The organism is Halotalea alkalilenta DSM 17697 (assembly GCF_000621205.1).
In the GTDB taxonomy this organism is placed as follows: domain Bacteria; phylum Pseudomonadota; class Gammaproteobacteria; order Pseudomonadales; family Halomonadaceae; genus Halotalea; species Halotalea alkalilenta.
In genome coordinates this window covers 1-56,183 of record NZ_JHYY01000022.1, presented here as the reverse complement: position 1 = coordinate 56,183, position 56,183 = coordinate 1, and the positions used below count along the sequence as shown (strand labels likewise).

52 protein-coding genes (1 of these 52 running past the window's edge) are annotated in these 56,183 nt (G+C 65.0%); 18 read left to right on the top strand and 34 right to left on the bottom strand.

The window, feature by feature from the left end; translation table 11 throughout:
• From Q376_RS0103090 to Q376_RS0103075, 3 genes are all read left to right on the top strand, one after another.
• Positions 1-755, top strand: partial view of an amino acid ABC transporter substrate-binding protein gene (locus tag Q376_RS0103090; RefSeq protein WP_027349065.1) — the 3' portion only. Its footprint begins 274 nt before the window's first position; 755 of the gene's 1,029 nt are visible here — the last part of the coding sequence; its start codon lies off the left edge, out of view; its stop codon occupies positions 753-755.
• Positions 756-1,601: 846 nt separating this feature from the next.
• The gene (locus Q376_RS0103080) at positions 1,602-1,913 is read left to right on the top strand and encodes a hypothetical protein (RefSeq protein ID WP_027349063.1); all 312 of its coding nucleotides are present in this window, start codon (positions 1,602-1,604) and stop codon (positions 1,911-1,913) included.
• Positions 1,910-2,119 carry a hypothetical protein gene (locus tag Q376_RS0103075; protein WP_027349062.1) on the top strand — a complete coding sequence of 70 codons (210 nt, stop codon included), beginning with the start codon at positions 1,910-1,912 and terminating at the stop codon, positions 2,117-2,119. Before Q376_RS0103080 ends, Q376_RS0103075 begins: the two co-directional genes overlap by 4 nt.
• Positions 2,120-2,153: 34 nt before the next feature.
• Here the strand turns inward: Q376_RS0103075 and cobA are convergent, their stop codons facing one another.
• Both cobA and serS read right to left on the bottom strand, forming a co-directional pair.
• On the bottom strand, positions 2,154-3,341 hold the full coding sequence (gene cobA, locus Q376_RS0103070) for a uroporphyrinogen-III C-methyltransferase (RefSeq protein ID WP_081803366.1): 1,188 nt from the start codon (positions 3,339-3,341) through the stop codon (positions 2,154-2,156).
• Positions 3,342-3,444: 103 nt separating this feature from the next.
• Positions 3,445-4,728, bottom strand: coding sequence for a serine--tRNA ligase (gene serS / locus Q376_RS0103065; protein ID WP_027349060.1), 1,284 nt, complete (start codon positions 4,726-4,728; stop codon positions 3,445-3,447).
• 196 nt (positions 4,729-4,924) lie between these two features.
• On the opposite strand from serS, the gene Q376_RS0103060 reads away from it, so the two are divergent.
• The 4 genes from Q376_RS0103060 (at position 4,925) to Q376_RS0103045 (ending at position 8,372) form a co-directional block, all read left to right on the top strand.
• Complete coding sequence (locus tag Q376_RS0103060; RefSeq protein WP_027349059.1) at positions 4,925-5,557, top strand: SH3 domain-containing protein; 633 nt, start codon at positions 4,925-4,927, stop codon at positions 5,555-5,557.
• 106 nt (positions 5,558-5,663) lie between these two features.
• A complete protein-coding gene (locus Q376_RS0103055) occupies positions 5,664-6,911 on the top strand; it encodes a NupC/NupG family nucleoside CNT transporter (RefSeq protein WP_027349058.1) in 1,248 nt (415 codons plus the stop codon).
• An 88-nt stretch (positions 6,912-6,999) separates the two neighbouring features.
• Positions 7,000-7,602 carry a cob(I)yrinic acid a,c-diamide adenosyltransferase gene (gene cobO, locus Q376_RS0103050; RefSeq protein ID WP_027349057.1) on the top strand — a complete coding sequence of 201 codons (603 nt, stop codon included), beginning with the start codon at positions 7,000-7,002 and terminating at the stop codon, positions 7,600-7,602.
• A 26-nt stretch (positions 7,603-7,628) separates the two neighbouring features.
• A complete protein-coding gene (locus Q376_RS0103045; protein WP_027349056.1) occupies positions 7,629-8,372 on the top strand; it encodes an SIMPL domain-containing protein in 744 nt (247 codons plus the stop codon).
• A 10-nt stretch (positions 8,373-8,382) separates the two neighbouring features.
• Here Q376_RS0103045 and Q376_RS0103040 read toward each other — a convergent pair whose 3' ends face one another.
• Positions 8,383-8,982 (bottom strand): LysE/ArgO family amino acid transporter, encoded by a 600-nt coding sequence (locus Q376_RS0103040; protein ID WP_027349055.1) that lies wholly within the window; start codon positions 8,980-8,982, stop codon positions 8,383-8,385.
• Positions 8,983-9,075: 93 nt separating this feature from the next.
• Between Q376_RS0103040 and Q376_RS0103035 the strand changes: the two genes are divergently transcribed.
• Both Q376_RS0103035 and Q376_RS0103030 read left to right on the top strand, forming a co-directional pair.
• Complete coding sequence (locus tag Q376_RS0103035) at positions 9,076-9,993, top strand: LysR family transcriptional regulator ArgP (RefSeq protein ID WP_027349054.1); 918 nt, start codon at positions 9,076-9,078, stop codon at positions 9,991-9,993.
• Positions 9,990-10,328 (top strand): hypothetical protein, encoded by a 339-nt coding sequence (locus Q376_RS0103030; protein WP_027349053.1) that lies wholly within the window; start codon positions 9,990-9,992, stop codon positions 10,326-10,328. The genes Q376_RS0103035 and Q376_RS0103030 overlap by 4 nt, the downstream gene beginning before the upstream one ends.
• A 1-nt stretch (position 10,329) precedes the next feature.
• On the opposite strand, the gene Q376_RS0103025 is transcribed toward Q376_RS0103030, so the two are convergent.
• Positions 10,330-10,632: an MTH1187 family thiamine-binding protein gene (locus Q376_RS0103025; RefSeq protein WP_027349052.1), complete on the bottom strand. Its 303-nt coding sequence runs from the start codon at positions 10,630-10,632 to the stop codon at positions 10,330-10,332.
• A gap of 335 nt (positions 10,633-10,967) precedes the next feature.
• Here Q376_RS0103025 and cfa point away from each other — a divergent pair, with 335 nt between their 5' ends.
• Positions 10,968-12,119 (top strand): cyclopropane fatty acyl phospholipid synthase, encoded by a 1,152-nt coding sequence (gene cfa / locus Q376_RS0103020; RefSeq protein ID WP_052364903.1) that lies wholly within the window; start codon positions 10,968-10,970, stop codon positions 12,117-12,119.
• Positions 12,120-12,173: 54 nt separating this feature from the next.
• Here the strand turns inward: cfa and Q376_RS0103015 are convergent, their stop codons facing one another.
• The 3 genes from Q376_RS0103015 to slyA all read right to left on the bottom strand — a co-directional run bounded on the left by Q376_RS0103015 (position 12,174) and on the right by slyA (position 14,865).
• Positions 12,174-13,271 carry a DUF2955 domain-containing protein gene (locus tag Q376_RS0103015; protein ID WP_245598892.1) on the bottom strand — a complete coding sequence of 366 codons (1,098 nt, stop codon included), beginning with the start codon at positions 13,269-13,271 and terminating at the stop codon, positions 12,174-12,176.
• Complete coding sequence (locus Q376_RS0103010) at positions 13,261-14,322, bottom strand: HlyD family secretion protein (protein ID WP_027349049.1); 1,062 nt, start codon at positions 14,320-14,322, stop codon at positions 13,261-13,263. Before Q376_RS0103010 ends, Q376_RS0103015 begins: the two co-directional genes overlap by 11 nt.
• A gap of 87 nt (positions 14,323-14,409) precedes the next feature.
• Positions 14,410-14,865 (bottom strand): transcriptional regulator SlyA, encoded by a 456-nt coding sequence (gene slyA, locus Q376_RS0103005; protein WP_027349048.1) that lies wholly within the window; start codon positions 14,863-14,865, stop codon positions 14,410-14,412.
• A 180-nt stretch (positions 14,866-15,045) separates the two neighbouring features.
• Here slyA and Q376_RS0103000 point away from each other — a divergent pair, with 180 nt between their 5' ends.
• Positions 15,046-16,236, top strand: coding sequence for an amino acid aminotransferase (locus Q376_RS0103000; protein ID WP_027349047.1), 1,191 nt, complete (start codon positions 15,046-15,048; stop codon positions 16,234-16,236).
• An 89-nt stretch (positions 16,237-16,325) separates the two neighbouring features.
• On the opposite strand, the gene Q376_RS0102995 is transcribed toward Q376_RS0103000, so the two are convergent.
• Positions 16,326-17,588: a D-amino acid dehydrogenase gene (locus Q376_RS0102995; RefSeq protein WP_027349046.1), complete on the bottom strand. Its 1,263-nt coding sequence runs from the start codon at positions 17,586-17,588 to the stop codon at positions 16,326-16,328.
• Positions 17,589-17,837: 249 nt separating this feature from the next.
• Here Q376_RS0102995 and Q376_RS21260 point away from each other — a divergent pair, with 249 nt between their 5' ends.
• Positions 17,838-18,848 (top strand): LysR family transcriptional regulator, encoded by a 1,011-nt coding sequence (locus Q376_RS21260; protein WP_052364902.1) that lies wholly within the window; start codon positions 17,838-17,840, stop codon positions 18,846-18,848.
• A 113-nt stretch (positions 18,849-18,961) separates the two neighbouring features.
• Here the strand turns inward: Q376_RS21260 and Q376_RS0102985 are convergent, their stop codons facing one another.
• The 12 genes from Q376_RS0102985 to leuC all read right to left on the bottom strand — a co-directional run bounded on the left by Q376_RS0102985 (position 18,962) and on the right by leuC (position 31,817).
• Positions 18,962-20,164, bottom strand: a complete 1,203-nt coding sequence (locus tag Q376_RS0102985; protein WP_027349045.1) for an O-succinylhomoserine sulfhydrylase — start codon at positions 20,162-20,164, stop codon at positions 18,962-18,964.
• Between the two features lie 46 nt (positions 20,165-20,210).
• Positions 20,211-21,725, bottom strand: coding sequence for an amidophosphoribosyltransferase (gene purF, locus Q376_RS0102980; protein ID WP_027349044.1), 1,515 nt, complete (start codon positions 21,723-21,725; stop codon positions 20,211-20,213).
• A 26-nt stretch (positions 21,726-21,751) separates the two neighbouring features.
• A complete protein-coding gene (locus Q376_RS0102975; RefSeq protein WP_027349043.1) occupies positions 21,752-22,282 on the bottom strand; it encodes a CvpA family protein in 531 nt (176 codons plus the stop codon).
• Entirely contained in the window at positions 22,279-23,151 is an 873-nt protein-coding gene (locus Q376_RS23905; protein ID WP_027349042.1) for an SPOR domain-containing protein, read from the bottom strand. Before Q376_RS23905 ends, Q376_RS0102975 begins: the two co-directional genes overlap by 4 nt.
• A gap of 30 nt (positions 23,152-23,181) precedes the next feature.
• Positions 23,182-24,483, bottom strand: a complete 1,302-nt coding sequence (gene folC, locus Q376_RS0102965; RefSeq protein WP_027349041.1) for a bifunctional tetrahydrofolate synthase/dihydrofolate synthase — start codon at positions 24,481-24,483, stop codon at positions 23,182-23,184.
• A 55-nt stretch (positions 24,484-24,538) separates the two neighbouring features.
• Positions 24,539-25,462 carry an acetyl-CoA carboxylase, carboxyltransferase subunit beta gene (accD, locus tag Q376_RS21250; RefSeq protein ID WP_043445998.1) on the bottom strand — a complete coding sequence of 308 codons (924 nt, stop codon included), beginning with the start codon at positions 25,460-25,462 and terminating at the stop codon, positions 24,539-24,541.
• Between the two features lie 124 nt (positions 25,463-25,586).
• On the bottom strand, positions 25,587-26,210 hold the full coding sequence (locus Q376_RS0102955) for a phosphoribosylanthranilate isomerase (protein ID WP_043445995.1): 624 nt from the start codon (positions 26,208-26,210) through the stop codon (positions 25,587-25,589).
• Positions 26,207-27,148: a tRNA pseudouridine(38-40) synthase TruA gene (truA, locus tag Q376_RS21245; RefSeq protein ID WP_052364901.1), complete on the bottom strand. Its 942-nt coding sequence runs from the start codon at positions 27,146-27,148 to the stop codon at positions 26,207-26,209. Before truA ends, Q376_RS0102955 begins: the two co-directional genes overlap by 4 nt.
• Before the next feature lie 148 nt (positions 27,149-27,296).
• Positions 27,297-28,409, bottom strand: a complete 1,113-nt coding sequence (gene asd / locus Q376_RS0102945; protein ID WP_027349039.1) for an aspartate-semialdehyde dehydrogenase — start codon at positions 28,407-28,409, stop codon at positions 27,297-27,299.
• A gap of 188 nt (positions 28,410-28,597) precedes the next feature.
• Entirely contained in the window at positions 28,598-29,680 is a 1,083-nt protein-coding gene (gene leuB / locus Q376_RS0102940) for a 3-isopropylmalate dehydrogenase (protein WP_027349038.1), read from the bottom strand.
• Positions 29,681-29,707: 27 nt separating this feature from the next.
• On the bottom strand, positions 29,708-30,349 hold the full coding sequence (gene leuD / locus Q376_RS0102935; RefSeq protein WP_027349037.1) for a 3-isopropylmalate dehydratase small subunit: 642 nt from the start codon (positions 30,347-30,349) through the stop codon (positions 29,708-29,710).
• Positions 30,350-30,365: 16 nt separating this feature from the next.
• Positions 30,366-31,817, bottom strand: coding sequence for a 3-isopropylmalate dehydratase large subunit (gene leuC, locus Q376_RS0102930; RefSeq protein ID WP_027349036.1), 1,452 nt, complete (start codon positions 31,815-31,817; stop codon positions 30,366-30,368).
• Between the two features lie 262 nt (positions 31,818-32,079).
• Here leuC and Q376_RS0102925 point away from each other — a divergent pair, with 262 nt between their 5' ends.
• Both Q376_RS0102925 and Q376_RS0102920 read left to right on the top strand, forming a co-directional pair.
• Positions 32,080-32,988, top strand: coding sequence for a LysR family transcriptional regulator (locus Q376_RS0102925; protein WP_027349035.1), 909 nt, complete (start codon positions 32,080-32,082; stop codon positions 32,986-32,988).
• 99 nt (positions 32,989-33,087) lie between these two features.
• Positions 33,088-33,996, top strand: a complete 909-nt coding sequence (locus Q376_RS0102920; protein ID WP_027349034.1) for a nucleoside-specific channel-forming protein Tsx — start codon at positions 33,088-33,090, stop codon at positions 33,994-33,996.
• A 52-nt stretch (positions 33,997-34,048) separates the two neighbouring features.
• On the opposite strand, the gene yccS is transcribed toward Q376_RS0102920, so the two are convergent.
• The 3 genes from yccS to prmB all read right to left on the bottom strand — a co-directional run bounded on the left by yccS (position 34,049) and on the right by prmB (position 38,366).
• Entirely contained in the window at positions 34,049-36,217 is a 2,169-nt protein-coding gene (yccS, locus tag Q376_RS0102915) for a YccS family putative transporter (RefSeq protein WP_027349033.1), read from the bottom strand.
• A 63-nt stretch (positions 36,218-36,280) separates the two neighbouring features.
• Positions 36,281-37,372 carry a chorismate synthase gene (aroC, locus tag Q376_RS0102910; RefSeq protein WP_027349032.1) on the bottom strand — a complete coding sequence of 364 codons (1,092 nt, stop codon included), beginning with the start codon at positions 37,370-37,372 and terminating at the stop codon, positions 36,281-36,283.
• On the bottom strand, positions 37,362-38,366 hold the full coding sequence (prmB, locus tag Q376_RS21240) for a 50S ribosomal protein L3 N(5)-glutamine methyltransferase (protein WP_245598891.1): 1,005 nt from the start codon (positions 38,364-38,366) through the stop codon (positions 37,362-37,364). The genes aroC and prmB overlap by 11 nt, the downstream gene beginning before the upstream one ends.
• A gap of 138 nt (positions 38,367-38,504) precedes the next feature.
• Here prmB and Q376_RS0102900 point away from each other — a divergent pair, with 138 nt between their 5' ends.
• Positions 38,505-39,098 (top strand): Smr/MutS family protein, encoded by a 594-nt coding sequence (locus Q376_RS0102900; RefSeq protein WP_027349031.1) that lies wholly within the window; start codon positions 38,505-38,507, stop codon positions 39,096-39,098.
• A 148-nt stretch (positions 39,099-39,246) separates the two neighbouring features.
• Complete coding sequence (locus tag Q376_RS0102895; RefSeq protein WP_027349030.1) at positions 39,247-39,600, top strand: hypothetical protein; 354 nt, start codon at positions 39,247-39,249, stop codon at positions 39,598-39,600.
• A gap of 502 nt (positions 39,601-40,102) precedes the next feature.
• Here Q376_RS0102895 and Q376_RS23900 read toward each other — a convergent pair.
• From Q376_RS23900 to Q376_RS0102840, 11 genes are all read right to left on the bottom strand, one after another.
• Positions 40,103-41,083 (bottom strand): AraC family transcriptional regulator, encoded by a 981-nt coding sequence (locus Q376_RS23900; RefSeq protein WP_052364900.1) that lies wholly within the window; start codon positions 41,081-41,083, stop codon positions 40,103-40,105.
• 581 nt (positions 41,084-41,664) lie between these two features.
• Positions 41,665-42,624: a helix-turn-helix transcriptional regulator gene (locus tag Q376_RS0102885; RefSeq protein ID WP_027349029.1), complete on the bottom strand. Its 960-nt coding sequence runs from the start codon at positions 42,622-42,624 to the stop codon at positions 41,665-41,667.
• A 289-nt stretch (positions 42,625-42,913) separates the two neighbouring features.
• The gene (gene galE / locus Q376_RS0102880) at positions 42,914-43,924 is read right to left on the bottom strand and encodes a UDP-glucose 4-epimerase GalE (RefSeq protein WP_027349028.1); all 1,011 of its coding nucleotides are present in this window, start codon (positions 43,922-43,924) and stop codon (positions 42,914-42,916) included.
• Positions 43,925-43,997: 73 nt separating this feature from the next.
• Positions 43,998-45,350, bottom strand: coding sequence for an undecaprenyl-phosphate glucose phosphotransferase (locus Q376_RS24170; protein ID WP_043446025.1), 1,353 nt, complete (start codon positions 45,348-45,350; stop codon positions 43,998-44,000).
• Between the two features lie 85 nt (positions 45,351-45,435).
• The gene (locus Q376_RS0102870; protein WP_027349026.1) at positions 45,436-46,944 is read right to left on the bottom strand and encodes a lipopolysaccharide biosynthesis protein; all 1,509 of its coding nucleotides are present in this window, start codon (positions 46,942-46,944) and stop codon (positions 45,436-45,438) included.
• Between the two features lie 93 nt (positions 46,945-47,037).
• Positions 47,038-47,829, bottom strand: coding sequence for a glycosyltransferase family 2 protein (locus Q376_RS0102865; protein ID WP_027349025.1), 792 nt, complete (start codon positions 47,827-47,829; stop codon positions 47,038-47,040).
• A 120-nt stretch (positions 47,830-47,949) separates the two neighbouring features.
• Positions 47,950-48,918, bottom strand: coding sequence for a glycosyltransferase family 2 protein (locus Q376_RS0102860; protein ID WP_027349024.1), 969 nt, complete (start codon positions 48,916-48,918; stop codon positions 47,950-47,952).
• 57 nt (positions 48,919-48,975) lie between these two features.
• Positions 48,976-50,070 carry an EpsG family protein gene (locus Q376_RS0102855; protein ID WP_027349023.1) on the bottom strand — a complete coding sequence of 365 codons (1,095 nt, stop codon included), beginning with the start codon at positions 50,068-50,070 and terminating at the stop codon, positions 48,976-48,978.
• 79 nt (positions 50,071-50,149) lie between these two features.
• Positions 50,150-51,208 carry a glycosyltransferase family 2 protein gene (locus Q376_RS23890; protein WP_052364899.1) on the bottom strand — a complete coding sequence of 353 codons (1,059 nt, stop codon included), beginning with the start codon at positions 51,206-51,208 and terminating at the stop codon, positions 50,150-50,152.
• Between the two features lie 63 nt (positions 51,209-51,271).
• On the bottom strand, positions 51,272-53,476 hold the full coding sequence (locus Q376_RS0102845) for a polysaccharide biosynthesis tyrosine autokinase (RefSeq protein WP_052364898.1): 2,205 nt from the start codon (positions 53,474-53,476) through the stop codon (positions 51,272-51,274).
• Between the two features lie 92 nt (positions 53,477-53,568).
• The gene (locus Q376_RS0102840; protein ID WP_155834120.1) at positions 53,569-54,693 is read right to left on the bottom strand and encodes a polysaccharide export protein; all 1,125 of its coding nucleotides are present in this window, start codon (positions 54,691-54,693) and stop codon (positions 53,569-53,571) included.
• A gap of 845 nt (positions 54,694-55,538) precedes the next feature.
• Here Q376_RS0102840 and Q376_RS0102835 point away from each other — a divergent pair.
• Positions 55,539-55,781, top strand: a complete 243-nt coding sequence (locus Q376_RS0102835) for a hypothetical protein (RefSeq protein WP_027349020.1) — start codon at positions 55,539-55,541, stop codon at positions 55,779-55,781.
• A gap of 43 nt (positions 55,782-55,824) precedes the next feature.
• The coding region (locus Q376_RS0102830) for a sugar phosphate nucleotidyltransferase (RefSeq protein ID WP_027349019.1) at positions 55,825-56,183 on the top strand (359 nt) is incomplete at its 3' end.

The following is a 56,183-nucleotide window of genomic DNA, read 5'->3' as shown; positions in this document are numbered from 1 at the left end:
TGCTTCTAGGAGGCGAGGTGGATCTGCTGTCTCGCAATACCACCTGGACCGCGGCGAGGGACAATAGCCTGGGACTGACCTTTCCCGGCGGCGTGACCTTCTACGATGGCGAGGGATTCCTGGTGAAGAAATCGCTTGGCGTCTCGAGCCTCAGCGAGCTGGACGGCGCCACGGTCTGCATCACCTCGGGAAGCACCCATGAGCTGAACATGCAGGACTACTTCGGCGCCCATGGCATGAGCTACCAGCCTGTCACCGCGGAGACACCGGACGTATTGGTCAGTGCATTCGACGGTGGGCGCTGCGACGTACTGACCTCCGATGCCTCCCAGCTCGCTGGGCTGCGTACCCATCTGGCCGATCCCGACGGCGCGGAAATCCTTCCCGAGCGGATCTCCAAGGAGCCGCTGGCACCGATGGTCCGTCGCGGTGACGAGGACTGGGGCAAGGTGGTGAGCTGGACGCTCTATGCGATGCTCAACGCCGAGGAGCTGGGCGTGACCAGCGAGAACGTCGACGCGATGCGCGACAACCCGCCGAACCCCGACATCGCCCGTCTGCTCGGCCAGGACGGCAACTTCGGCGAGCAGCTCGGGCTCTCCAACGACTGGGCCTACAACATCGTCAAGCTGGTAGGCAACTACGCCGAGGTCTATGAACGCACCGTCGGGGAGCAGTCTCCCCTCGGCATTCCCCGTGGCGTCAACGCCCTGTGGAACGCGGGCGGCATCCAGTACGCTCCGCCAGTGCGCTGATCGGCGCCACGGGCCCCGGGCCCCGGGCGAAAAAAAGCCCAGCGCACGCTGGGCTCAAGTACGCAGGGAATGCTGCCTCGGAGGCAGCAGGGAAAACATCGATGGTGCCCTCTCTGCTGGCCCCTGCTCATCGGCCTTGCTGGAAAAAGAAAAGCCCCTTGTTTCAAGGGGCCAAATAACCCAGAAGGATGTCTTGCGAATAAATAGACAGAAGCACTCGGATTTAGTTCGCGCCACCGGAGTAACTTTTTGTAAACGTACCGGCCGCCGCCTTCGTCACAGAAATGACAACACGCCCTGGCAGAGTAGTGGCCAGCGATACGCAAGGCGCCGCAGACCATGCTCGACGCGGCGAGTACGCGGGCGAAACCCTGGGCCAACTATTGGCGAATGGCGCGAAAGTGGCAAAGCCGTGTAAAAAGTAGGCACAATGCTTCACCTTCTTCGATCAGCGCCGATGGCGCCATGGTCACTGCGTCCGGCCCGCCCCTTGGGCGGACGCGATGAAGAAGTCGCTCAGGAAGAGCAAACAATCGCTAGGAGCTAGCCGCTATGCCAATCAACATGAAAGAGTCGCCGTTCGAAGGCGCGAAATGCCAGATTTGCCATTCCCCGCTCCACTGGCCGGAGCCCATGCCTGACGACAGTATGTTGTGCTGCCCAAACGGCCACGAGATATGTACCATGGCGGAATTCCGCCAAGCCGCGTACGAAATGGCACTGCGCGAGGAGATCCAGATCAGGCGCGTCCAGCCCCTCGACTCGGAGCGGCTTTCAGCCTGATCCAGCGAGGCATCCTTGGCGGTTCCTCGGACAGCGTCATCATCCCCGATGCGAGCTTTGAACATGAAACCTTTCTCATTCATCGCCCGCTGGGCAGCGCCGTTCACCCTAGCGCTGCTCTGGGCCAGCCCTACGCTGGCCCAGAGCAGCGGCACTGCGGTGCAATCCCCCCAGCAGCGCTTCGAACAGAGTCAGCGCCAGAATCAGATCAACCGCACCCAGCGCGATGTCCAGCAACAGCGCAGCCGCCTCAACTCGAACCAGGGGCCGACCGAAACCTCGGAGCGACTGAACCGCCAGCGTTTGAACCAATCGCAGCAGGGGCTCGACCAGCTCAAGCGACAGCAGCAACAGCCGCAAAGGAGCACGCCGTGAACCGGCGGCCTTTTTCCGCTTCCAGCGCGCGCGAACGGTTGCGCCGACTCGACCAGGGCGACCAGGTCCATGAACACCGCTATCGCAAGATCCTGCACAGCGAAGAGCGGCGTTGGTATCTGGTGGTCACGATGGTGATAATGATTCCCCCCGCACTGGCGCTCGCAGTGCTGTACTTCCAGCATTCACTGCCAGCGCTGCGCTGATCCGAGCGGATCGCAGCATTCCAGCGAAGCGCTTTCAAGCCTCGCCGGCGCGATCAAGCGGACTCGGGTGTTTGCCGTGGCGCCATCCGAGGCTCGTGGCGCTGGCGCGCTCGAACCATGAAAGCGAGCGATACAGCGAGACTACCCCCCCTACTACGATCAACGTCGGCGGCGCGATATCGAGCCCGGCGATGCTGGCGGCGATGCCAGCCAGCGTATCGACGTGGACACGCTGGCGCGCGGTGGTGCCCTGTTCGACCAGGGCGATCGGCGTATCTGCGCCCATGCCGTGCTCGATCAACTGGCGAGCGATCACCTCGAGACTGCCCAGGCCCATGTAGAACACCAACGTCTGGCCGGGAGCCGCCAGGGTCGGCCAGTCGAGGTCGATGCTGCCATTGCTCAGATGACCAGTGATGAATCGCACCGATTGAGCGTGATCACGATGGGTCAGCGGGATACCGGTATAGGCCGAGACCCCGATCGCCGCGGTGATTCCCGGGATTACTTCGAAGTCGATCCCTTCTTCGGCGAGGCACTCGAGCTCTTCGCCACCGCGACCGAAGACGAACGGATCGCCGCCCTTGAGCCGCACCACCCGGTATCCGGCACGCGCCCAGTCGACCAACGCTTGGTTGATCCCCTCCTGAGGCACGCTATGACGCGAGCGCGCCTTGCCGACGTAGAGCCGTCGAGCACCGGGAGCGGCCAGCGCCAGCACCTCATCACTGACCAGCCGGTCGTGAATCAGCACCTCGGCTTCGCGCAGTCGGGCCAGCGCCTTGAGGGTCAGAAGCTCCGGATCGCCAGGACCGGCGCCGACCAGGCTGACGCGGCCAGGCTGGAAGCGGTTGCGCGACGAAGAGGCGGATGAATCGGGGGCACGCCCGACCTCGAGCGGCAGCCGGACGCTCGAGCGCTCGGGCCAGCGCGGCACGAAGACGGCGACACCGGCCCGTTCGGCCAGCGCCACGAGCTCGTCGTCCTGCGCCGGGTCACCGCTCGCGACCAGCCAGCACTGCCCTAGCGCAGGCGATGGCGGCGCCGATTCGACCGCCCAGCCACGTGAGGCAGCCAATGCCGACAGGCCCCCGGCGAGGGACTGCGCATGGATGCAAAGCCTCAGGTCGCCGAGACGCTCGGCGATGGCCAGCGCTTCCCGCCCGCCGCCGAAGAGGCGAAGATCGAAAAAGCGCAGCGAACAGATCAGGTCTAGAGCCATGCGTTATCCCGGGTAAGCGCGATGCGTCCGGCAACGATGCCGGGAGCGAAATGATAATGCCGCACCGCGGCACGGCCAATGCCGTTCGACAGCCAGCGACCGCTCAGCGTGGCGAATTGATCCGTTCGATCCCACCCATGTAGCCACGCAGGGCTTCGGGCACTTCGATCGAACCATCGGCCCGCTGGTAGTTCTCCATCACCGCGACCAGGCAGCGTCCGACCGCCAGCCCCGAACCGTTGAGGGTATGCACCAGCCGCGGTTTCTTGTCGCTGGCGCCGCGAAAGCGCGCCTGCATACGCCGGGCCTGGAAGTCCTCGCAGTTGGAAACCGAGGATATCTCACGATAGGTCCGCTGGCTCGGCAGCCACACTTCCAGGTCGTAGGTCTTGGCGGCGGAGAAGCCGAGATCGCCGCCACACAGGGCGACCACCCGGTAAGGCAACCCCAGCGCCCGGAGCACTGCCTCAGCGTGGCCACGCATCTCCTCGAGCACCTCGTAGGAGTGCTCCGGCGCGCACACCTGGACCATCTCGACCTTGTCGAACTGGTGCTGGCGAATCATTCCGCGGGTGTCGCGACCATAGGCTCCCGCCTCACTGCGAAAGCACGGCGTGTGCGCGGTGAGCTTGAGCGGCAGCCGTTCGGCCGGCAGGATCTCGCCCCGCACCAGGTTGGTCAACGGCACTTCGGCGGTAGGGATCAAACGGTAATCCTGCTCGCCCTCGAGCGCGAAAAGATCCTCGGCGAACTTGGGCAACTGCCCGGTGCCCTGGAGCGAGGCGGCATTGACCATGTAGGGCACGTAGTGCTCTTCGTAGCCGTGATCGAGGGTCTGCTTGTCGAGCATGAACTGGGTCAACGCGCGGTGGAGCCGCGCGATCTCACCGCGCATCACCACGAAGCGCGAGCCGGTGAGCTTGGCCGCGGCCTCGAAGTCGAGCCCACCGTAGAGCCCGCCGAGGTCGGTATGGTCGCGTGGTTCGAACTCGAACGCCCGCGGCTCGCCCCAGCGCGCGACCTCGAGATTATCGCTTTCATCCTTCCCTGGCGGCACGCTGTCGTGGGGCAGATTGGGCAATCCGGCGAGGATCGAGTCGAACTCCACCTGCAGCTCATCGAGCTGCCCCGAGGCATCGCCGAGACGCCCCTTGAGCGACTCGACCTCGGCGAGCAGAGGCGCCACGTCCTCTCCCCTGGCCTTGGCCTGCCCGATCGCCTTGGAGCGGGCGTTGCGCTCGCCCTGCAGCTCCTCCACCCGGGTCTGCAACTCGCGACGCCGGGACTCGAGCGAGGAAATCCGCTGCAGATCGAGTGAGAATCCGCGGAGGGCGAGACGTGCAGCGACACCTTCGAGGTCGCTGCGCAGCAGTTTGGGATCGAGCATCGGGCTACTTTCCAGGGTTCGAGAGGGAAGACGCCAACGGCGCCGAGTCGACATTGTAGGGAAAAGCAGCCTCGCGCTCCATGCCCAGCGGGCGCTGGCGTGCCGCTGTCACCGATCGAGCCACTCGGGTACCCTGATGCCACCTTCGGGCCCAGGCCTCGGCCCTGCGTGCCTTTCAACTGGCGAGGAGAACGATGTGCGCCGAAGCCTCCCGACCGCGCTGCTGCTTTTCGTCCTGCCGCTGGCCTGCACCCCGGCGCAGGCCCAGACCGAACAGCGCCTGATCTGCGAGCAGCCGCCCGCGCTCAACGCCGGCGGCACCCCGCGCCTCGATCTTTCCGAGGTGGACGCAGCCAATCGACAAGCGCTCGCTGCCGCCTCCCGGGCACCGCTCGGCGTCGGCATCGGCTTCAACCGGGGCTACTACGGCGGCTTCGATGGCTATGGCGACCAGCGCCAGTCGGTCGCAGCGCTGGTCGCCGCCAACCAGCGTCTCGCCACGCTGGTCGACCAGCTGTCGCTCCAGGTCGATGCACTCCAGCAGCAGCTCGCCGCGCCTCGTTCGCTGGTCTGCCGACCGATGGGCGCCGAGCAATCCACCACTAATGCTCCGCCCACGAGCGCCGACGGCGCGCTCGCCCAGGCGCGCGCAGCGGTCGATCAAGCCGGGGTATTCAACTATCCAGGCCCAGGGGCTCCACAGGTCGGCGCGCTGCGCCTGAATGAGACGGTGACGATCCATGCCCGACGCGACGGCTGGGTACGAATCACCGCACCCGACGCCGCACCCGGCTGGGTTCGCGAGGCGCTGCTCGCACCCATCCCTTGACCACCCACGGACCCCGCACGACGGCCTTGAACAACTGCTTCAAATCCGCAGAACCTTCGTTCACACTCGCCAGCTTGACGACCACAATCAACAATCTGGTAACGCGATGAACATACTCATGGGGGTGATCGGCATCGCTGTGCTGATCGGTATTGCCCTGCTCTTCAGCGAAAATCGCCGGGCGATCCGCCTGCGCACGGTATCCATAGCCTTTGCCATTCAAGCGCTGATCGGCGTAGTCGTGCTCTACACCGATTGGGGCGGTCAGCTGCTGCAATGGATCAGCAATGGTGTGCAGGCCGTGCTCGGCTCCGCCGATGCGGGGATCAGCTTTCTGTTCGGCGGTCTGGTCAGCCCTCGGATGTTCGAGGTCTTCGGCAATGGCGGCTTCGTCTTCGCCTTCCGGGTGCTGCCGATCATCGTGTTCTTTTCCTCGTTGATCGCGGTGCTCTACTACCTCGGCGTGATGCGCTGGGTGATCAACGTGATCGGCCGCGGCCTGCAACTCGCCCTCGGCACCAGCCGCGCCGAGTCGCTCAACTCGGCGGCGAACATCTTCGTCGGCCAGTCCGAAGCCCCTCTGGTGGTCAAGCCTTTCGTACCGAAGATGACCCGCTCGGAGCTCTTCGCGGTGATGGCCGGCGGACTCGCGAGCGTCGCGGGCTCCACACTCGGCGGCTACGCCGCGCTCGGCATCGATCTCGACTACCTGCTAGCCGCCTCCTTCATGGCCGCCCCCGGCGGACTGCTGATGGCCAAGCTGATGATCCCCGAGACCGGCCGCCCCCTCCAGCGGCTCGAAGAAGTGGAGGCGGACGCTACCCAGCAGCAAGGGCCGCGCAACGTCATCGACGCCGCCGCGGCGGGAGCCAGCGATGGACTACGGCTCGCCGTCAACGTCGGCGCGATGCTGATCGCCTTCGTCGCGCTGATCGCCCTGTTCAATGGCATGGTCGGCTCCATCGGCGGCTGGTTCGGGATCGAGGAGCTGTCGCTACAGCTGATCCTCGGCTACTGCTTCGCGCCGCTCGCCTTTTTGATCGGCATCCCCTGGGACGAGGCGATCACCGCCGGCAGCCTGATCGGCCAGAAGACCATCCTCAACGAATTCGTCGCCTACATCGACTTCATCGCGGTGCGTGACTCGCTGACGCCCCACTCCCAGGCCATCGTGATCTTCGCGCTGTGCGGATTCGCCAACCTGAGCTCGGTCGCGATCCTGCTCGGCGGCCTCGGCGTCATCGCCCCCAATCGCCGCGGCGACGTCGCCGCCCTCGGCCTCAAGGCGGTGCTCGCGGGCACGCTTTCCAACCTGATGAGCGCCTGCTTGGCGGGGCTGCTGCTCGCGCTTTGAACCATCCGGAGCCAGGACTCGTCGACACGTCCTGGCTCGATGGACGCGCTATGATGCATGCCGAACCGCATGCACAGGAGCCCCCGGAATGAGCGACGAGCGTCAGCGCCGCCACAAGCGCGCAATGGAGAAACTCAAGCAGCACGTCGATGCCAAGGTCGCCGCCGCCAGCGTCGAGCGCGGGCAGCTGCTGGTATTCACCGGCAACGGCAAGGGCAAGACCACCGCGGCCTGGGGCACGGTGGCCCGCGCGCTGGGCTATGGCTATGGCGTCGGCGTGGTGCAGTTCATCAAAGGAGAATGGGAATGCGGCGAGCGCCAGCGGCTCGCCGATGACCCCCGGCTGGAAGTCGTGGTGATGGCCACCGGCTTCACCTGGGAGACCCAGAATCGCGATACCGACCGGGCCGCCTGTGAGGCGACCTGGGCCCACGCCGAGCGGATGATGACCGACCCGGACCGCTACCTGGTGGTGCTCGACGAGCTCACCTACATGCTCAAGTTCGGCTATCTCGATGTCCAAAGAGTGATGCGCGCGCTGGCCCACCGCCCCCCCGAGCAGACGGTGATCATCACCGGCCGCAATGCCCACCGCGAGCTGCTCGAGATGGCCGACACCATCACCGAGATGCAGGAAACGCGCCACGCCTTCAACCAGGGACTCAAGGCCCGACGGGGCATCGACTACTGATCTCCCACCCGACAAGGAAGCCCGACATGACCACCACTACGCTCTCCCGCCGCCTGACCCTCGGGGTGCTCTGCGCCTTTGCATTCGCACTGCCCCTGGCCGCCCAGGCCAAGCCCGCCACGCTCGAAGTCAGCGGAGAGGGCCAAGTACAGATCGCACCCGATCGCGCAGGACTGAGCGCCACCCTGTGGGAGAAGACCCCGCTGCGTGACGAGGGCGAAAACGCCGCGCCAGGCGAGCTGGAGCAGGCGCGCAGCGCGCTGGAGCGCCGGATGTCCCAACTGATCGATACGCTGGTCGCCGCGGGCGTCGCGCGTGAGCGCATCCACGCCGGCAGCCTCAGCATTCAGCCCGAGATACTCTATACCAGCGGCGATGGGCAGCCGAACCGCAGCCGGATCAGCGTCGAACGTCCGATCCAGCTCGACATCGAACAGCTCGACCGGCTGCCCACCGTACTCGAAGCCTTGACCCAAGCCGGCGTCGACCGCCTCGACGGGGTGAGCTATGACGTCGCCGACCGTGGCGCGGTCGAGGATCGCGCGCTGGCCGCTGCCGTCGCCCGCGCTGAGGGCAAGGCACGGGCGATCGCCGCGAGCCTGTCGCTCGAGCTGGGCCCGGTGCTCGAAGTGGTCGAGGGAGACGCCCCGCGCTTCCAGCCGAGGATGATGGCAATGGCCGAAGGCCGCGTCGCCGACTCGGTCGATTACAATCCCGGCGAAATCGGCGTCGAGGCCCGGATCACCTTGCGCTACGCGCTCGAGGAGTGACGCTCGGCCCTCAGCCATGCAGCAGCCTGATCGCGATCACCAGGAGAACGACGCCGATCGCACCATCGATCCAGCGCCATGACCGCGCTGAGGCGAGGGTGGTGGCGAACCGTCGAGCGCCAGCGACGAGGGAAAAGAACCAAACCGCCGACGCGCACGCCGCGCCGATCGCGAACCCCAGCGGCGATGGCCTGGTCGCACCGATAGCGCCCAGCATCGCCACCGTATCCAGATAAACGTGGGGATTGAGCAGGCTCACCGCCAGCGTGGCGAACAGCGTGGCCAGCCGCGAACCCGCCGGCGCGGCGAGCGGATGCAGTCCCTGGCGCAGGAACACCGCCCGCCAGAGTGCTTGGCCCGCGAGCAGCAGCAGTAGCGCAGCGGCGGCCCAACCGAGCATCCGCGTCGCCTCGGGCCACGCCTGCAGCGCGCTCGCGACCCCGAACACACCCAGCGCGGTGAGCCCCACGTCGCAAAGGGTACAGACCGAGGCGACCATCCAGGGATGGCGCCCTCGCACGCCCTGCTGCAGAACGTAGGCGTTCTGCGCACCGATCGCTACGATCAGCCCGAGCCCCATGATCCATCCGTCCAGCCACGATGCCAGCATGCTCGCCCCTACCCTCGTGATCGAGCGACAAACATACGCGACCGGACTATCATCAATTAAACTAATTCACCTAATACCTCATTAGGTTAATCGATGATCGACTATAAACTCCTCGAGGCGCTCAGCGCAGTGATCGATCAAGGCGGCTTCGAGCGCGGCGCCCGAGCGCTGGGCCTGACCCAGTCGGCGGTATCCCAACGGATCAAACTGCTCGAGGCGCGGCTCGGGCAGCCGGTGCTGGTGCGTGCGCCGCGTCTTGCACCGACCGAAACCGGACAGCGGCTGCTCAACCATGTCCAGCAGGTGCGCTTGCTCGAATACGACCTAGTCGACACCCTGCCGGCACTGGGCGAGGGCGGCCAGCGGATGCGCATCGTGGTGAACGCCGACAGCCTTGCCACCTGGTGGTTCGAAGCCAGCGGAGATTTCGGCCGCCAGCACGAGGTGCTGTTCGATCTGGTGATCGAGGATCAGGACCAAGCGCTGAGCCGCATGCGCGATGGTGAAGTGGCGGCCTGCGTCTGCGCATCGCCGCGCGCGGTGCAGGGCGCGCGGGCGCACTTCCTCGGCGGCATGCGCTATCTGCCGGTGGCGACCCCTGGATTCATCGGCCGCTACTTCGCCGATGGCATCGATGAGGGCACGTTGAGCCGGGCACCTGCGGTGATCTACGGCGACGATGATCGCCTGCAGCACCGCTATCTCGCCGAGCACGGCGTTACCGCGGCCTTTCCCCATCACCGCTGCCCCTCCTCGCCCGGTTTTCTGGCGATGGTGAGAAACGGTCTATGCTACGGGCTGATACCCGAATTGCAGGCCCGCGAAGCGATCGAGGCCGGCGAACTGGCGGTGCTCGAATGGGAGACGCTGATCGTGGTGCCGCTCTACTGGCACCACTGGCGCCAAGGCGGCCAGCTGCTCGACACCCTGACCGACCATCTGCTCGCTCGAGCGGCGCAGTGGCTACCCGAGGCCGAAGCGTGCGCAGCGCAGGCAAGGAGAACGCCATGACCCCAGCACGACGAAGCGGCCCTCCCCAGCGGCGGGCGGTCCAGAGTGCCATTGCGCTTGGGCTGCTTGTGCTGGCGGGCTGTGCAAGCGGGCCCTCTTCCCCATCCAGCGCATCGATCGAGGCCGCGGCGGCCGATGCCCCCCAGGCCGAAGCGCGAGCCGTCGCAATGGCCACCGAGCAGTGCGGCGGCGAGCCGTTCGCCTACCAATGGCAGCCCGCACAGCCGCGCCTCGCCTTGCCATCCTCCGCCGTCGCGCGCGGGCGGCTGGTCAACGCCGGGGTCGAGGGCGATACCGGCTTCGGCGTTCTCGTCTATCGATGCCATCGGGCATGAGTCAAGACTCCAGCCGACGGCGTACGCTCTCCACCTTGTCGTCCATGCTCTGCTCCCGGTCGGTGCGGGTGCCGAGCTTGAGCGTGGTGGTGATCCTCGGCGCCCCCATCTCGTGAACCACCTGGTGGCAGCGCTTGATCGCACCGAACACCTCGTCCCACTCTCCTTCGACGTTGGTGCCGTACGCATGCATCCGGTGCTCGAGCCCCGCCTCCTCGAGCACCCGCTGGCAGGCGGCGACGTGGGGCGAGACCGAGACGCCGACCCCGAGCGGCACCACGCACAAATCGACGATGACCTTCATTTCGCTACCTCCAAGTCGTTTTACCGCTGGCGCGGCGAATGTCGGTTTGCGCCATTTCGCTCGCCCGTACCAAGCTGGAAAGCGCCATATTCGCCTGCATAGCGGCTAATCACAAAACGGGTTCAGCGCCAATGGCGAGCCAACTTGAAATCGTCGATCGACGTAATAGCCGACAATCATTAGCAGGATTGCAAAGCCTGCTTTAAGATTCAACGAGGTTTAGCGCGTGCGCAAGGCCGTCGCGTTTCCCATGAACTGCCTCGGCCGCGCCAGGGAAGACACGCACAGACGTGTCCATACTTCCTATCGGGAAGGGTGTTCAACGGGGAGGAGTCATGGCCAGCAATACTGCTTTCGATTCAAGCGAGCTGCCCGACACGCGCAGCCGACGCCTTGCCGAGTCCTTGCTCGAGGGCTCCGGCGTCGCGATCAACGGCAACAATCCCTGGGATATCCAAGTCCATGACCCCGCCTTCTTCGGCCGGGTGATACGCAGCGGCTCGCTCGGACTCGGCGAGTCCTACATGGATGGACAGTGGGACTGCGAGCAGATCGATGAGATGATCCTGCGCTTGCTGCGCCACGGTCTCGGCCAGCGCGCGGAGAACCCGCTGCATCATCTCTTCTATACCCTGCGGGCCGGCTTCATCAATCTTCAGAGCAAGACCCGCGCCTTCATCGTCGGCGAGAAGCACTACGATCTCGGCAACGACCTGTTCGAACGCATGCTCGACGAGACCATGTGCTACTCGTGCGGCTATTGGAAGGAAGCCACCGACCTCCATCAGGCACAGCTGGCCAAGCTCGATCTGGCCGCCCGCAAGCTTGGCCTAGAACCAGGCATGAAGGTGCTCGACATCGGCTGCGGCTGGGGCAGCTTCGCCTATCACGCGGCCAAGCACTATGGCTGCGAGGTCACCGGCATCACCATTTCCAAGGAGCAGGCCGCCTATGCCAAGGAGCGCTGCGAAGGCCTGCCGGTCGAGATCATCCTCGAGGACTATCGCGACCTGACCGGGTGCTTCGATCGAATCGTCTCGATCGGTATGTTCGAGCACGTCGGACACAAGAACTATCCGACCTACTTCCGGGCAGTGAAGAACCTGCTCGCCGAGGACGGCCTGTTCCTGCTCCACACCATCGGCAGCAACGCCACCCACGTCGGTGCCGATCCGTGGATCAACAAGTACATCTTCCCCAACGGCATCCTGCCCTCGATCGTTCAGCTGGTGAAGCCGAGCGAAGAGCTGTTCGTGATGGAGGACTGGCAGAACTTCGGCGCCGATTACGACCGCACCCTGATGGCCTGGCACGCCAATTTCGAAAGCGCCTGGCCTTCGGTCAGCGCGAACTACGACGAGCGTACCTATCGGATGTTCCGCTACTACCTGCTGATCTGCGCCGGCGCCTTCCGCGCCCGCGACATCCAGCTCTGGCAGGTGGTGTTCTCCAACCGCCGCGAGGGACGCTACGACGCACCGCGCTGAGCGCGGGCGGCGAGCCATCCGACCGATGAGCGGCCTTCGGGCCGCTCGCTCGCGTCAGTCGATTTCGAGCCGGGTGGAGGGAAAGCGGTTGAGCAGCAGGTGCAGGATGAATACCACCGTCACCGTCACCACCAGCGACACGCACACCGAGACGATCCGGTAGAAATCGCTGTAGACCAGGTCCTGGTTGGGTTCGAGATACTGGCCGAAGAGAATGCCCACGGTCGTCATGGTGCCGAAGCCGACTCCGGACCCGACCTTCTCGGTCACGTGCATCCGCGCCCCGATCATCAGGCACACCCAGAGCAACGGCAGCACCAGCAGCAGCTGGTCGGAAAAGTCGTAGAGCACCAGCTGGACCACCAGACCGAAGCAGCAGCCCAGGACGATCCCCATCGCCCGCCAGCGCGCGGCGATGATCACCCCGCGATAGTGCATCGGGAACAGGATCAGGATCGAGGCGACCTGCGCGGAGAGCGAGTCCTCCAGGTCCAGCACCTGGAAGACCACGAAGGAGAGCGTGGCTGCGATGGTCCCGATCAGTGTCTCGTGGCGAATCCGGTTGACCGACTTGCTTCCTCGCGGCGGCGGCTTGCGCGGCTCGACATCGGGAAACAGATAGGTCACGAACGCTGCCAGCACCACCGCCAGCGAGCTCGCCACCACGTTACTGGTCAGCATGTCGTGCAGGTCGGTGGTCTCGTAGCTGGCGAAGTGGAACATCACATTGAGGCTGACCAGGCTCGAGGCGCCGAACAGGAACAGCAGGCCGCGGCTCATCAGCCTGAATCGAATGAAGAACAGTGCGAACACCACCAGCGTCATGACCAGCGGCAGATGGCTGAAAAAGCCGGCGATCAGTCCCACCTCGACACTATTGATCATCGCAGCGGCGACGAACTGGCGAGCGACATGGGCGTTGAACACGGGAACCAATCCGACCAGCAGCACCGGATAGACGGTGAAGAACACGCCATAGTTCCAGTCGAACAGCTTGCAGATGGTGAACCCAAGGGTCGCCGCCGTGGCGATGCGCAGGCACTGGCGCAGATCGTTGCGCCCGAGCGGATGGTCGGCCAGCGGGAACATCCTCGACCACCGCACCCGGACTCCGCGGCGGCGGCTGGCTTGCACGCCGTTCTCAGTAGACATAGTGGATCAGGCTGACCAGATGGATCTGGAGGCGCCCGAGCAGCCGCGCCAGCGGGTTGTCGCCGGGATAAAGCTGCACCGTGGCCCGCGCACCGGTCGGCAGCGCGCGTTCGGGAACCTCCACGAGGCTTACGTGGACCCGCATGCGCTGGGCGTCGCGAACCCAGCGATCGGACTCGACCGGATCGGCGAGCGTGCCGTCGGCGAGCAACTGACCATTGCGCACACCAGCATCATAACCCTCGACGCGGGCGTCGAAGACCTGCCCGGGCAGGCCGTCGAAGGTCACCGCGGCAGCGGTGCCCGAGTGGGCGTAGCGCAGGCTCTTCTCGCGGAAGTCGGCGACCAGATCGGGGCGGTCTCCCACCAGCGCCAGCGCAGCCGAGCCAGTCGCCACATAGTCGCCAGCGCTCAACTGGAGATTGCTGACCACCCCATCGAGATCGGCGCGAACCTCGGTGTAGTCGAGATCCAGGCGAGCGCGGTCGAGGGTGTTACGCGCCTGGCGCAGGCGCAGGTTGTCCTCTCCGGTCTCCCCACGCTGAGTACGCAGCTCGCTGATCCTGGCCTGGGCAGCGCTCACCTGGGCCTCGGCGCTGCGATAGGCGGCGAGCGTCTGGTCGCGAACCTGGGCGGCGATACTCTGTTTGGCGGCGAGTGCCTCGTAGCGCCTCAGGTCCCGGGCCTGGTTGTCGGCTTCGACCTGAGCGGCTCGCAGGTCCGCCTCGGCCGATGCGATCTGGGCGTCGAGCTCCTTGTTCTCACGCTCGGCCTGCTCGAGCGCGAGCTCCGCTTCGACCACCGCCAGCCGATAGCTGCGATCATCGATGCGAAACAGCGTCTCACCCTTTCGCACATGCTGATTGTTGCGCACCAACACCTCGCTGACGCGCCCGCCCACCTGCGGCGCCACCGGAACCACCGGACGCAGCAAGCGCGATTCTGGTGTCATCGGCATATGGGTATCGGCGACGATGAAGTAGACAAAGGCTGCGGCGAAGACCAGCAGTGCGGTCTGCACCCAGCGATTGAAGCGCTGCTCGGGGGTCATGGACTATTTCTCGGTACTTGCTGTTGTCAATATCGTCAATATCGATGCTGGAACTTGCGACGTCAGGCCCGATCACCCGCTGTGGGCTCAATCATCGCGCCTGAGGTCGGCGAGGTTGATGGTCAGGTGTTCGATCAGTCGATCGAACGAGCGACGCTCTTCGTCGTCGAGGCCGGCGAGCAGTTCGCGCTGCACGCCGGCCTCGACGCTGCGCGCGGCGTTCAGCCGCTCGCGCCCCTGCTCGGTGAGCGCGACGCAGCGAGCGCGGCGGTCCTCGGCGCTGCGCGTGCGCATGATCAGCCCCTCGGCCTCAAGCTGCTCGAGGGTGCGCATCAGCGACGGCAGCTCGATGCCGAGCGCCGCGGCCAGGCTCGACTGGATCGCCCCATCGCCGAGGTGCTCGAGTTGGAACAGCAATGCCCAGCGGGACTGGGTGAGCCCGAGCGGCTGCATGCGCTCGTCGATGGCGGCGCGCCATTGGCGCACCAGCATCGCCAGGCGCATACCGAGCGGACGTTGGGAAAAGCGGTCGATGTCGATCATTCAGCCATGATAAAGCTTATCCTGCTCGATAAAAACCTAAGCAGGATAAGTTTTTGCTCCTCTCCCCGCCGATTGCCGGTGGAAGCCACCCTGCCGCAGTGGCATAGTGATGGCCCCAACCATTCCACCCCCGCGCTGCCGCCTACGGCGCGCGGTCCAGTACGAGGTAGTCAAGCCACCATGTTCGAGCAGATCGCCCGTGTTCCTGGAGACGCCATCCTCGGTCTCATCGATGCGTTCCGCCAAGACACCAACCCCGACAAGGTCGATCTAGGTGTAGGTGTCTACCGCAACGATCGCGGCGACACGCCGGTGCTCGAGAGCGTCAAGCTCGCCGAGGCACGCCTGCTGGAGCAGGAGCGTACCAAGAGCTATATTGGCTCCCATGGTGATCCCCGCTATACCGATGCCGTGCTGTCTCTGGTGCTCGGCGAGCGCTCACCGGTACTCGACGCCCATCGCGCCAGCGCCACCCAGTCCCCCGGCGGTACCGGTGCGCTGCGGCTGGCCGCGGACTTCATCAAGACCAACCTGCCCGGCAAGGGCATCTGGCTCTCCGATCCGACCTGGCCGAACCATGTCGGCATCTTCGAGGCCGCCGGGCTCGCACTGCATCACTACCCTTACGTCAGCGCCGACAACCGCCTCGACTTCGAAGGCATGATCGCCGCGCTCGAGCAGGCGCCCGAGGGCGACATCGTCCTGCTGCATGCCTGCTGCCACAACCCAAGCGGCTTCGATCTCGATCATGATCAATGGCGACAGGTATTGGCGCTGATCCAGCGTCGCGGCCTGCTGCCGCTGGTCGATTTCGCCTACCAGGGCTTCGGCGACGGCCTCGACGAGGACGCCTTCGGCACTCGCCTGCTCGCCGAGTCGCTGGACGAGATGATCATCACCAGTTCGTGCTCGAAGAACTTCGGCATCTACCGCGAGCGAACCGGCTGTTTCATTCTGATCGCCAAGAACCAGGAGCAGATGGAGAACGTCCGCTCGCAGGCGGCGATCACCGCGCGCGAGAACTACTCCAACCCGCCGGCCCACGGCGGCGCGGTGGTCGCCGAGATCCTCAACGATCCTGAGCTGCGCAGTCGTTGGATCGCCGAGGTCGACGAGATGCGCGAGCGCATCAATGGCCTGCGCCGCGCCTTCGTCGAGTCGCTGGCGCCGTTCGGGTTGAGCGAGCGCTTCGCCCACGTCGCACACCAGCGTGGGATGTTCTCCTACACCGGCCTCTCGCCCGAGCAGGTCGATCGACTGCGCGACGAGTTCGGCATCTACATGGTCCGCTCGGGCCGGGCCAACGTCGCTGGACTGCGCCGAGAGCAGCTCGACTACGTCGCCCGCGCCTTCGCGGCGGTTTGCCAGTAACCTGCTCCGCTGGCCGCCCGAGCGGCAGATGAACGAACGATGCCCCCGCAGCTCATCGCTGCGGGGGCATCGTTCGTTCGAGGATCGGATCAGGCCGCGCGATAGCGGCTCAGGTCGAGCCCGGCGGTGTCGATCGAAGGCGTGCGGCCCCCGACCAGCTCGGCGAGCAGATGGCCGCTGCCACAGCTCATCGTCCAACCCAGCGTGCCATGCCCGGTGTTGAGCCACAGGTTGGCGTAGGGCGTCGCGCCGATCAGCGGGGTGGAGTCAGGCGTCATCGGCCGCAGGCCGCTCCAGAAAGTGGCCCGCTCGAGATCGCCGCCGCTCGGGAACACGTCCCCCACCACCATCTCGAGCGTCTGACGACGCTTAGCCGGCAGACCGAGGTCGAAGGACGCGAGCTCGGCGGTGCCACCGACGCGGATACGATCATTGAAGCGGGTGATCGCCACCTTGTAGCGCTCGTCCATCACCGTCGACTGCGGCGCGCCCTGCTCGTCGGTGACCGGCAAAGTGAGGCTATAGCCCTTGACCGGATAGATCGGCAGCTGGATGTCGACGCTCTCGGCCACCAGCGGTGAATAGCTGCCGAGCGCCAGCACGTAGGCATCGGCGCTCAGCCGCCCCTGGTCGGTGACTACCCCGCCGATACGATCACCGTCGCGCTCGAGGCCACGCACTGCGACACCGAAGCGGAACTCCACGCCATAGCGCTCAGCGCAGTATTCAGCCAGCCGTGTGGTGAACAGGTAGCAGTCACCGGTCTGGTCGTCGGGCATGTGCAGGCCCGCACGGAACTTGCCGGGCACCCGGGCCAGCGCGGGCTCGACTTCGACGCACTGCGCCTCGGTCAGCAGGCGGTGACGCAGGCCGCACTCCTCGAGCACCTTCATGTCCTTGGCCGCGGCCTCGACTTGCGCATCGTCCCTGAACAGCTGCAGCAAGCCGCGCTGGCGCCCTTCGTAATCGATGCCGGTGGCGTCTCTAATCTCATCGAGGCAGGCGCGGCTGTGCTCCGCCACTCGCAGCATGCGTTCTTTGTTGATCGCGTAGCGTTCCGGGGTACAGTTGGCATACATGCGGATCATGAAACGCAGCATCGCGGGATCGAGACTCGGCTGGATCTTCAGCGGCGCATGGCGCTGCAGCAGCCATTTCGCTGCCTTGGCTGGAATGCCCGGCGCGCCCCACGGCGAGGACATCGCGAACGAAGCCTGGCCTGCGTTGCCGAAGCTGGTTTCCAGCGCCGGACCGGGCTGGCGATCGACCACGGTAACCTGATGTCCCTCGCGAGCGAGATAGTAGGCGCTAGTGACGCCGATGACGCCACTGCCGAGAACGAGTACGTGCATGCTGGTCCCTTGTGGATTGTGACCTGCGGGAAGCCCGGAGGGGCGATGTTTGCGAACCGGCAGAGTATAGAGTCAGCCATCCAGCGATATTTTCCTTTATCGCCCCTGGTTGCCATTCATGTTGCTTTATTTCCCCCAGTTCCCGGAGCCCTATCCTAAAATCAACCACCACAACGAGATGATCATCTACGCCGAGTGCCCTCGCTCGCGGCGGAGGGTCGCGAAGCACCGCAAGGAGTTCGAAAAAGCATGGACAAGGCATCCCGGCTACTGCTCTTCGCCGATGTAGTAGAGGCCGGCAGCTTCAGCCGCGCGGCGGATCACCGCAACGTCAACCGCTCGGTGATTTCGAAGCAGATCGGCCAGTTGGAAGAGGAACTGCAGGTCAGGCTGTTCAACCGATCCACGCGCAGCGTATCGCTCACCGGGCTCGGCAACGCCATCTACCCCCACGCGCTGCGCATGCGCGAAGCGATGGAAAGCGTCGAGGAGCTGGCCCAGCTGAGCCAGCACGAGCCGCTCGGCACGCTGAAGATCTCGGTACCGAGCAATTTCGGCCGCCACTTCCTGCCCAAGGTGCTACGCCAGTACCTGCGCCAGTATCCGCAGATGCATATCGATCTGCGCCTCGAGGACCAGATCATCGATCTGATCGGCGGCGGCTACGATCTCGCCATCCGCATCAGCCAGCTGCGCGACTCTTCGCTGATCGCCCGCCCCCTGGCACGCAATCGTCCGGTCCTGGTCGCGGCGCCGGCCTTCATCGAGCGCTATGGGATGCCCTCGACCCTCGATGAACTGATCACACGCCCAGCGGTGATCTACGCCCGCGATGGAATGATCCTCGACCGGGTCAATTACATCACCGCCAGCGGCGTGGTCGAGAAGGCGAGCCTCAAGTCACGCTACATGGCCAATGACCCGGAAATGCTGCTCGGCGCGATACTCGACGGGCTCTGCTTCGGCGTCGTTCCCTCCTACAGCGCGAGCGAGGCGATCCGCCAGGAGCGCCTGGTACCGCTGCTGCCGACGCTCAAGCTGCTGCCGTGGGCGGACCTGCACGTGGTCTATCCCCACCGTCAGTTCCTCGCCCAGAAGACCCGCGGCTTCATCGACTGCCTGCAGTCGATGATCGGCGGCCATCCCCCGCTCTGGGAGCGCGACATACCGGGCTTCGCCGACATGTATGGATTCGTCGACGACCAGCCGCCGCGGCTCGCCCCGAGCCATACCCCGATCGGCGAAAACACCCCGCTGTAATCCGACGGCGCCAGGATAGCGTACGCGCCAAGGGCCAACGACGAGCCCAAGTCGGAAACCGAGCGGGCCGCCCTGAGGCGGCCCGCTAGGCTCCAACTCAACGCCTGCGCGCGTCAACGAGCCAGCGCATCGAGGCCACGGGCGAGGTCGCGCTGGATGTCCTCGAGCGCCTCGAGGCCGACCGCGATCCGCAGCAGCCCCGGGGTGATCCCGGCAGCGGCCTTCTGCTCGTCGCTGAGCTTGCCGTGGGTGGTGGTCGCCGGATGGGTGATCGTGGTCTTGACGTCACCGAGGTTGCCGGTGATCGAGATCATCCGGGTCGAGTCGATGACCTGCCACGCCGCCGGCTGCCCGCCGGCGAGCTCGACGCCGAGCACCGCACCGAAGCCCCGCTGCTGGCGCTTGGCCAGCTCGTGCTGGGGGTGCGATTCGAGCCCGCTGTAGTAGACCCGGGTCACCGCCGGCTGGGCTTCGAGCCAGCGGGCGAGCTTGAGCGCGGCGTCGCAGTGAGCACGCATCCGCAGGCCAAGGGTTTCGAGCCCCTTGAGGAAGATCCAGGCATTGAACGGACTCATGCAGGGTCCGCAGGTACGCACCACGCCGAAGATCTCCTCCAACGCCTGCTCGTCGTTGCCGACCACCGCACCGCCGATCGCCCTGCCCTGTCCATCGAGATACTTGGTCGCCGAATGCACCACCAGGTCGGCACCGAGCTCGAGCGGGCGTTGCAGCGCGGGGGTGCAGAAGCAGTTGTCGATCACCAGCCGCGCGCCGTGGCGATGGGCGATCTCGGCGAGGCCTGCGATGTCGACCAGTTCGGAAAGGGGGTTGGACGGCGTCTCGGCGAACAGCAGCTTGGTCTTTTCGCTGATCGCGCTTTCCCAGGCGTCGAGATCGGAGAGCTCGACGAAACGGGTGGTGACGCCGAACTTGCCGAAGTACTTGGCCAGCAGGCTGACCGTGGAGCCGAACAACGAGCGCGAAGCGACGATCTCGTCGCCGGCCTCGAGCAGCGCGAGCCCGGTGCAGAGGATCGCCGCCATGCCGGAGCTGGTCGCCACCGCACGCTTGGCGCCCTCGAGCGCGGCCAGGCGACGCTCGAAGGTCTGCACCGTCGGATTGGTGAAGCGGGAGTAGACGTTGCCCGGCTCTTCGCCGGAGAACTTGCGCGCGGCTTCGGCGGCGCTTGCGTAGACGAAGCTCGAGGTCGGAAAGATCGGCTCGGCGTGCTCTTGCTCGAAGGTGCGCTGGTGACCCGCGCGGATACCCAAGGTATCGAGTGCGAACTCCTCGGGGTCCAGATCCTGCTCGCTCATCATCGTTCTCCTTAGACCCAGCGGCGCCCTCGGGCGCCGCTGGGATTCATTCGTCGCCGTCGATGTCATTGTGCAGCTCGATCACCGCCCCGCTCTCCTGGCGGCTCTTGGCTGCGTCGCTGCGCGAAAGCTCGAGATTGGCCAGGTAGTCGGCGTCGATGTCGCCGGTCACGTAGCGGCCGTCGAACACCGAGCAGTCGAACTCGGTGAGCCTGGGATTGACCTCCCGGCAGGCCGCCTTGAGATCGTCGAGGTCCTGGTAGATCAGCCGGTCGGCACCGATCAACTCGCCGACCTCCTGATCGGTGCGGCCATGCCCGATCAGCTCCATCGCCACCGGCATATCGATACCATAGACGTTGGGATAGCGGACCGCGGGTGCGGCCGAAGCGAAGTAGACCTTGTTCGCCCCCGCCTCGCGGGCCATCTGGATGATCTCGTTGCAGGTGGTACCTCGCACGATCGAGTCGTCGACCAGCAGCACATTCTTGCCCTGGAACTCGATGTCGGCGGTGTTGAGCTTCTGGCGCACCGACTTCTCACGCATGGTCTGTCCCGGCATGATGAAGGTACGGCCGATGTAGCGGTTCTTGATGAACCCTTCGCGGTAGGTCACGCCGAGATGCTGGGCGAGCTCCAGCGCCGCGGTACGACTGGTGTCCGGGATCGGTATCACCACGTCGATGTCGTGATCGACCCACTCACGCCTGATCTTCTCGGCGAGCTTGAGCCCCATCCGCATCCGCGTGCGATAGACGCTGGCGCCATCGAGGACGGAATCGGGGCGGGCGAGATAGACGTATTCGAAGATGCACGGCGTGAAGCGCGGCGCCTCGTAGCACTCACGGGTGAAGAGGTTGCGCTCGAGATCGATGAACACCGCCTCGCCCGGGCCGATGTCGCGGATCAGCTCGAAACCGGCGACGTCCAGCGCCACCGACTCGGAGGCGATCATGAACTCCGGGCCCTGGTCGGTATCGCGCTTGCCGAACACGATCGGTCGGATGCCGTTGGGGTCGCGGAACGCCACCATGCCGAGACCGTTGATCACTGCAAGTGCCGCGTAGCCGCCCTTGCAGCGCCGGTGCACCCGGCGCACCGCATCGAATACGTCGTCGGGGCCGAGGTCGTGGCCCTGCTTGCCGAGCTCGTGGGCGAAGACGTTGACCAGCACCTCGGAGTCGGAACTGGTGTTGATATGGCGCAGGTCGGTACTGAACAGCTCCTGCTGCAGCTGGGCGGAGTTGGTCAGGTTGCCGTTGTGCACCAGCGCGATGCCGTAAGGCGAATTGACGTAGAACGGCTGCGATTCGGCTTCGGAGGAGGAGCCCGCCGTGGGATAGCGAACGTGGCCGATGCCGACGTTGCCCTGCAAACGCTTCATGTGACGGGTACGGAACACGTCGCGCACCAGTCCGTTGCTCTTGCGCAGCAGGAAGCGCCCCTGGTCGAGGGTCATCATCCCCGCAGCGTCCTGTCCACGGTGCTGCAGGACCGTCAGCGCGTCATACAGCGCCTGGTTGACCATCGAGTTGGCCATCAGGCCTACGATACCGCACATCGCGTTTCCACCTCGTTAGTTGAACCTCATGTGACCGGAACGCTCCGATCCTGGCGCGGCTCTTCGAGCGGGGACTGACGCTCCTGGAGCCGCTGGTACTGATCGACGATCACCTGTTGCAGACTCGCCACCATCGGACGCAGCTGCGACCCCTGCCAGGCCTCCATCTGAGCGAACGGCGTGAGCGGGATCACCACGCCGATCAGCGCCAGCACCGCACTGCCCTTGGCCGCGCCGAACAGCGCCCCGAGCAGGCGGTTGAAACTACCCATGCCGACCCATTCGACCATCGCGTTGAGCAATCGAATGCAGAGGCCGCCGAGAATCACCACCACGAAGGTGACCAGCACGAAACCGACCACCACACGCACGCTCGGATTATCGATGTAATCGACGAACAGCTCACCCACCTGGATGCAGAAGGCCCGCGCGGTCAGCAGCGCGACGACCCATACCACGAGTCCCAGCCCCTCGCGGATCAACCCGCGCATAGCACCCAGCAGTACGCAAAGCGCCAGGATCGCGATGAAGACCCAGTCGAGCCAGGTCAGACTCATCCAGCGTTACCGGTATTGCGAACCACGAAGCCGTTGATGTTGGCGCGCTGCTGAAGCTGCTGGCGCGCACTCTCGCCGGCTTCCGAACTTTGGAACGGACCGACCATCACGACGCTATTGGCACCGCGGGAGATCTTGTAGGCCGCGAAGCCAAGGCCGCGCAGCTGTTCGACCAGGCGATCGGCATTGGCGCCCTGGCCGAAGCTGCCGGCCTGCACCGACCAGTTGCCGCTCGAAGGCGCGGCGGCGCTGGAGGATGAGCCCGTGGATGAGCTGCTGGCACCGCTGTCACCGCGATAGCGGTTGGCGGCGGCCATGATCGGATCACTGGAAGCGAGCGATCCGCTGCCTTGCGAAGCGCTCGATTCGCTGCGGCTGGGCGCCTGGGCCTGCTGGGGAGGCGCGGCCGCCGGACGCTCGGGCGCCCGGGCTGGCGCGGAGGGCGCGGGCGCCTGGGCCTGCTGGGGCGGCGGTGCCGGGCGCTCGGGCGCTTGCACCGGGGTTATCGGTGTCGGCTCGGCGGGCATGCTGGCCGCAGGAGCGGGCTCCTGGGCCGCGCCGGCCGATGCCGCCGCCTCCGGCTCAACCGTCGGGCCATTGCCGGACGGGGCTTCTTCCGGCAGCAGCTGGGCATATTGAGAGACGTCCGCTGTGGAATCGGAGCCGTCGTCGGGCGCGGAGAACAGTTCGGACTGCGGCGGCGCGATGTCGCGCTGTGGCACCTCGATCGGCTGCTGGTTGATCGTCATCGTCGGTCCCGGCCCCGACTCCCGCTCGCTCGGGCTGCCGAAGAACATCGGCACCACGATCACCGCCAGCGCGATCAGAATGATGCCGCCGATGATCCTTTCCCGTATCCCATATTTCATCCGCACACTCCTTGCCTTAAGCCTGCGCGCTCAGACACGCTCCTGCAGCCACTCGAGCGCCTTCGATACGGTGAAGAACGACCCACATACCAGCACTTCGTCTGCGGCGAACCGTGGATCGGCCTCGATCCACTCGACCGCCTCCACCACCCCCTCGGCGACCTCGAGCACGTCGCCGCCCTGGGCGGATATCCTTGCGACCAGGTCAGCGCCCGAACGGCCCCGTTCGCCATCGAGACCGGCACAGACCCAGCCATCCACCACCGGCATCAGTGCCTCGATCACCCCGTCGGCATCCTTGTCGCCAAGCATCGCCAGCAGCACCAGCCGCTTGCCCTGGCGTGGCTGGTGCCGATCGCGTTCACGCAACCGCTCGGCCAGATAGCGCGCGGCGTGGGGATTGTGGGCGACATCCAGCCACCAGCGCTGGATCCGCTGCAGCCGGCCGGGCAAATGGACCTCGGCGAAGCCTGCGACCAGCCGCTCGTGTTCGAGCGGCACACCGGCGAGCGCGAGCGCCTGTACCGCGCTCGCCGCATTGTCGAGCGGCAGCCCCGGATCAGGCAGCGCGGCGAAGGAGAGCGCAGCGCCACTGGCATCCTCGCCGTGCCAACGCCAGCCGGACCCGGCAACGCGGGCATGGTCGAACGTCTCTCCCAGGGTGGCGAGGCGAGCGACACCGACGGCCGCGGCGCGGGCCGCGACGGAGACCGGCAGCGAGCGACTGCCGAGTACGGCACAGGCCCCGGCGCGCATGATGCCGGCCTTCTCACGGCCGATGACCTCGAGATCGGTGCCGAGATACTCGGCATGATCCTGGGCGATGGTGGTGATCACTGCGACGTCTGCGTCGAACAAATTGACCGCATCGAGCCGGCCGCCGAGACCGACCTCGAGCACGGCGAGATCCGGCGCGCGCTGCCTGACCACCAGGGCGGCGGCGAGCGTACCCACCTCGAAGTAGCTGAGGCTGATCTCGTCGCCCTCGCGCCTGGCGGCCTCGATTCGCTCGAAGGCAGCGATCAGCTCTTCATCGCCGATCTCGCGACCATCGATCCGCACCCGCTCGTTGTAGCGCAGCAGGTGAGGCGAGGTGTAGCTCACACAGCTCATCCCGTGGGCCCGCGCGCAGGATTCAATCATCGCTACGGTCGAACCCTTGCCGTTGGTACCGGCGACGGTGATCACCCGGGGCGCCAACGGTACCTCGAGCAGGCCGAGGCGAGCCGCGACCCCGGCCACTCGCTCGAGGCCGAGATCGATGGTCAGCGGATGTTGCCGAGCGAGGCGCTCGAGCCAACGCTCGAGCGCTTCGCCATGGTTGACCGACATCAGGCGATGCCTCTCGACGAATGACGACTACAAATGGCGCGGACGCAAGTCACGATCAAGGCTCGACGTCGGAAGGCCATTCCGCGTCGGCGTCCACCGGGGCACGCTCGAGCGGCGGCGCGACCGGCGCCGCGACCAGCTTGCGCAACATCCGCCCCAGGGTTTCCTTGAGCTGCGAACGGTGGATGATCATGTCGACGGTGCCATGCTCGAGCAGGAACTCACTGCGCTGGAAGCCTTCGGGAAGCTTCTCGCGCACGGTCTGCTCGATCACCCGGGGGCCGGCGAAGCCGATCAGCGCGTTGGGCTCGGCGACGTTGATGTCGCCGAGCATCGCCAGCGAGGCGGAAACCCCACCGAACACCGGATCGGTGAGCACCGAGACGTAGGGGATGCCGTTCTCGCGCAGCCTTTCGAGCGCCGCGGAGGTCTTGGCCATCTGCATCAGCGAGAACAGCGCCTCCTGCATCCTCGCCCCACCGCTGGCGGAGAAGCAGACGAGCGGAATGCGCTGCTCGAGGGCGAGCTCCGCGGCGCGGGCGAACTTCTCGCCGACCACACTGCCCATCGAGCCGCCCATGAAGCCGAACTCGAACGCCACCACCACCACCTCGAGGCCGTTGAGCCGGCCGCGCATGCTGATCAGCGCATCGTTTTCGCCGGTGTCCTTCTGCGCCGCCGCGAGACGATCCTTGTAGCGCTTGGAGTCGCGGAACTTGAGCCGGTCGACCGGCATCAGATCCTCGAGCAGCTCCTCACGGCCCTCTTCGTCGAGAAACCAGTTGAGGCGCTTGCGCGCTCCCATGCGCAGGTGGTGATCGCACTTGGGACAGACGTTGTCGTGGCGCTCGAGTTCCGGTCGATAGAGCACCGCCTCGCATTTCGGGCACTTGTGCCATAGACCGTCGGGAATGCTGTTGCGCCGATCGGCACGGCGGGTGCGGCCCATCGACGGTACGATTTTATCCAGCCAGCTCATGAACTCAGGGTATCCCTAAAGCGTGTTCAGCCCCACAACGCGGGGGTGGAAAAAGGGTCGGAGGCAATGGCTCCGAAGGCGTCATTGTAACGGTGCAGCGGCATAAAGTGGTAGCGAACGCGCTTCACTCCGAGCGATCGGCCTTACGCACCGCGGCGGCGAAGGCCGCCATCCGCTCGTGATCCTTGCGCCCAGGCGCGGCCTCGATGCCACCGGAGACGTCGACCGCATAGGGGCGCACGCGGGTGATCGCCTCGCCCACGTTGCCGGCGTCGAGCCCACCGGCGAGCACGACGCGCGAAGCGAGCCAGGTGGGAATCCGCGCCCAGTCGAAGGTCTCACCGGTGCCGCCGGGAACGCCGGGACGCCAGGCGTCGAGCAGCAGCCCTCGGGCGCCGGCGTAGCGCTGCGCCGCGGCGTCGAGATCGAGCCCCTCGCGCATCCGCAGCGCCTTGAGCCAGGGGGTGCCGAATCCGGCGCATGCCTGCGGCGGCTCGTCGCCGTGGAACTGGAGCAGATCGAGGCTGGGTGCGGCCGCGGCGATGACTTCGGCATCCTGATCGACGAACAGCCCCACCCGGGCGATGAAGGGCGGCACCCTGGCGCTCAGCGCCTCGAGCCGCTCGAGGGTCACCGCGCGCTTGCTGCCGGGCCAGAGCACGAAACCCAACGCATCGGCGCCCGCCTCCACCGCGGCGTCGACGTCTTCTTCGCGGGTCAGCCCGCAGAACTTGATCCTGGTCCTCATTCCTCGAAGCCCTCCGTCTGGGTACATGGGCGGGCCACGGCCGCGCGACGCTTGCGAATCCGGCGCAGATACTCACCGATCGGCACCTCCCGCTCGCCGCTCCACTCGCCGAGAAAGGCCAGCGGCAGCGGCCCCAGCGGCGTACGCGGCAGCCACTCGATCGCCGCGTACCTGGCATCGACGAAGTGTAGCCCTTGGGCCGGCGCGGTCGCACCGGCCACCGTGCGCACGCCATCGGCGAGCAGCTCGGCACACCACTCCACCGGCCGCCGGCCGTCACCGATCGCGATCAAGGTCCCGACGATGTTGCGGATCATGTGATGCAAAAACGCATTGGCCTGGACGTCGATCATCACCAATGGGCCGAAACGGCGCACCTCGATGAAGTGGAGATGACGCCAGGGCGTGCTCGACTGGCACTTGGCCGCGCGGAAGGCGGAGAAGTCGTGTTCACCGACCAGCACCTGGGCCGCGGCGTGCATCCGCCGCTCGTCGAGCGGGGTGCGGTGCCAGGTGAGCTGTTGGCTGCCCAGCGCCGGAGCGCTGGCGGCATTGTAGATCAGGTAGCGATAGCGCCGGGCGATGGCGCTGGCGCGCGCGTGGAAATCCTCGGCCACCGACACCGCCCAGTGGACGCGCACGTCGCGCGGCAGGTTGGCATTGGCCCCCATCACCCAAGCCTTCTGACTGCGCGGCGACGGCGCATCGAAGTGGGCGATCTGGCGGCTGGCATGAACGCCCGTGTCGGTGCGTCCACTCACCACCAGCTCGACCGGCGCGCGGGCGACCCGCGCCAGCGCCTCCTCCAGCGTCTGCTGCACCGAAGGACCATGGCGCAGGCGCTGCCAGCCATAGTAGGCGCTGCCTTCGTATTCGATCCCGAGGGCGACGCGCCCGATCAAGGGCGAGGATTCATCGAGCGGGGCAAACAGCGACATCGGTAAGGTGGACTCGGCTCAGGCGAGCGCCAGGCGCTCGGTGGGGAAAAGCGCAAGGGCAGGCCATGGCCTGCCCTCGCTTCGATGGCGCGAAGATATCGAACGCGCCGCCCGGTCCTTGGGATTATCGCCTATGCCCCATCCGCCATCAACGCTCGCGCAGAATCATGAGCATCCGCCGCAGCGGCTCCGCAGCTCCCCACAGCAGCTGATCGCCCACCGAGAAGGCGCAGAGATACTCGCCTCCCATCGCCAGCTTGCGCAGCCGCCCTACCGGGACCTGGAGGGTACCGGTGACCGCGGCCGGGGTAAGCCGGGCCAGGGTTTCAGGCTTGTCGTTGGGCACCACGCTGACCCATTGGTTGTGCCCGCCGATCCGCGCTTCGATCTCGTCGAGCGGCACGTCGGCCTTGAGCTTGATGGTGAACGCCTGGGCGTGGCAGCGCATCGCACCGATGCGCACGCAGAGACCGTCGACCGGAATGGTGCCTTGGGCAAGACCGAGGATCTTGTTGGTCTCGACGCCGCCCTTCCACTCCTCCTTGCTCTGGCCATTGTCCAGCCGGCTGTCGATCCACGGCAGCAGCGAGCCTGCGAGCGGCGCGCCGAAGCGCTCGGTTGGCAGCGAGCCGTCGCGCATCGCCGCGGTGACCTTGCGATCGATGTCGAGGATCGCGCTGGCCGGATCGGCAAGCTCCCCCGCCACCGCCCCACTGAGCCCCTGCATCTGGGCCAGCAGTTCACGCATGTTCTGGGCACCGGCGCCGGAGGCGGCCTGGTAGGTCATCGAGGTCATCCACTCGACCATACCCGCCTCGAACAGCCCGCCGAGCCCCATCAATGCAAGGCTCACCGTGCAGTTGCCGCCGACGTAGGTCTTGACCCCGCGGTCGAGACTCTCGTCGATCACCTGCCGATTAACCGGGTCGAGCACGATCACCGCGCGATCATCCATACGCAGGGTGCTGGCGGCGTCGATCCAGTAGCCGTCGAAGCCCGCCTGGCGCAGCCGGGGATAGATCTCCTTGGTATAGTCGCCGCCCTGGCAGGTGACGATCACATCGAGTGACTTGAGCGCCTCGATGTCGAAGGCGTCCTCGAGCGCAGGCACCGCGACACCGATGTCGGGACCCGGGCGGCCCGCCTGGGAGGTGGAGAAGAACGTCGGTTCGATACCGGCGAAATCGTTCTCCTCGCCCATCCGCTGCATCAGCACCGAACCGACCATGCCACGCCAACCCACGAAACCTACCTTGAGCATATTCTCCTCGCTGATCCATCACGGATCGCTGCATGGCCGCACGCACGAGGCGGCCATGAATGTACTTCGCCCGCCGCCTCGAACGACGAGACGACGGCGCGGGACGGCCACCAGGGTAGCCGTGGTTGATCCCTTGGGGCGCGGCGAGCGACTTTCAACCGCCCCAGGGGCCGTCTCCAACCCTATCTTCAACCAGCCTGGAAGGCGGCCAGCACCGCATCACCCATCTCGCTGGTGCTCACCTGGCGATCCCCTGGCGCGGCGATATCCGCGGTGCGCAGCCCCTGGTCGAGCACCTTGCCGACCGCCGCTTCGATCCTCGCCGCCAGCGCCGGCTGGTCGAACGAGTAGCGCAGCATCATCGCCACCGAAAGGATCGTCGCCAGCGGATTGGCGAGATTCCGCCCGGCGATGTCGGGCGCGCTACCGTGGCAGGGCTCGAACATCCCCTGCCCGCGCTCGTTGAGCGAAGCCGAGGGCAGCATGCCGATCGAGCCGGTCAGCATCGCCGCCTCGTCGGAAAGGATGTCGCCGAACATGTTGCCGGTGACGATCACGTCGAACTGCTTCGGCGCGCGGACCAGCTGCATCGCCGCGTTGTCGACGTACATGTGGCTCAGCTCGACGTCGGGATACTCCTTGGCGAGCTCGGTGATCACTTCCCGCCACAGCATGGTGACCTCGAGCACGTTGGCCTTGTCCACCGAGCAGACCCGCTTGCTGCGCTTGCGCGCCATCTCGAAGGCGACCCGGCCGATCCGGCGGATCTCCTCCTCGTCGTAGACGTAGGTGTTGTAGCCGTAGCGCACCCCGCCGTCGCGCTCGCTGAAGCCACGCGGCTGGCCGAAGTAGATCCCGCCGGTAAGCTCGCGCACGATCATGATGTCGAGCCCGGCCACGATCTCGGGCTTGAGGCTCGACGCCGAGGCCAGCTGCGGATAGAGGATCGCCGGGCGCAGGTTGCCGAACAGGTTGAGCGCCTTGCGAATCCCGAGCAGCCCCTTCTCGGGCCGCCGCGAGATGTCCTCGAGCTTGTCCCATTTGGGGCCGCCGACCGCGCCGAGCAGGATCGCCCGCGCGCCGCGCGCGGCGTCGAGCGTTTCATCGGGCAGCGGGTGGCCGGTGGCATCGATCGCGTCGCCACCGACCTTGCCGTAGCCGAGCTCGACGTCGAGCCCGGCCGATTGACACGCCTTGAGGACCTTGACCGCCTCGACGGTGATCTCGGGGCCGATGCCGTCGCCGGGCAGAATCAGAATCTGGTCTTTCATCTCGTCATCCAAAGAAAAGTCACTTCATCAGCCGCGGAACAGCCACGGCTGGCTGGCGCGATGGCGCGCCTCGAACGTACGGATCGCATCGGCCTGCTCGAGCGTGATGCCGATGTCGTCGAGCCCGTTCTCGAGGCAGTACTTGCGAAAGGCGTCGACCTCGAAGGCGATGCTCTCACCGGAGGGCGTGTTGATCACCTGATTGGCAAGATCGATATCGAGACGATAGCCCTCCTGCGCGTAGAGCTCGGCGAACAGCTGATCGACCTTCTCGTCGCTCAGGGTGATCAGCAGCAGCCCGTTCTTGAACGCATTGTTGAAGAAGATATCGGCGAAGCTCGGCGCGATCACCACGCGGAAGCCGAAATCCTCCAGCGCCCAGGGAGCGTGCTCGCGCGAGCTGCCACAGCCGAAGTTGGCCCGCGCCAGCAGTACGCTCGCCCCCTGATAGCGAGGCTGGTTGAGCACGAAGTCTGGGTTCTTCGGCCGCTGGCTGCAGTCCTGGCCCGGAAAACCCTCGTCGAGATAGCGCAGTTCGTCGAACAGGTTGGGGCCGAAGCCGCTGCGCTTGATCGACTTCAGGAACTGCTTGGGAATGATCAGGTCGGTATCGACGTTGGCGCGATCCATCGGCGCCACCAGACCCGCTTTGCGAACGAATTTCTGCATCTCTCTGCTCCCTTGCTCAGGCGCTCAGCGCCTGGGGCGCCGGGGTATGGTCGAACTCGCGCACATCGACGAAATGGCCGGCGATCGCCGCCGCCGCCGCCATCGCCGGGCTGACCAGGTGGGTTCGCCCGCCGTAGCCCTGTCGTCCCTCGAAGTTGCGATTGGAGGTCGAGGCACAGTGCTCGCCGGCGCCGAGCTTGTCGGCGTTCATCGCCAGGCACATCGAACAGCCCGGCTCGCGCCATTCGAAGCCCGCCTCGATGAACACCTTGTCGAGCCCTTCCTTCTCGGCCTGCTTCTTCACCAGGCCCGAGCCCGGCACCACCATCGCCTGCTTGACCGTCGAGGCGACGCGCCGGCCCTTGGCCACCCGCGCGGCCTCGCGCAGGTCCTCGATCCGCGAGTTGGTGCACGAGCCGATGAACACCCGGTCGAGCCGGATGTCGGTGATCGCCTGGCCGGCGGACAGCCCCATGTACTCCAGCGCGCGCTCGATCCCACGGCGACGGGTATCGCTCTCGGCATCGGCCGGATCAGGCACTTGGCCGCTGATCCCGACCACCATCTCGGGGCTGGTGCCCCAGGTCACCTGAGGCTCGATGGTGCTGGCGTCGAGCTCGACCACCTTGTCGAAATGCGCGCCCGGGTCGGAGACCAGGCCACGCCAGTAGGCCACCGCGGCCTCCCACTGCTCGGCGCTGGGCGCGAACGGGCGACCGCCGATGTAATCGATGGTGGTCTGGTCGACCGCGACCAGACCGACCCTGGCACCCGCTTCGATCGCCATGTTGCAGATCGTCATCCGCCCTTCCATCGACAGCGCGCGGATCGCGGAGCCGGCGAACTCGATCGCATAGCCGGTACCGCCCGCAGTGCCGATCTCGCCGATCACCGCGAGCACGATGTCCTTGGCGGTGACGCCGCGGCCCAGCTCGCCCTCGACACGCACCTGCATGTTCTTCATCTTGCGCTGCAGCAGGCACTGGGTGGCGAGCACATGCTCGACCTCGGAGGTGCCGATACCGTGGGAGAGCGCGGCGAACGCGCCGTGGGTCGAGGTATGGGAGTCCCCGCAGACCACCGTCATCCCGGGCAGGGTCGCGCCCTGCTCCGGCCCGACCACGTGGACGATGCCCTGGCGCAGGTCGTTGATCGAGTAGAGCTCGATACCGAAGTCGTCGCAGTTGTCGTCTAGGGTCTGGACCTGGATCCGCGAGACGTCGTCCTGGATCCCGGCCACGCCGGCCCGGCGCTCGATCAACGTGGTCGGCACGTTGTGGTCGGCGGTCGCCAGGTTGGCATCCAGCCGCCAGGGCTTGCGCCCGGAAAGACGCAGGCCTTCGAAGGCCTGCGGGGAGGTCACTTCGTGGAGCAGCTGGCGGTCGATGTAGAGCAGCGAAGTGCCGTCGTCGCGGGAACTCACCAGGTGAGAGTCCCACAGCTTGTCATAGAGTGTCTGGGCTGCCATTGCCTATCTCCTCAACGCATCGTCTTCGCCCCGGCCACGGACAGCCATCAGGGAAGACAGAAAAAGGGCTCACATAAGCTCTTATTGAAAGTAACTTTCCCACCTTGGCGATGTAGCCGCAATGAACTTTGCGTTTTTCGCCCCGCCTTGCGATATATGCCTATCCTATCCATTTCTCCTGGATAAAAGCAATTCATGTTAGTTATCCCATCCATTCCAAAAGGATATACTTGACCAACCGCCCCATCACCGAGCCCGCAGGATGGATACCCAAAGCCTCATCGCCTTTCTCGCCGTCGCCGAAACCGGATCGTTCTCGCTCGCCGCCGAGCGGCTGCACCTCACCCAGCCCGCGGTGAGCAAGCGTATCGCCGTGCTCGAGGAGCTGCTCGGCCAGCGTTTGTTCGACCGCATCCAGCGTCGCGTCACCCTCACCGACGGCGGCCAGCGTCTGCTGCCCAGGGCGCGCCAGATCATCACCATGGTCGAGGAGACACGGCGCGAGCTTTCCGACATCGATGGCGAAGTGGGCGGCCGTCTGAGCCTCGCCACCAGCCACCACGTCGGCCTGCATCGCCTGCCGCCGCTGCTCAAGGCGTTCACCCAGCGCCATCCCAACGTGCACATGGAGCTGCGCTTCCTGGATTCGGAACAGGCCTACCAGGGCGTACTCGACGGCAGCCTCGAGCTCGCAGTGGTGACCCTGGCCCCCTCGCCGCACCAGAGCCTGCTGGTGCAGCCGGTATGGATCGATCGGCTGCGCTACGTCTGCGGACCGGAGCACCCGCTGCTCACGGCCCCGGGGCTAGATCTTTCGATGCTCGCCGATTTCGACGCGGTGCTACCCGGCGAGCAGACCTTCACCCGCACCATCGTCACCGAGCACTTCGCCCGCCAGGGGCTGAAGGTGCGCATTGCGATGTCGACCAACTACCTCGAGACGCTGAAGATGATGGTCTCGATCGGACTCGGCTGGAGCGTGCTGCCGGAGACCATGATCGATGAAGGCATGCGCCCCCTGCCCTTGGTCCATCCGCCGCTGCTGCGTCCGCTCGGCTACCTGCACCATCGCGGCCGCACGCTTTCCGGCGCGGCGCGGCGAATGATCGCGCTGCTCGAACACGAGCGCGCTGCTAACGGCAGCACCGCGCACGGAACAAGTGTTCACTGAGGAGTTAACAAATGGCTCAAATGCAGGTTTAATCGGGTCGACCGGAACCACCAGCCGGATCAACAAAAACGACCGCACTCTGCAAGGGACGACAATATAATGAAGGCCATCCTCGTCGGCGCCGGCGCAACCCTCGCCGCTCTCGCGCCGCTCCCCCTCTTCGCCCAGTCGGACGATGCCAGCGGTGAGACGCTCAACTACCAGGTCACCGACGATAGCCGCAGCCCTTATCTTTCCGACTGGCTCAACCAGGCGGTCAATATAGTCGGCAGCAGCCATACCCGCTTCGGTCCGCAGAAGATCGACGATCTCTATCTCGAGTACGAGTTCTTCGGTCGCAAGGGCCCGCTCGACGTCTACGGCTACATCGACTTTCCCAAGTTCTTCGGCGCCGGCAATGCCGCCGACAGCGGGATCTGGGACGACGGTTCTCCGATGTTCATGGAGGTGGAGCCGCGGCTCTCGATCGATGAGATGACCGGCCGCAAGCTCGGCTTCGGCCCGTTCAAAGAGTTCTACGTCGCCAGCAACTACGTCTTCGACTGGGGCCACAACAGCGACAATCGCCAGAACACCCTGTTCATCGGTCTTGGCACCGACATCGACACCGGTACCAAGCTCGGCCTCTCGGCCAACATCTACGGGCGCTACCAGTGGGAGAACTATGGCGCCGACAATGAGAACAGCTGGGACGGCTACCGCTTCAAGATCAAGTACTTCTATCCGCTCGCCGACCTCTGGGGCGGTTCGCTGAACTGGATCGGCTTCGCCAACTACGATTTCGGCTCCGACCTGGGCGATGAATCACCGATTCGCACCAACAACTCGCTGGCGGCGACCAACATCCTCTCGCTCGGCTACACCCACTGGCAGTTCTCGGCGGTGGCGCGCTACTGGCACAACGGCGGCCAGTGGAAGGACGGCACCCAGCTGGACTTCGGCGACGGCCCGTTCAGGGTTTCATCCAACGGCTGGGGCTACTACCTGATCGCCGGCTACAAGTTCTAGGTTCGGTCCGACTATCGCCCTACTCTGCGGCACTTGAACTGGTTCGCGGCGCTCAGGCGTCCGCGACCAGCCTGCGCGCCGCATCGTCGAGCGGCACCAGCAGCGCCTGGATCAGCTCCAACTGGGTTACCGCCAGGCGCCGCGCATCGTTCTCTTCTCCCACGCTCTCCTCCGATACCGCAGGCTGGCGCCGCTCGCACGCCGCCAGCCAGCGCCGCTCCCCGCGCCCACGCAGTCCGGCGGCGATCGCTTCGAGCGCTTGGACGATATCGCTCGCGGTCGCGGCCAGCGGGTCGTGCTCGGTCGATATCCTGATCCTGTCACGATGCGCGCCCAGCGCCGACAAGTGTCCCAGCAGACTGTGGGATTGGATCAAGAAACGCAGCGCAGGCTCGGCTTCGGCCCGATGGCGCTGCGGCTCGAGCAGGATGTTGCCCAGCAGCGCCGAGAAGGCGGCATCGGCATTATGGGCGTCACGCCGAGCGAGCCGATAGGCGAGGTCATCGCGCCTGCCGCTTTGGAACTGGCGCACGATCTCGCCCAGGTAGCCCGCCGCGCGCTCGAGCGAGGTGGCGGCCTGGCGAGCGAGACTCCGTCCCTGCCAGTCGGGCAGCACCAGCAGCACCGCGAGCCCGGCCAACCCGGCACCGAGCAGGGTATCGAGCAGCCGGGGCAGGATCAGGCCGAAGCCATCGCCGATCTGGTTGAAGCAGCACAGTACCAGCAGGGTGATCGCAGCGGTGGCGAGGGTATAGCGATTCTCACGGGTGGCGAAGAACACTACCCCCGCTGCCACCGCGAGGATCGCCTGCAGCGTCGGGGCGGGAAACAGCGTGATCGACGCCCACCCCACCAGCAGCCCGATGATCGTGCCGGCCACGCGCTGGCGCAGGGTACGCAGCGTTGCCCCATAGCTCGGGCGACAGACGAACAGGGTGGTGAGCAGGATCCAGTACCCTTGGGTCGGATGGATCAAGTGCAACGCGCCATAGCCCACCACCAGCGCCGCCGAGAGCCGGCAAGCGTGGCGGAAGATCTCCGAGCGCGGGGTCAGCTGCATCCGCACGCGCTCCCAGCCGTCACGCAGTCCCTGCGGCGAGCGATCGAACAGGCTGGGGTCATGCGCCTCGTCGAGCGCATCGGGGTTGTCGGCCAGCGCCAGCTGGCGCTCGAGCTCGGTGAGGTTCCTCGCCAGCGCATCGAGCGAGCGCAGAAGCCCCCGCTGCGAGGGGTCCGGGCTCGAACCTAGCTGGTCAAGCGATGCACGCAGGTCCTCGAGTGCCTGTTCGCTTTCACGATGATCGAAATGCCGGCGCATCAGCATCGCCTGGCCCAGCCCGCGACATGCCAACCCTTGGCGGCTCAGCAGCCGCTGGCAGCGGAACAGCACGTCGCTGTGGAAGAACGCCTCGGTCAGCGCAGCGTAAGGATAATGGGTCGAGGTGGCCCGTTCATGGAGGTCCTGGATGATGAAGTAGAGTCGCAGATAGCGGCTGAGCCGACCATCGGGCCGCCGGCCCTGCAGACGGCTGAACAGCGCCTCCTTGGCGAGATTGAGCGCCTCCACCACCCGCGCGTTCTGGCGCGCCAGCTCGATGCGACGCGCCTCCAGGTCGACCCCTCTCACCGGCTCGAACAGCGAGGCCTTGAGCACCAGGTAGTCGCCGAGCAGCTTGAGCGCCCGCACCATGCGCAGCTTCACCGGCTGGTGGGCGAAGCAGACCTGCCAAAGTACCGAGACCAGCCCATACCAAGCCGCCCCGCTGACCAACGCCAGCGGCTCGCGCCATAGCGCATCGAAAACGACGCCGCGCTGCTCGACGCTGATCATGGTGTAGATGGCCAGGATCAGCGTGGCGGTACAGATCGTGGCGTAGCGCGCCCCCAGCGCCCCGAGCAGGGTCAGGCTGAAGGCGGTGGCGCCGAGGCCGAGGGCGAAGAGCAGTGGGTAGGGAAACAGCAGTTCGACCGCGAAGGCGGCGATGGTGAAGCAAGCCAGGGTGAAGGCCAGCGCGCGCAGCCGCCCGCGCCAGCCATCATCGGTCTCGGCCAGCGCACAGGCGATGATGCCGAGAAACAGCGCCACCATGTGCGCCGGCTCCCCCTGCCAGAGGCTGAACCCGAGCGCCCCGACCAGGGCGACGAAGACCCGCGCGCTCGGTGCGAACTTGTCCAGGGTCCAGAGCCTGCGCAGCGAGGCGACGGGGGAAGGCAGCGGCATGACGAAATCGATCTCCCGCGACTGGCGCCCCGCAGCGGGCGCGGTGACGAACCGAAAACGCCTTCAGCGCTGGCCGAGCACCGGGGTGTCGACGTGCACGTCGGCATTCTGCGCCCGGTGGCGCAGCCAGTGATCGACCAGGGTCAGCGCCATCATCGCCTCGGCGATCGGCGTCGCGCGGATACCGACGCAAGGATCGTGGCGCCCCTTGGTGACCACCTCCACCGCCTGGCCCCGGACATCGATCGAGCGGCCCGGCGTGGTGATCGACGAGGTCGGCTTGAGCGCCAGCCGGGCGACGATCGGCTGGCCGCTGGAAATACCGCCGAGCACCCCGCCTGCGTTGTTGGAGAGGAACCCCTCGGGGGTGAGCTCGTCACGATGCTCGCTGCCGCGCTGGGCGACCGAGGCGAAACCCGCACCGATCTCGACCCCCTTGACCGCGTTGATTCCCATCAGCGCATGGGCCAGATCGGCATCGAGCCGGTCGAACACCGGCTCGCCGAGGCCGGGCGGCACGCCTTCGGCGACCACGGTGATCTCGGCACCGATCGAGTCCTGGTCGCGCCGCAGCTGCTCCATGTAGGCATCGAGCTGGGCGAGCTTCGACGGGTCGGCGCAGAAGAACGGATTGTCGTCGACCCCCTCCCAAGCGACGAACGGCAGATCGATCGGACCAAGCCGGCTCATGTAGCCGCGCACCTGGACACCGTGGCGAGCCAGCAGCCGCTTGGCGATCGCTCCGGCGGCGACCCGCATCGCCGTCTCCCGGGCGCTGGAGCGCCCGCCGCCGCGATAGTCACGCCGGCCGTACTTGTGGTGGTAGGTGTAGTCGGCGTGGGCCGGGCGGAACTGATCCTTGATCTTCGAATAGTCCTTCGAGCGCTGGTCGGTGTTTTCGATCAGCAGCGCGATCGGAGTACCGGTGGTCATGCCTTCGAACACCCCGGAGAGAATCCTGACCTCGTCGGCCTCGCGCCGCTGGGTGGTATGGCGCGAGCTGCCGGGGCGGCGACGGTCGAGATCGCGCTGCAGGTCGGCCGCTTCGAGCGGCAGCCCCGGGGGGCAGCCATCGACGATCGCGACCAGCGCTGGACCATGGCTTTCGCCTGCGGTAGTGACGGTGAACAGCGTACCGAAGGTGTTACCGGACATCGGAGTCTTCCTGGTGCATATCGGTGGAAAGCGCGTCGAGATCCCGGGCAGTGAGCGCGAACACGCCGTGGCCGCCACGCTCGAACTCGACCCAGACGAAAGGCAGTTCGGGAAAGGCCTCGACCAGCTGGCGTTCGGAGTTGCCGACTTCAGCGATCAGCACGCCATCTTCGGTGAGATGCGCACGTGCCTCACGCAGCAGCCGACGGGTGAGTTCGAGCCCATCGGGACCGGAGCCGAGCGCCAGCGCCGGCTCATGGCGGAACTCGGCGGGCATGTTGGCGAGATCACGGGCATCGACGTAGGGCGGGTTGCAGACGATCAGCTCGAAGCGCCGCCCTTCGAGCGCCGAGAACAGATCGGAGTGGACCGCCCTGACCCTGCCCCCGAGCTCGAAGCGGGTGATGTTGCGCCTAGCCACCGCCAGCGCATCCTGGCTCAGGTCGGCGAGGATCACCTCACTGGTCGGCAGCGCCAGCGCAGCGGCGATGCCGATGCAGCCGCAGCCGGTGCAGAGATCGAGCACGCTCGCTGGATCGCGCTCGGGGAACCAGGCGGAGAAGCCGTCCTCGATCAGCTCGGCGATCGGAGAACGGGGAATCAGTACCCGGGCATCGACGCAGAACAAGTGGCCGGCGAAGTGCGCCTCGCCGAGCAGATAGGGCAACGGCAGTCGCTGCTCGACCCGCAGCCGGGCCAGCGCGATGATTCGCTCACGCTCGCCGCGCAGCAGCCGCGCATCGAGCACCTCGTTACCGCTGTCGGGCGGCAGGCGCAGCGCGCCGAGCACCAGCGCGACTGCCTCGTCCCAGGCATTGTCGGTACCATGGCCATAGTAAAGCGGCTTGCCCTGCTGCCCGTGGGCGAAGGCACTGGCACACCAGCGCAGGCAGTCGCGCAGGGTCAGGAGCTCCTCGATCAGGGCCTCGTCGGTAGCGGCGAGCGGATCGAGGGGAGCGAGCGAGAAAGACGACGGTGGGACGGTGTTCGACATCGGCATCCGCAGGTAGGCGATTCAGGGGAAGGCCAGTTTAACCTTCCGCGCAGCCGAGCAACAGCCAAGCCAGCAGCGAGCCGCTATACTGCGCGGCTGGTTTTCCCGCCGTCGAGGCACACAGCACAGGAGACCGGTATGTCCGACGACGACCTCGACCGATCCAGCGCAGAAGAAGACGAAGCCGCACTGTTTCGCCGCGCCCTGCGCAAAGCAGGGGTCGAACGCCTCAAGGCCGAGCTGCGCAACCGCGCCGATCCCGGCCGCAGCAGATCGGCCTCCGAGCGCGACGCGATCGAGGCGCGCCGCCGTGCGGCCGAGACGCTCGACCGCCCGCTCGACGCGCCCTCCCGACTGAGCGATGGCCGGGTCGAGCCGGTGAGCCCATCGCAGCCGCTGCTGTTCGCGCTGAACGATCTCGATCAGCGCCTGATCACGCGGCTCAAGCGCGGCGAGATCGAGTGGCAGGCGGGGCTCGACCTGCATGGCTACAGCGTCGAGGAGGCGCGCCGCGAACTCGAAGGGTTTCTCGGTGACGCGCTCGAACAGCGCCTGCGCTGCGTACTGGTGGTGCACGGCAAGGCATGGAGCGCCGCCGCCGGTCATCCGCTGATCAAAAGCCACGTCAACGCCTGGCTGCGGGAGTGGCCTGACGTGCTCGCCTTCAGTTCAGCCACGCCCGGCGACGGCGGCACCGGCGCCCTCTACGTGCTGCTCAAGCGCGCCCGCTAAGCCCCGAGCGCGGCCGTCTGGCCGCATCCTTGTCCCTGTCTTTGATCCCCTCGTCCCATTGCCTTTCTCCACCCACGGATCGTTAGCAAGATGTGATCCGTGCGGCCAGCGAACGCTTTGCCCCCTTATATCTTGGCGAGATCCCAGCATGTTCGATCTGATCGTCTGCGCGTCGCATCGCGACTGGTTGGAGACCGCCTTTGCCCAACGTGGCCTGACCCACCTGCTTCTTCCCCTCGAGCGTGATCCGCTGCTCGAGGTAGAAAGCGAGCATGGCTGGATGGGCTATCTCCGTGCCAGCGCAGCGGAGGTCGAGACGCTACGCGACATCGGGCTGCTCGAGATACTCGCCATCGTCCCATTCACAGGCACGGGTACTGCGGATGCGCTCTATCACCAGCTGTTCGCCGACGCCCACGCTCGCCAGCGCTATGAACGGCTCTATCCGCCATCGATGCGCGAAGGCGGTGGCCGCTGGTTCGGCGCCATGCGAGGTGCCTGATCGGTTTCATCGGCGCCAAAAACACGAACGCCCGGCAAAGCCGGGCGGCAGACTGCTGACAAAGTATTTGAAGATGCCACGATGGCTTCCAGCCGCCTCCGAGAGCGCGCTGGACGGCAATCGTTTGCACCGGGGTTTGCGACATGGATGTCGCAAAAGGCGCGCCCGGACAGGGACGTCCATGCGCGCCGACCCGAGGGCAATCGATTGATCGGCCAGGGTTTCGCGATCTCGTGGCGGCGCGTCCCCTTTCAGGGGGAGCGCGAGGGGTCCGCCCCTCGCATCTAAGCGAGCAAGAGGTGGGTTAGGACCCAAACGGTTCTCGACTCGCCAGGATCGAAAGCGGCACTGGGTCAAAAGGGGTTTGTCATTAATCCGCCATCGATGCGCGAAGGCGGTGGCCGCTGGTTCGGCGCCATGCGAGGTGCCTGATCGGTTTCATCGGCGCCAAAAACACGAACGCCCGGCAAGGCCGGGCGGTTCGAAGGAGTGGGACGTAGGGTCAGGAAGCGCTGTGGCTCAGCACCACTGCCTGAGCGAGCTGCTCGGGGTGGTTGCGATACTTGATCGCCATGGTCCGGGCATCGCGGGGAGAAACGCCGTAAGCCTGGCTGAACAGCCGAGTGAAGGTGTTGGCTTCCAGGCCGCAGCGGCGCGCGATGGCAATGATACTGAGATGCGAAAGCGCCGGCGACAGCAGGTACTGGCGTGCGCGCACCAAGCGGCGGCTGCGGATGTAGGAAGCGATGCCGCCCAGCGGCTCGAACAAGCGATAGAGACTCGAGCGCGAGAGCGCGAAGCGCCGGCAGAGGCTGTCGACCGAGAGTGCGGTTTCGAGATTGTGCTCGATATGGGCACAGATCGCACAAAGAGTCGAATTGGCCACCAGCGCGCCCTCTTCCTTCGCGGCGAACAGCGGCGCCAGCAGCGGCTTGAGCATTTCGACCGTGGCACGCCCGATCGCCTCGTTGTCCTCTTCGCCGAGCTCGCTGCCCAAGGCCAGCAAGGCGGCCAGATAGCGCTCGAGCAGGGTCGCCAGCGGACGGCCGTGACGCACCACCTTACCGTGCAGCTGGGCGACGTTGCCCTCGAGACCGAGCATTTCGCGCGGCAGGATCAGGTAGCGCATCGAGCAGGCGCGCGGAGCACCGAACTCGCGGGCGAAACGGAAGCTGCAGGGCTGAGAGGCGTCCTGGAACATCAGGTCACCCTGGCGCACCGGATGCTCTTCGCCATAGACGCTGCTGATGAATTCTCCTTCGATCACCAGCAGCAGCAGCAGGTGGTCAGGCGCCAGCGCCAGGCTCGAGATGCCGCGGTTGACCGACTGTCCCCCCATCGTCACCGTCCCGGCCACCAGGCTCGAGAAGTACTCTCCCCGCGCATGCCAGGAGAAACTAGAAGCACTACCCTTCCAAGGGGATTGCATGGCCTCGACCGAACGCACACCGATTAGCCAGCTGGCCAGCTTCCGTTCGAACATTTGTTTTTCATTTATTTCTTCGAGTTTTGTACATCCGGCAATCATGGTCATGACACTCCCCTTTCATTGGATGCCTGTGTTTTTACCCCCACCAGAGAGATACATAAAACCTCGCGAGCGGCGGATTATTTATTTATTTCATGTAAAACCTAAATAACAGCGACCTTTTGCTTGCGCCATGATCGCTTCGTGTCGACGCGTTCAACGGCCAATGGGAGATCCCGCCAAGTCAGCTGACACATCTCCCATCCCAGTGGCGGCGGGTATCGCCAGCCACTACCGGACAGGGAGCGAGACCGGTGCATGTCCCTACACCTCGTCTGGTTTATGACTTTAGTGTAAGAATCTCAGGGGCCTCATGACCATCCCATTTTCATCTCATAGATCGTCCATTTCGTTCAAATTAAAACTGGCTACGCGAAACGTAATGGCGCCTCGGTGAGACATTCTGGGCCTCTATATATTATTTCTCCTCATTATGTCCGATGCGTCGTCGAAGGAAATCTAACACTCTTCCCAGGCAAGAGAATCAGCCGCCTTCGACTATGAGAAAATTCCTACAACGTGTCCTACGTCGAGGCTCAAGGAGCGTCACGCCAGATCGTCTGCGCCAGCTTGAGCGGATCGCCTCCCAGCTTGATCGCCATGATCCGGGCCTCCCGCGGGGATACGCCATAGGTCTGGTTGAAGAGGCGGGTGAAGGTGTTCGCTTCCAGCCCACAGCGGCGCGCGATAGCGGCGATGCTCAGATGTGAATGCGCGGGTGAGAGCAGGTACTGGCGTGCGCGAATCAATCGGCGGTGGCGAATGTGCGTGGCGATGCCGCCGAGCGGTTCGAACAAGCGATAGAGGCTCGAGCGCGAGATGCCGAATCGCCGGCATAGCGTACCCACGTCTAGCGGCTGGTCGAGGTGCTGCTCGATGTAGGTGCAGATTCCACTGAGCAGCGCATTGGCCGGCTCCGGCTGGGAGCGCACGCGCCCGCAGAGCAGCTCGAGCGCGTGGACGAAGAACCCCACCGTGCCGCGCCCGGCGCAGCGTCGCTCTTCCTCGCTGAGCTGGTCGGCGATGCTCAGCAAGAGCTTCAGGTGGCCACCGAGCAGGTGATTGAGCGGCTCACCCCTCCGCACCACACGCCCGTGCAGGCGCTCGAGCCCTTCGAGGTAGCCGAGCACGCTGCGTGAAAGCACCAGGTAGAGGAATTCACAGGGAATCGCAGGCCCCAACTGCGGATCGAAGCGCAGGCTGCAAGGCTGGGAGGCGTCCTGGATCATCAGGTCCCCCTGGTGGACCAGGCGCTCTTCACCGTAGACGTTGCTGATGAATTCACCGCGCTCGACCAATAGGATCAACAGGTGGTCGGGCGCCAGTGCGATGCAGCTCGCAGTGCGATTGAAACGGGTCTCCTCGCTCTTCAAGGAACCGGCGATCACGCTATCGCCACTCTGCTCCGACTCGCGCCAGCTGAACGCCGGCCCACCTTCACTACCACCGCTTTGGACGACCTGAGCGGTGTTGATGCCCAAGAGCCACTGCGCCAACTTGCTCTCATAGCTACTGCTGCTTCTACCCGGGTCGGAGTCTTGATGCCTGGCTGCCGGAGACACGTTCGCTTCTCCTTATGATTGGAATCGAATGCCGAGCACGCGCTATCACCTCCGTGCGCAAGCGCTGCGAATGAGAAAACCTGAGCGCGCTTACGGAGAAGTGTTCGAGGCGAGTCGGAGAATGCCGAGGAGTACGTCAGGCCACCAGATAGGTGCCCGACGGAAAGGGGGAGAAAGCGGGGCCTGGTGAAGCCTATCGACGCCTCACAAGCCAAGCCGGGGACTAGCGATAGCCGTCGGGATTTTGCGACTGCCAGCGCCAGGTGTCCTGCATCATCTCCTCGAGGCCGCGCCTGGTCTGCCAGTCGAGCTCGTGCTTGGCCTTGCTCGGGTCGGCCCAGAACTGCGCCAGGTCGCCCGCGCGGCGCGGCGCGACCACGTAGGGAATCTCGCGACCGCTGGCCCGCGCGAAGGCATCGATCATCTCCAGCACCGAATGCCCGCGCCCGCCGCCGAGGTTCCAGATCCCTACCCCATCGATCCGCGCCAGCGCATCGAGGGCGCGGACATGCCCTTCGGCTAGATCCATCACATGGATGTAGTCGCGCAGGCAGGTGCCGTCCGCGGTCGGGTAGTCGTCCCCGAACACCCGCAGCTGCGCGCGCTTACCGACCGCCACCTGGGCGATGTAGGGCAGCAGGTTGTTGGGCTCGCCGGCCGGGTCCTCGCCGATCGTGCCGCTCTCGTGGGCACCGACCGGGTTGAAGTAGCGCAGCAGCGCGACGCGCCAGCGCGGGTCGGCGGCCTGGAGCTTCTTCAACAGCTCCTCGACCACCAGCTTGGTGTAGCCGTAGTTGTTGGTCGGCGTGCCGGTCGGCATCTCCTCGCTGAACACCGGCGTGCCAGGGTCGCCATAGACGGTCGCCGAGGAGCTGAAGACGATCCTGAATACGCCGGCATCGGCCATCGCCTGCAGCAGGTGGGTGCTGCCGGCGACGTTGTTGTCGAAGTACTCGAGCGGCTTGACCATGCTCTCGCCGACCGCCTTGAGCCCGGCGAAGTGGATCGCCGCCTCGATCGGGTAGCGTCCGAGCACCTCGTCGAGCCGGGCACGGTCGCGGATGTCGCCCTGCTCGAAGGCGACGCGCTTGCCGCTGAGCGTCTCGACCCGGCGAACCGCCTCGCGGGAGCCGTTGCAGAGGTTGTCGTAAACGACCACTTCATAGCCGGCCTCGAGCAGTACCAGGACGGTGTGCGAGCCGATGTAGCCTGCGCCTCCGGTGACTAGGATCATGCGGGTCTCTCCCTGCTGAATGAATGAAGCCGCGCTTGCGTGCCGCCCCCGAAGGCGACCCGCCGCTGCCGGGTCAATAGGCGGTCTTGTCGGTGAACACCTTGAATGCGGTGGCCAGGATGATCCTGACGTCGAGCACCAGCGACCAGTTCTCGATGTACCAAAGATCGCATTCTATTCGCTTGTCGAGCCGGGTATCGCCGCGCCAGCCGTTGACCTGGGCCCAGCCGGTGATCCCTGCCTTGACCATATGCTTCTTCATGTAGTTGGGCACCTCCTCCTTGAACTGCTCGACGAACACCGTGCGCTCGGGACGAGGACCGACGATCGACATGTCACCGAGGAACACGTTGATGAACTGCGGCAGCTCGTCGAGGCTGGTACGGCGAATGAAGGCGCCGAAACGGGTGGTGGTCTTGCCCTTGGCGTTGCCCCACTGCACGCCGGCCTTCTCGGCATCGACCGGCATCGAGCGGAACTTGAGCATATTGAACGGCCTGCCGTTCCAGCCGACCCGCTCCTGGCGGTAGAAGATCGGGCCCGGCGAGGTCAGCTTGACCCCGATCGCCAAAGCGATCATCACCGGCGAGATCAGCGCCAGGATCAGCGCCGAGATGACGATGTCCTCGAGACGCTTGCTGAACGACGCCCAGCCGGTCATCGAGGTGACGCTGAGATCGAACGCGTGCAGGCCCGAGACCCGATTGACCTGGAAATTGATCAGCCGCAGCGGTGCGAACTCAGGAATCAGCCGGATCTGCACGGTGGAGTGGCGCAGCGCATGCATGATCGGAGCGATCACCGCGCTGTCCGAGAACGGCATGCATATCCACACTTCCTGCGCCTGCTTGCGGCTCACCTGGCGCGCCAGCCAGGCCATCGCCTGGGCATCGAACGCGGTACCCGGACGCAGCCGGCAAACCCCCGCGATGCCATAGCCCTCGTGGGCATTGCGACGCAGGTTGCGCGCCACCGTCATCACCGAGGCCGCAGGCCCCACCAGCAGCACCGGCTTACGATGACGCGGGCGCGAGTGGTAGTAGAGCGAAAGCCCCATCAGCGCAGCGCGCAGCGCACAGACGAAGGCGAAGGAGAGCGGCATGGTGAATAGCAGCCAGGTACGCGGCTCCGGGCTCTGGTGGCCGCTGAACAGCAGCACCACGCTCATCAGCACGAAGACGATCGCCCACACCTTGATCAGCCGAACCGTGCGTTCGACCAGCGAGGTGTTGCGCCATTTGCTGTAGCCGCCTAGCCACAGGTTGGCGCACATCACCAGCAGCGAGATACCGCTGAGGAAAAGGAAATAGTCGTTGGCGAGCAGGTACTCATCGAACAGCACCGAGTAGCAGATCCAACCTGCGGAGAAGATCGCCGCTAGATCGGCGACGGGCGCGAGGCCACGGATCGGGTTGGTGGTTTTCATGATCGACACCTTGAACGATGGACGGCGGATGAAGAGGATGCGATCGCCACCGACGATCGCGATGGAAAACGCCTGCGCAAGGCGATCAGCCCCAGCGGGGACGACGGGCCAGCAGCGCGGCAAGGTTGACCCGCAGATAGAGGGCGCTGAGCGCTGCCGACAGCGCGCAGACGCCAAGCACGAGCAGGGTCAGCAGCGTCGATAGACGCCCGGCCCACACCGCTTCCGGCAGCGCCCAGTAGAAGCCGAGCGGCACCAGCAGGCCGAGCAGCATCAACGGCAGCACGTCGGCGACCATCCAGCGCCGATAGAACGCGGCGTCGACGAAGCGGGCGAAGACCACCCTCGACCAGACGAAAAGCAAGAACAGGTTGATCCCGACCCAGGCAGCGCCGGTGCCCACTGCGCCGTAGTGATAGGCCGCCCAGACGATCACCGGCACGAACACCGGCAGGAAGCAGGCGAAGGCGCGGGTGTTGAACGTCAGGTTGCCGCAGGCGTACTGGAGGCTGTAGCAGAAGGTGTAGATCACCTGCAGCGCGTTGCCGACCACGTAGAGCGCGAGCACCGAAGCCCCCATGGCGGCGACCTCGGCGTTGCCGGTCCAGAGCCAGAGCAAATGGTAGGAGAACAGCGCCATGCAGCCGGCCACCGCGGTGATCACCGCGACGGTGATCTGGGTGGCGAGGCGGAAGAAGTCGAAAAAGCCCTGCTCGTCGCCCGCTGCCTTGAGCGCGGTCAGCCGCGGCAGGACGATCTGGTAGAAAGGCAGGTTCAACATCATCACCGCGCTGGCGGCGATCGTGGTGGTGCTGAAGACGCCGAACGACTCGAGGCTTATGAACTTCGACAGGCTCACTTTGTCAACCTGGGTCATCGCGATCCAGGCGACGTTGGCGAACGCCGCACCGAGCATGAAGCCGAGCAGCGGAGCCAGCAGCTCACGGATCGGCTTGCGCTGCGCCGCGGCCGCGGGCACGTAGCGACCGCCCTTGATGCGGATCACCAGCGCCTCGAACAGCGCCACGGCGCCCTGGTAGTAGAAGAAGGCCTCGATGTCCCCTGGGCGCAGCCAGACCACCAGCGCACCGCCCAGGTACTTCAGCGACAGCGCCACCGAATTGAAGCTGCTCAGCCATATCTGCTCTTCATGGCCCACCAGCACGTTGCGAAAAGGCTCGGACTGCCAGCGCGCCGCCACCGACACGATGATCGAGATCAGCGCCACCACCACGCTCGAGTGCTGCAGATGCTCCACGTTGAGCCAGCCGGTGGCGATCCAAGGCGAAAGCGGCACGCCGACCAGCACCAGGATGATGCTGGTGGCGAGGAAGAATCGCGCGAGCACCCGGATGACCGCGGCGTAGTCGCCGCTTTCGACCGCGCCGGACTTGAATCTCGCACTCTCGCGGATGATCCCAGCGCCGATGCCCGCGTCGAGCACCGCAAGCCAGGCCAGGGTCATCGCGAACAGGCCGACCAGGCCGTAGGCCTCGACGCCTAGATAGTGCAGGTAAATCGGCACTACCAGGAAGCCGAGCAGGATGCCATAGACCTGGTTGCCAGTGGTGATGATCAGTTTTTTCTTCAGCATCGTGACGGCCGCCCTTGCACGAATCCGCGATGGTCGACGGCATGTAGCGCCGCATACCTGTTTTTCTCACCTCGATTTTTATTTTTTTAATGTTCAGCCGTGGCGCACGCCATTTTTCATCATCACGTAGTAGTAGTAATAGAAGTGCTTGAGGGTCATCCGGCTGAATTTCTTCTTGGTCTTTCGCTGATAAGCGTGGGTAATGCTCAAGGCATCGCTGACGTAGTTGACCAACCCAAGACGCCCAGCCCGCATGCAGAAGTCGAAGTCCTCGGGACCATAGAAGATCTTCGAGTCGTAACCTTCGAGCTTGTCGAACAGCGCGCGGCGGTAGATCTGGTTGGCGCCGAGCATGTAGTCCACCACCAGCGGGAATTCGAGGCTTGCAGGGTCCAGATCGCTCATCATGTGGCGATTCTGGACATTGGCGAAAAACGGAATCTTCTGCAGCACTTCGACTCGGGCGGCGAAAGGCTGGATCCAGCCAGGAAAGCGCCGGAAGGACTGCTGGAAACTGCCATCCGAGTTGAGCAGCTTGAAACCCAGCACGCCGGTTTCCGGATAGCGCTTGTAATGGTTGTCGATCGCTTCGACGAAGTGACAGTCATCGATGATGGTGTCGTTATCCAGCGTCATGATGAACCGGCCACTGGAGAGCTCCACCGCCTTGTTGCGTGAGACGCTGACCCCCATGTTGTGCTCGAATCGATAAGTGATGACCTTGGGGTAGCGCTGATTGACGTGCACCAGGGTGCCGTCGGTGGATCCATTGTCGATCAGGATGATCTCACCGGTAGAGAAGTCGAAACGGTCGTAGAAAGAGCTAAGGCAGCGATCGAGCACGCCCAACTCGTTCCAACTCAGAATCACGATGCTCAAGTCCATGGTCGTTCTCTCCAGGTTCGAGTCAGAGGCAACGGAGCGCTCTCTCGCACCTAAAGAGCGAGAAAACGCGATGTATGGGAAAAGAAATGGTGGCTCGGGTGCATACGCCCCGGCCCTGGGTCACTCGGCCTTGCGTGGGGCGGTGCTGGCACTCGAGCGGAAGATCGAAAGAGTCTTCAGGATCGCGAAGGAGACCAGCGAGCGGTCACGCTGGAAGCCGTAGTGGCGCAGATGCTGCGCCATCGCGCGCCAGCCGGTGGCGGGAAACAGCGCCAACGCCGCCGACCAGTGATCTCGGAACAGCGCCCACTCGCGCCGCGGTACCGCGCGGGCGAAGGGAATCAGCACGGAGAAGCTCTCGCTGACCAGCAGTCGGTCGAAGTCCTCGACGGGCAGCTCGGGGCGCAGCTGCGCGATCGCCTCGATCGCATCGAACTGCTTGTTCAACGTGCTCCTGGTGATCGACCCTACCCGGCGCCGATAGCCGTAGTACTCACCCGGCGAGTAGACGTGCCTGGAGACCGCCTGCTTGAGCAGCGGCGTGGTCGCCATGTCCTCGAACAGCTTGCCGACCGGAAAGCGCACTCCATCGAACAGCTCGCGCTTGTAAAAGCGTGCCCAGGTGGTCTTCGGCAGCATCATCATCCAGTCGCTGCCGGTGACCCGTGGTGAAGGCGACGGGTTGACTGCGACCCGCACGCCCGCATCGTCGAAGCGATACGACCCCATGGTCAGGCAGTCGGGAGCGAGTGTCTCGAGCACCTCGACGTGGTGGGAGAAGAAATCCACCGCGATCAGGTCATCGGAGTCGATGAAGGTCAGATAGTCGCCACCGCTTTGCTCTATCCCCGCGTTGCGCGCAGCCGAGAGGCCAGCATTGGGCTGACTTGAGTAGCGCCAGCCCCTGCGCTCGCAGTGGCTCATCGCGAGCCGTTCGGAGCCATCGGTGGAGCCGTCGTTGATCAGCAGGACCTCGACCGCCGCGCGCCATTCGACCGGCATCGCATCGATCGCACCGGCGACCGAGTCGAGGCAGGCATCGAGGTAGTCCCGCACGTTGTAGACAGGAATGATCACGCTGATCTTCATGCGCGCTTCTCGCTGATGGGGAAAAAGGAATGCCGGACGAGCGCGTGTCGACACGCTCTAATAGAGCCCCAGCGTGGCTCGAAACGACCCGTTGGCCATGACGAAGAAGAAATAGAGAATGCTGGTCGCCGAGATGAGGTAGAAAAGCTGCTGCTTGTTTCGCGCGGCCGTCATCGCCATCACGGTCAGTACCGGCAGCAGCAGGACGACGAAGCGCTGGATCCGGTTGGCGCCCTCGCCGAACTCGATCGCCATGCCCGAGATGCCGACCACCAGCAGATAGATATTGAGTACGTAGACGTAGACGCGGTTTCGGTTCGGCAGCTTGAGGAAGGTGAACAGCGTGGCGAACAGATAGAGCACCACGGTCTTGAAGTAGATCGAGAGCTTGGTCTCGGTGTAGATCCCCTCGCGGATACGCTCGGCCACGTAATCGATCCCGGACGACTCCACCACCAGCCTGAACACCTGGGCGCATCCGAGAATCAACATCACCATCGAGACCACGAACATCGGCTGCGAAGTCTTCAGCGGCCTGACCAGCAGGATCACCGGAATCATCATGATGCTGGCCACGTGGGAGAACATCATCAGAAACAGGCAGCAGCAGACCGCGACCATGCGCCGCTCGATCAAGAAGCTGATCGCCAGCAGCAAGAATCCCACCGCCATCGCCTGACGGACCTGATTGGCGACCAGGAAGATGAAGGTCGAAGCCGAGATGGTGAGGAAGAATGCCAACGGCAGCACCAGCCCGAGGCCGAACTGCTCCACCGCATCACGGTGCAGCAGCAGCAGGCGCCGCTGGCCGGCGAACAGGCAGCCGATCGTCACCGCCGCGGTGAGCAGCAGGTAGAACTGCATCCCACCGAGCTTGTAGCCGAGCACGCCCAGGCCGAAGTAGACCACCTCGACCCAGAAGATCACGTCGGTGATCGAGTTCGATGCCGAGACCCAGCTGGCGAACTGCCAGGTATCGGTGCCGACCTGCAGGCCGCGCATGCCCACCAGCAGCACCATCGCGACGATCAGGCAGTAGAACACCGTCACACCCCAGCGGCGCTGGCGGAGCACACCGAGGAGCACGCAGCTCAGAAACGAGATGAACCCGAGCGCGATGTAACAGAGGTAGAACATGATGGGATTGAGCATTGTCCCCTCGATCTCACGATTCGCGTGGCCTGGGTGGTGGACGTCGAGCAAGGCATGGCGTCGGGCATGTCGGCATGCCCTAGGCGACTCGCGGACGCTGCCCGCGCGACAGTGCGCGCAGCTGCAGCGCCAGGCGCTTGCTCAGGTTGTAGAGATAGGGATGCTGGAACAGCGAGCGCCGCTTGAATTCGAGTCCGGCAAGGTGGTCGGCCAGCGCCTGGTCAAGGTCCGGGCGGCCTTCGACCAGTAGAGCGAACTCATCGCGCATCATCTCCACCGCACGGCGCAGCGGGTAACGGCGCTGGAGGGTGAAGTGGTAGTCGCGCACCAGTCCGCAGAACACCGATAGCGCATAGTGGGAATACGGCTCACCGCGGTGCGCGCGAACCAGCTCACGGTAGCGAGCGATCACCCGGCGGATGTCGCCAAGCTGGCGCTCGGCGACGCTGTTGACCGCACTGGTGGGATTGATCCGGTAGCCAAGCAGCGGGCGGTCGAGGCAGACGATCTCACCGGCCGCCAGATAAAGCTCGGGGATCAGCATCGCATCTTCGAACATCGACAGTTCGCGATCGAACTCCCGCCCGTCGAACAGCCGACGATGATAGAGGCTGGCCCAGACGTACCACTGCCCCGAGTGGATCACCTGCGCCATGCGGGCCTCGGCATCCAGGGCGCCGGCGCGGTAGTGGCGTGGTTCACGATGGATCTCGAGTGCCCTGATGCCGCGCGGTTCGCCGCGCTCGGCGTGGGTGAAGTAGATCGCATTGAAGCCGATCACCTCGACTTCGGGATGTTCGCGCAGCACCGCGCCGAGCGCCTCGAAGTAGCCTTTCAACAGCAGGTCGTCGGGATCGAGGAAGGCGAGATAGCGCCCCTTCGCGAGGGCGATCCCGCGATTGCGCGCGGCACTCACCCCGGCATTGCGCTGGGTGACGATGCGTACCTGGCCGCGCCACTGCGGGTATCTCTCGAGCACCCTGTGGACCAGGCCGATCGAGCCATCGGGACTACCATCGTCGACCACGATCACTTCGACCCCCGCGGTCAGCTGATCGAGCAGCGATACCATCGCCTCCTCGATATAGGCCTCGACGTTGTAGACCGGCACGATCACTGAGATTTCGACCGACTCCATCCAACTTCTCCTAGTCCAGGCGAGTGATGCGCCGGGCGCTCGCCCGGCGACCGGCTCGGGCCTCTAGCCGTAGCGATACTCGTAGTGGCCATAGCTGTAGACCGTGGTGGCCTTGCGCTCGACGGCATTGAGGATCACCCCTTTCACCGAGACCCCGGCGTTGATCAAGCGCTTGCGGGCGACGTCGATCTCCTTGCGCGTATTGCGCTGGAACCGCGCGACCAAGAGCGTGGTGCCGACCTGATGGCCGATGATCCCGGCGTCGGTGACCGCGAGAACCGGCGGGCTGTCGATGATCACCAGGTCATAGCTGTCCTTGGCGCTCTCGAGCAGGAGCTGCAGGCTCGGCTGCATCAGAAGCTCGGAGGGGTTGGGCGGCAGGCCGCCGCGCGGCAGCAGGTCCAGCCCTTCGATACCGGTCGGGTGGATCACCTCCGCCTGGGTCGCGGTGTTGGAAAGCAGCTCCGAAAGCCCCGGGCGCCCGGAAAGCTTGAAGGTGTGGTGGAGATAGCCCTTGCGCATGTCGGCGTCGATCAGCAGCACCCGCTGGCCGGCCTGGGCGCACACCGCGGCGAGGTTCATGCAAACGAAGCTCTTGCCGATGTCGGGGCTGGGTCCGGTGATCATCAGCGCCTTGTCCCGCGACTCGAGCATCGCGAAGTGCAGGCTGGTGCGCAGGTTGCGCAGCGCTTCGATCGACTGGTCACCAGGGAAGCGCCGCGCCAGCAGATCGGCGCTGACCAGCTTGTCCTTCTTGCCGCTTCTGACCTTGCGGGTGAGCTTGGCCTGCTCGCTGGAGGCCGGTACGGTGGTATAGACGGGCAGGTCGAGCCCTTCTATCTCCTCGGCGCTCTCCACTCCGCGGTTGAAGATCCCGCGCAGCACCACCCAGACCACGCCGATGATCGCGCCGAGCAGCAGCGAGATCACCACGATCAGCGCGCGCTTCGGCGCGATCGGCGTCGGCTTGACGCTGGCGTCGTCGATGATCCTTACGTTGCCGACGGTGCTGGCCCGGGCGATGTTGGCCTCTTCCATGCGGTTCATCAGCTGGACGTAGACTTCCTGGTTGACCCCTACGTCACGCTGCATCCGCAGCATCTGCTGCTGGGTGTCGGGCAACCCGTTGATCTGGCGATTGAGCGCGTCCCGCTCGCGCTGCAGCTGGCTCTTCTTCTGCAAAAGCGCCGCGTAGGTCGGATGGTTGCGCTGGAAGCGCGTCGAGATGTCCGCCTCGCTGAACTCAAGATCGGTGATCTGGCTGTCGACGTTGACCAGGCGCTGCAGGATCGATTGGTTCTCGAGCGGCAGGTCGATGCTGCCGTGCTGGGTGCGATACTGGCTCAGCGCGTTCTCTGCCTGGTCGAGCTGATCGCGGATCTTGGGAATCTGCTGCTGCAGGAACTCGAGACTCTGCGCCGCCTGAGCGCTGGAACGCTCGATGTTCTGTGCCAGGTAGAGCTGGACGATCGAGCTCAGCGCCCGGCGAGCGCGCTCGGGATCGGGGTCGTTCAGATAGAGCGACATCACACCGGTCTCCTGGCCTTCGGCGGCGACCGAGAAGCGCTTGCGCAGGTCATCCACCGCCACCAGCACGGAGCTCTGGGTGATGTCGAACTCGGCGCCGGTAGGCGCCTCGATCCGATCGACGGTCAGGTTGACCTTGCCGTCGAGAAACGACGCGGGCTCATCGATCACCCCGATGCCGAGCACCCGGCCTTCGAACGACAGCGCATAGCTCTGCGCATCGACCACCCGCAGGGTGAAAGGCTCGCCCTGATAGACCGGGTCGACATCCAAATGGCCGATGCCAACGTCCTCCCCTGCCCAGACCATGCTGCTGCCGCGGGCGAATTCCGGACGGGTGAACTCGCTGCGTACCAGGAAGCCGCCGATCAGCGGCACCAGCTTGGGTTCGATCATCACGTCCAGACGCTCGTCCGTCACGGCCTGGCCGAGCACGTGGCGCGACATCATGATCCGCCGCTCTCCGTCGGCCTGCGGCAAGGAGTCACCGAGCAGCGAGTTGACGTTGAGCATCGGCGTGGTCAGCGGGCTCTCCTTCTCCACCTGGACCAGCGCATCGGACTGGTAGATAGGCGTAGCCAGCAGCGCGTAGAGCGTACCTAGCGTGGCGAACAGCGCGGTGACGCCGATGATGGTCCATTTGTGATCGACGATGAGCCCAGCGATACGGTTGAGATCGATCTCCTCCTCGCTCGTGGGCGCGGTCTGGCTCGGCGGTATATTGCGGATTTCGACGGTCATGGGGTCTCGTCCTATGCGGTCCCGCTCCAAAAGGGCAGGCGGTTGGTCGAATGCATGGCGGGGCGAACCCCGCCGCCAGTCACGCGGGGCGATCAGAGGTCGCGTACGTTCTGAGTGGTTCGGGAGATGTCGTAGATCGACCCCACTGAAGGCAGCAGCAGGCTGATGGTGCGGTTCCAGCGGCCGAGCGCAGTAGTAGTGACGTAGACGATGTCGGTGGGCTTGAGCATGAATTCAGTACCGAGCATCAGCGCGGCGCTGTTGCGTGCGTCGAGCTGATAGACCGTGGCCATCTTCTGGCTGCCCTCGGGAGCCCGGCGAATCACGAAGATCCCGGTGGCGTTGGCGCTGCCCTCGTTGATCCCACCGCTCTGGGAGAGCGCGTCGGTCAATGAGTAGCGGGTGTTGCCCATCGAGATCGCCCGCGGCTGGATCACCTCGCCGAGGACGTAGACCTTCTGGTTGCCGACTTCGGGGACGTGGAGCACGTCGCCATCTTCGAGCAGGCGGTTCTGGGCGAAGTCGCCGCGTTGCAGCATGTCGAATACCGAGAGACGGATATCCTGCCCGCGATGGGTCAGCACCACGTTGTGCCAGTCGGCGGCGTCGCTGAGGCCACCGGCCGCCGCGACCGCATCGAGGATGGTGAGCGGCACGTTGGTGATCATCTGCGCGCCGGGCCTGTCCACCGAGCCCGTGACGTAGGCCTTCTGGGAATTGAACGCCGCGACCCTGACCGAGATCTGCGGTGAGGCGATGTAGCCGTCGGAGAGCCGACGAGCGAGTTCGTCGCGCACCTCGAGAGCGGTGAGCCCCGCCACCCTGATCCGACCGATATAGGGGTAGTAGAGCGTGCCGTCCGGCTCGACCACATTGCCCGACTGCTCCGGGCTCTGGTCGCTGCCCGCCGGGTTGGTCAGCTCTGGATGGTCATAGACGATCACCGAGAGGATGTCGCCCGGCCCGATACGATAGCTGTAGTCCGGCGCGAGCGAGCGCGAAGAGGTCAGCGAGCGATCGTTGAGCTCGCCCTGCCGAGCGCTTTCGGCGGCCTGGGCGCGCACCAGGCCGAGCGTGATCGGCTCGATGTCGACCAGCTCGTCGATGTCGTCGCCCGCGGTATCGTAAGGTATCGCGCCCCCTGGAGCGAAAGCGCAGCCCGCGATCGCCGGGACGAAACAAATGGATAGTAGCCACTGACGGCATCGACGTTTCATACGTGTTCCTCGGCCCATCGAGTTGATTTATTAGAGTCACACTTCCACTGCCGGCGATTGCCCTGCGGCCCTGCACCGCAGTGACCACCACCGCGTGTCACTCAGGTTTAGAAACGGATTCGAGAACACATACCCGCGTATGAAACATCGAAACTTAAATGTTTAAACATAGGCATGTGACGTGTCGTCGAGGTTGTCGACTTTTCTCCAGGCGCTACCACGCTACCGCCCTCAGTGCTCATGTCAGCCTGATGAAGAATTTGATATTTCATTGACGAAAAGGGTTCGCAAGGCTTTTTCAACAAGCCCCGACGACCGTTATCCCAAACACTATTCGATTTATCCCAGACCGCATGAAAGCCCACCATGCGGATTCACAGATCATTGTATTTTAAAGGTTTTTAATTATTTCGCCGTCATCGTCAAATAACAACGCAATATCATCCCCTTCTCTACCGGCGCATTCCCCGATGTTGCTCATCTTGGATCGATAAGATTCCGTTTTCGGACACCACGTATCGACTAAGGTCAGTCTACACTCCCTGAAAAGGGGCACCAGATTCAAAAAATGTCAGCCTCCCTGCGTAATATCCCATTTCTACGCATTTTTCCGACGTTTTGATCCCAGTCTGCAAATCGTGTCAACGCGGACGATCGAGAAAGCCTTGATCGGCAATCAAAAATTAAAATCACGAACAACCCAACCAGGATATTCGTCCCAGCCCGAGGTAAGTTGCCATTTATTATTTGGCGCCCCTAACATCCTTGCGAACACGGCGACGACGAGCACACTCGTCGGACACCGCGGGCCAACGTCGCAGTTCCATAGATGAATGAGGTTCCCGATGAAACGAAAGCCGCTATTGCTCTCTTCACTGCCTTTACTCTGCGCGATCAGCGTCACCGCCATCGCGCAGGAGCCGATCACTCCCGGCGACGGCGCCGGGAGCGCGGCGCCGAGCTACTCCACTGGAGAGATAGCGGGCGCCGTGGCGATCTCCGCGGCGGCGATAGGCATCCTGCTGCTCTCTTCCGGAGACAGCGGTAACGGCACCGCGCAGCCGACCGGTACCACCGGCACTCAATGAGCGCCGCGACGACGCTCTCGTCCCAGCCCAAGGAGGGCTTCAAATGATCCGCAAGGCCGTGCTTCCCGTTGCAGGTTTCGGCACCCGCTGCCTGCCCGCCTCCAAGGCGATCCCCAAGGAGATGATCACCATCGTCGACAAGCCGGTGATCCAGTACGTCGTCGAGGAGGCCGTCGCCGCCGGCATCAAGGAGATCGTGCTGGTCACCCACTCCGCCAAGGCCGCGATCGAAAACCACTTCGACAAGCACTTCGAGCTCGAGACCCAGCTCGAGGCCAAGGGCAAGACCGAGCTGCTCGAGGAGCTGCGCAACATCATCCCCGACGACGTCACCATCATCAGCGTCCGTCAGCCCGAGCCCCTCGGTCTCGGCCACGCCGTGCTCTGCGCCAAGCCCGTGGT

Excerpts from the sequence above, each read along its gene's own strand:
- Q376_RS0103080 (WP_027349063.1), top strand. The coding sequence starts at position 1,602 with ATGAAACCTTTCTCATTCATCGCCCGCTGGGCAGCGCCGTTCACCCTA.
- cobA (WP_081803366.1), bottom strand. The coding sequence starts at position 3,341 with ATGGCTCTAGACCTGATCTGTTCGCTGCGCTTTTTCGATCTTCGCCTC.
- serS (WP_027349060.1), bottom strand. The coding sequence starts at position 4,728 with ATGCTCGATCCCAAACTGCTGCGCAGCGACCTCGAAGGTGTCGCTGCA.
- Q376_RS0103055 (WP_027349058.1), top strand. The coding sequence starts at position 5,664 with ATGAACATACTCATGGGGGTGATCGGCATCGCTGTGCTGATCGGTATT.
- cobO (WP_027349057.1), top strand. The coding sequence starts at position 7,000 with ATGAGCGACGAGCGTCAGCGCCGCCACAAGCGCGCAATGGAGAAACTC.
- Q376_RS0103045 (WP_027349056.1), top strand. The coding sequence starts at position 7,629 with ATGACCACCACTACGCTCTCCCGCCGCCTGACCCTCGGGGTGCTCTGC.
- Q376_RS0103040 (WP_027349055.1), bottom strand. The coding sequence starts at position 8,982 with ATGCTGGCATCGTGGCTGGACGGATGGATCATGGGGCTCGGGCTGATC.
- Q376_RS0103035 (WP_027349054.1), top strand. The coding sequence starts at position 9,076 with ATGATCGACTATAAACTCCTCGAGGCGCTCAGCGCAGTGATCGATCAA.
- Q376_RS0103030 (WP_027349053.1), top strand. The coding sequence starts at position 9,990 with ATGACCCCAGCACGACGAAGCGGCCCTCCCCAGCGGCGGGCGGTCCAG.
- Q376_RS0103025 (WP_027349052.1), bottom strand. The coding sequence starts at position 10,632 with ATGAAGGTCATCGTCGATTTGTGCGTGGTGCCGCTCGGGGTCGGCGTC.
- cfa (WP_052364903.1), top strand. The coding sequence starts at position 10,968 with ATGGCCAGCAATACTGCTTTCGATTCAAGCGAGCTGCCCGACACGCGC.
- Q376_RS0103015 (WP_245598892.1), bottom strand. The coding sequence starts at position 13,271 with ATGTCTACTGAGAACGGCGTGCAAGCCAGCCGCCGCCGCGGAGTCCGG.
- Q376_RS0103010 (WP_027349049.1), bottom strand. The coding sequence starts at position 14,322 with ATGACCCCCGAGCAGCGCTTCAATCGCTGGGTGCAGACCGCACTGCTG.
- slyA (WP_027349048.1), bottom strand. The coding sequence starts at position 14,865 with ATGATCGACATCGACCGCTTTTCCCAACGTCCGCTCGGTATGCGCCTG.
- Q376_RS0103000 (WP_027349047.1), top strand. The coding sequence starts at position 15,046 with ATGTTCGAGCAGATCGCCCGTGTTCCTGGAGACGCCATCCTCGGTCTC.
- Q376_RS0102995 (WP_027349046.1), bottom strand. The coding sequence starts at position 17,588 with ATGCACGTACTCGTTCTCGGCAGTGGCGTCATCGGCGTCACTAGCGCC.
- Q376_RS21260 (WP_052364902.1), top strand. The coding sequence starts at position 17,838 with ATGGACAAGGCATCCCGGCTACTGCTCTTCGCCGATGTAGTAGAGGCC.
- Q376_RS0102985 (WP_027349045.1), bottom strand. The coding sequence starts at position 20,164 with ATGAGCGAGCAGGATCTGGACCCCGAGGAGTTCGCACTCGATACCTTG.
- purF (WP_027349044.1), bottom strand. The coding sequence starts at position 21,725 with ATGTGCGGTATCGTAGGCCTGATGGCCAACTCGATGGTCAACCAGGCG.
- Q376_RS0102975 (WP_027349043.1), bottom strand. The coding sequence starts at position 22,282 with ATGAGTCTGACCTGGCTCGACTGGGTCTTCATCGCGATCCTGGCGCTT.
- Q376_RS23905 (WP_027349042.1), bottom strand. The coding sequence starts at position 23,151 with ATGAAATATGGGATACGGGAAAGGATCATCGGCGGCATCATTCTGATC.
- folC (WP_027349041.1), bottom strand. The coding sequence starts at position 24,483 with ATGTCGGTCAACCATGGCGAAGCGCTCGAGCGTTGGCTCGAGCGCCTC.
- accD (WP_043445998.1), bottom strand. The coding sequence starts at position 25,462 with ATGAGCTGGCTGGATAAAATCGTACCGTCGATGGGCCGCACCCGCCGT.
- Q376_RS0102955 (WP_043445995.1), bottom strand. The coding sequence starts at position 26,210 with ATGAGGACCAGGATCAAGTTCTGCGGGCTGACCCGCGAAGAAGACGTC.
- truA (WP_052364901.1), bottom strand. The coding sequence starts at position 27,148 with ATGTCGCTGTTTGCCCCGCTCGATGAATCCTCGCCCTTGATCGGGCGC.
- asd (WP_027349039.1), bottom strand. The coding sequence starts at position 28,409 with ATGCTCAAGGTAGGTTTCGTGGGTTGGCGTGGCATGGTCGGTTCGGTG.
- leuB (WP_027349038.1), bottom strand. The coding sequence starts at position 29,680 with ATGAAAGACCAGATTCTGATTCTGCCCGGCGACGGCATCGGCCCCGAG.
- leuD (WP_027349037.1), bottom strand. The coding sequence starts at position 30,349 with ATGCAGAAATTCGTTCGCAAAGCGGGTCTGGTGGCGCCGATGGATCGC.
- leuC (WP_027349036.1), bottom strand. The coding sequence starts at position 31,817 with ATGGCAGCCCAGACACTCTATGACAAGCTGTGGGACTCTCACCTGGTG.
- Q376_RS0102925 (WP_027349035.1), top strand. The coding sequence starts at position 32,080 with ATGGATACCCAAAGCCTCATCGCCTTTCTCGCCGTCGCCGAAACCGGA.
- Q376_RS0102920 (WP_027349034.1), top strand. The coding sequence starts at position 33,088 with ATGAAGGCCATCCTCGTCGGCGCCGGCGCAACCCTCGCCGCTCTCGCG.
- yccS (WP_027349033.1), bottom strand. The coding sequence starts at position 36,217 with ATGCCGCTGCCTTCCCCCGTCGCCTCGCTGCGCAGGCTCTGGACCCTG.
- aroC (WP_027349032.1), bottom strand. The coding sequence starts at position 37,372 with ATGTCCGGTAACACCTTCGGTACGCTGTTCACCGTCACTACCGCAGGC.
- prmB (WP_245598891.1), bottom strand. The coding sequence starts at position 38,366 with ATGTCGAACACCGTCCCACCGTCGTCTTTCTCGCTCGCTCCCCTCGAT.
- Q376_RS0102900 (WP_027349031.1), top strand. The coding sequence starts at position 38,505 with ATGTCCGACGACGACCTCGACCGATCCAGCGCAGAAGAAGACGAAGCC.
- Q376_RS0102895 (WP_027349030.1), top strand. The coding sequence starts at position 39,247 with ATGTTCGATCTGATCGTCTGCGCGTCGCATCGCGACTGGTTGGAGACC.
- Q376_RS23900 (WP_052364900.1), bottom strand. The coding sequence starts at position 41,083 with ATGTTCGAACGGAAGCTGGCCAGCTGGCTAATCGGTGTGCGTTCGGTC.
- galE (WP_027349028.1), bottom strand. The coding sequence starts at position 43,924 with ATGATCCTAGTCACCGGAGGCGCAGGCTACATCGGCTCGCACACCGTC.
- Q376_RS24170 (WP_043446025.1), bottom strand. The coding sequence starts at position 45,350 with ATGAAAACCACCAACCCGATCCGTGGCCTCGCGCCCGTCGCCGATCTA.
- Q376_RS0102870 (WP_027349026.1), bottom strand. The coding sequence starts at position 46,944 with ATGCTGAAGAAAAAACTGATCATCACCACTGGCAACCAGGTCTATGGC.
- Q376_RS0102865 (WP_027349025.1), bottom strand. The coding sequence starts at position 47,829 with ATGGACTTGAGCATCGTGATTCTGAGTTGGAACGAGTTGGGCGTGCTC.
- Q376_RS0102860 (WP_027349024.1), bottom strand. The coding sequence starts at position 48,918 with ATGAAGATCAGCGTGATCATTCCTGTCTACAACGTGCGGGACTACCTC.
- Q376_RS0102855 (WP_027349023.1), bottom strand. The coding sequence starts at position 50,070 with ATGCTCAATCCCATCATGTTCTACCTCTGTTACATCGCGCTCGGGTTC.
- Q376_RS23890 (WP_052364899.1), bottom strand. The coding sequence starts at position 51,208 with ATGGAGTCGGTCGAAATCTCAGTGATCGTGCCGGTCTACAACGTCGAG.
- Q376_RS0102845 (WP_052364898.1), bottom strand. The coding sequence starts at position 53,476 with ATGACCGTCGAAATCCGCAATATACCGCCGAGCCAGACCGCGCCCACG.
- Q376_RS0102840 (WP_155834120.1), bottom strand. The coding sequence starts at position 54,693 with ATGAAACGTCGATGCCGTCAGTGGCTACTATCCATTTGTTTCGTCCCG.
- Q376_RS0102835 (WP_027349020.1), top strand. The coding sequence starts at position 55,539 with ATGAAACGAAAGCCGCTATTGCTCTCTTCACTGCCTTTACTCTGCGCG.